Source organism: Saccharothrix ecbatanensis (assembly GCF_014205015.1).
Lineage (GTDB): Bacteria > Actinomycetota > Actinomycetes > Mycobacteriales > Pseudonocardiaceae > Actinosynnema > Actinosynnema ecbatanense.
Genome location: NZ_JACHMO010000001.1, coordinates 1546272 through 1602291 on the forward strand (window position 1 = coordinate 1546272; position 56020 = coordinate 1602291).

General features: G+C 70.8%; 57 protein-coding genes and 1 pseudogene (2 of these 58 only partly in view). 29 read left to right on the top strand and 29 right to left on the bottom strand.

The genetic code is table 11. The annotated features are described in order from the left end of the window. Positions 1-1185 carry the 5' portion of a sugar transferase gene (locus F4560_RS06825; RefSeq protein ID WP_312868666.1) on the bottom strand. It extends 222 nt beyond the left edge of the window, so the window shows 1185 of its 1407 coding nt (coding positions 1-1185); its start codon is at positions 1183-1185; its stop codon lies beyond the left edge, outside the window. A 344-nt stretch (positions 1186-1529) separates the two neighbouring features. Here F4560_RS06825 and F4560_RS06830 point away from each other — a divergent pair, with 344 nt between their 5' ends. After that, positions 1530-2357, top strand: a complete 828-nt coding sequence (locus F4560_RS06830) for a glycosyltransferase (RefSeq protein ID WP_184917690.1) — start codon at positions 1530-1532, stop codon at positions 2355-2357. Next, on the top strand, positions 2357-3679 hold the full coding sequence (locus tag F4560_RS06835; RefSeq protein ID WP_184917693.1) for an FAD-dependent oxidoreductase: 1323 nt from the start codon (positions 2357-2359) through the stop codon (positions 3677-3679). Before F4560_RS06830 ends, F4560_RS06835 begins: the two co-directional genes overlap by 1 nt. On the opposite strand, the gene wecB is transcribed toward F4560_RS06835, so the two are convergent. Beyond that, complete coding sequence (gene wecB, locus F4560_RS06840; RefSeq protein ID WP_312868670.1) at positions 3582-4805, bottom strand: non-hydrolyzing UDP-N-acetylglucosamine 2-epimerase; 1224 nt, start codon at positions 4803-4805, stop codon at positions 3582-3584. The two genes, F4560_RS06835 and wecB, sit on opposite strands and share 98 nt — an antisense overlap. A gap of 232 nt (positions 4806-5037) precedes the next feature. On the opposite strand from wecB, the gene F4560_RS06845 reads away from it, so the two are divergent. Both F4560_RS06845 and F4560_RS06850 read left to right on the top strand, forming a co-directional pair. Further along, the gene (locus F4560_RS06845) at positions 5038-5991 is read left to right on the top strand and encodes a lysyl oxidase family protein (protein ID WP_184917696.1); all 954 of its coding nucleotides are present in this window, start codon (positions 5038-5040) and stop codon (positions 5989-5991) included. A 111-nt stretch (positions 5992-6102) separates the two neighbouring features. Next, the gene (locus F4560_RS06850; RefSeq protein ID WP_184917699.1) at positions 6103-6972 is read left to right on the top strand and encodes a serine/threonine-protein kinase; all 870 of its coding nucleotides are present in this window, start codon (positions 6103-6105) and stop codon (positions 6970-6972) included. On the opposite strand, the gene F4560_RS06855 is transcribed toward F4560_RS06850, so the two are convergent. Together F4560_RS06855 and F4560_RS06860 are read right to left on the bottom strand one after the other, a co-directional pair. Then, the gene (locus F4560_RS06855; RefSeq protein ID WP_184917702.1) at positions 6935-7717 is read right to left on the bottom strand and encodes an alpha/beta fold hydrolase; all 783 of its coding nucleotides are present in this window, start codon (positions 7715-7717) and stop codon (positions 6935-6937) included. The genes F4560_RS06850 and F4560_RS06855 overlap by 38 nt on opposite strands. Positions 7718-7747: 30 nt before the next feature. Continuing rightward, positions 7748-8413 carry a winged helix-turn-helix transcriptional regulator gene (locus F4560_RS06860; protein ID WP_184917705.1) on the bottom strand — a complete coding sequence of 222 codons (666 nt, stop codon included), beginning with the start codon at positions 8411-8413 and terminating at the stop codon, positions 7748-7750. 135 nt (positions 8414-8548) lie between these two features. Between F4560_RS06860 and F4560_RS06865 the strand changes: the two genes are divergently transcribed. Next, complete coding sequence (locus F4560_RS06865; RefSeq protein WP_184917708.1) at positions 8549-9277, top strand: DUF8737 domain-containing protein; 729 nt, start codon at positions 8549-8551, stop codon at positions 9275-9277. Here F4560_RS06865 and F4560_RS06870 read toward each other — a convergent pair. Then, complete coding sequence (locus F4560_RS06870; protein ID WP_184917711.1) at positions 9180-9413, bottom strand: hypothetical protein; 234 nt, start codon at positions 9411-9413, stop codon at positions 9180-9182. The genes F4560_RS06865 and F4560_RS06870 overlap by 98 nt on opposite strands. Before the next feature lie 148 nt (positions 9414-9561). On the opposite strand from F4560_RS06870, the gene F4560_RS06875 reads away from it, so the two are divergent. Next, complete coding sequence (locus F4560_RS06875; RefSeq protein WP_184917713.1) at positions 9562-10191, top strand: dienelactone hydrolase family protein; 630 nt, start codon at positions 9562-9564, stop codon at positions 10189-10191. Between the two features lie 205 nt (positions 10192-10396). Further along, the gene (locus tag F4560_RS06880) at positions 10397-10945 is read left to right on the top strand and encodes a DUF1062 domain-containing protein (RefSeq protein WP_184917716.1); all 549 of its coding nucleotides are present in this window, start codon (positions 10397-10399) and stop codon (positions 10943-10945) included. A 67-nt stretch (positions 10946-11012) separates the two neighbouring features. On the opposite strand, the gene F4560_RS06885 is transcribed toward F4560_RS06880, so the two are convergent. The 4 genes from F4560_RS06885 to F4560_RS06900 form a co-directional block, all read right to left on the bottom strand. Beyond that, complete coding sequence (locus F4560_RS06885; RefSeq protein WP_184917719.1) at positions 11013-12602, bottom strand: glycoside hydrolase family 64 protein; 1590 nt, start codon at positions 12600-12602, stop codon at positions 11013-11015. A gap of 193 nt (positions 12603-12795) precedes the next feature. After that, complete coding sequence (locus tag F4560_RS06890; RefSeq protein WP_184917722.1) at positions 12796-13398, bottom strand: acetoacetate decarboxylase family protein; 603 nt, start codon at positions 13396-13398, stop codon at positions 12796-12798. Between the two features lie 54 nt (positions 13399-13452). Continuing rightward, entirely contained in the window at positions 13453-17106 is a 3654-nt protein-coding gene (locus F4560_RS06895; RefSeq protein WP_312868675.1) for a DEAD/DEAH box helicase, read from the bottom strand. Positions 17107-17185: 79 nt separating this feature from the next. Beyond that, a complete protein-coding gene (locus F4560_RS06900) occupies positions 17186-18313 on the bottom strand; it encodes an alkaline phosphatase family protein (RefSeq protein WP_184917725.1) in 1128 nt (375 codons plus the stop codon). A gap of 83 nt (positions 18314-18396) precedes the next feature. Between F4560_RS06900 and F4560_RS06905 the strand changes: the two genes are divergently transcribed. From F4560_RS06905 to F4560_RS06925, 5 genes are all read left to right on the top strand, one after another. After that, positions 18397-20724, top strand: a complete 2328-nt coding sequence (locus F4560_RS06905) for a phosphoketolase family protein (RefSeq protein WP_184917728.1) — start codon at positions 18397-18399, stop codon at positions 20722-20724. 1 nt (position 20725) lies between these two features. Further along, positions 20726-21799 (top strand): acetate/propionate family kinase, encoded by a 1074-nt coding sequence (locus tag F4560_RS06910; RefSeq protein ID WP_184917730.1) that lies wholly within the window; start codon positions 20726-20728, stop codon positions 21797-21799. Between the two features lie 111 nt (positions 21800-21910). Beyond that, positions 21911-23449 (top strand): extracellular solute-binding protein, encoded by a 1539-nt coding sequence (locus tag F4560_RS06915; RefSeq protein ID WP_184917732.1) that lies wholly within the window; start codon positions 21911-21913, stop codon positions 23447-23449. 82 nt (positions 23450-23531) lie between these two features. Then, entirely contained in the window at positions 23532-24299 is a 768-nt protein-coding gene (gene atpB, locus F4560_RS06920) for a F0F1 ATP synthase subunit A (protein ID WP_184917734.1), read from the top strand. Between the two features lie 40 nt (positions 24300-24339). Further along, complete coding sequence (locus F4560_RS06925) at positions 24340-24537, top strand: hypothetical protein (protein WP_184917736.1); 198 nt, start codon at positions 24340-24342, stop codon at positions 24535-24537. Here the strand turns inward: F4560_RS06925 and F4560_RS06930 are convergent. The 3 genes from F4560_RS06930 to F4560_RS06940 are packed head-to-tail and all read right to left on the bottom strand — an operon-like array spanning position 24455 to position 28225. Further along, positions 24455-26710: an ATP-binding protein gene (locus F4560_RS06930; RefSeq protein WP_184917738.1), complete on the bottom strand. Its 2256-nt coding sequence runs from the start codon at positions 26708-26710 to the stop codon at positions 24455-24457. The two genes, F4560_RS06925 and F4560_RS06930, sit on opposite strands and share 83 nt — an antisense overlap. 22 nt (positions 26711-26732) lie before the next feature. Next, on the bottom strand, positions 26733-27353 hold the full coding sequence (locus F4560_RS06935) for a TetR/AcrR family transcriptional regulator (RefSeq protein ID WP_184917740.1): 621 nt from the start codon (positions 27351-27353) through the stop codon (positions 26733-26735). Positions 27354-27403: 50 nt separating this feature from the next. Beyond that, the gene (locus F4560_RS06940; RefSeq protein WP_184917742.1) at positions 27404-28225 is read right to left on the bottom strand and encodes a class I SAM-dependent methyltransferase; all 822 of its coding nucleotides are present in this window, start codon (positions 28223-28225) and stop codon (positions 27404-27406) included. 95 nt (positions 28226-28320) lie between these two features. Between F4560_RS06940 and F4560_RS06945 the strand changes: the two genes are divergently transcribed. Beyond that, positions 28321-28650, top strand: a complete 330-nt coding sequence (locus F4560_RS06945) for a YnfA family protein (protein WP_184917744.1) — start codon at positions 28321-28323, stop codon at positions 28648-28650. Here the strand turns inward: F4560_RS06945 and F4560_RS06950 are convergent. The 3 genes from F4560_RS06950 to F4560_RS06960 all read right to left on the bottom strand — a co-directional run bounded on the left by F4560_RS06950 (position 28647) and on the right by F4560_RS06960 (position 30892). Continuing rightward, entirely contained in the window at positions 28647-29609 is a 963-nt protein-coding gene (locus F4560_RS06950) for a pirin family protein (RefSeq protein WP_184917748.1), read from the bottom strand. The genes F4560_RS06945 and F4560_RS06950 overlap by 4 nt on opposite strands. A gap of 58 nt (positions 29610-29667) precedes the next feature. Next, complete coding sequence (locus F4560_RS06955) at positions 29668-30519, bottom strand: peptidoglycan-binding domain-containing protein (RefSeq protein ID WP_312868680.1); 852 nt, start codon at positions 30517-30519, stop codon at positions 29668-29670. Between the two features lie 145 nt (positions 30520-30664). Next, on the bottom strand, positions 30665-30892 hold the full coding sequence (locus F4560_RS06960) for a hypothetical protein (RefSeq protein WP_184917752.1): 228 nt from the start codon (positions 30890-30892) through the stop codon (positions 30665-30667). Between the two features lie 316 nt (positions 30893-31208). Between F4560_RS06960 and F4560_RS06965 the strand changes: the two genes are divergently transcribed. After that, complete coding sequence (locus F4560_RS06965) at positions 31209-31475, top strand: hypothetical protein (RefSeq protein ID WP_184929743.1); 267 nt, start codon at positions 31209-31211, stop codon at positions 31473-31475. 176 nt (positions 31476-31651) lie between these two features. Beyond that, positions 31652-31921, top strand: a complete 270-nt coding sequence (locus F4560_RS06970) for an antitoxin (RefSeq protein WP_184917755.1) — start codon at positions 31652-31654, stop codon at positions 31919-31921. A 142-nt stretch (positions 31922-32063) separates the two neighbouring features. Here F4560_RS06970 and F4560_RS06975 read toward each other — a convergent pair whose 3' ends face one another. Both F4560_RS06975 and F4560_RS06980 read right to left on the bottom strand, forming a co-directional pair. Beyond that, positions 32064-32300, bottom strand: a complete 237-nt coding sequence (locus tag F4560_RS06975) for a hypothetical protein (protein WP_184917758.1) — start codon at positions 32298-32300, stop codon at positions 32064-32066. Positions 32301-32400: 100 nt separating this feature from the next. Then, positions 32401-32787, bottom strand: coding sequence for an ATP-binding protein (locus tag F4560_RS06980; RefSeq protein ID WP_184917761.1), 387 nt, complete (start codon positions 32785-32787; stop codon positions 32401-32403). Between the two features lie 234 nt (positions 32788-33021). On the opposite strand from F4560_RS06980, the gene F4560_RS06985 reads away from it, so the two are divergent. Continuing rightward, positions 33022-33354 (top strand): STAS domain-containing protein, encoded by a 333-nt coding sequence (locus tag F4560_RS06985; protein WP_184917764.1) that lies wholly within the window; start codon positions 33022-33024, stop codon positions 33352-33354. A gap of 211 nt (positions 33355-33565) precedes the next feature. On the opposite strand, the gene F4560_RS06990 is transcribed toward F4560_RS06985, so the two are convergent. Then, entirely contained in the window at positions 33566-38008 is a 4443-nt protein-coding gene (locus F4560_RS06990; protein WP_376775277.1) for a hybrid sensor histidine kinase/response regulator, read from the bottom strand. Positions 38009-38103: 95 nt separating this feature from the next. Here F4560_RS06990 and F4560_RS06995 point away from each other — a divergent pair, with 95 nt between their 5' ends. Next, positions 38104-39501, top strand: a complete 1398-nt coding sequence (locus F4560_RS06995) for a PP2C family protein-serine/threonine phosphatase (RefSeq protein WP_184917767.1) — start codon at positions 38104-38106, stop codon at positions 39499-39501. Positions 39502-39514: 13 nt separating this feature from the next. On the opposite strand, the gene F4560_RS07000 is transcribed toward F4560_RS06995, so the two are convergent. Further along, positions 39515-40390: a LysR family transcriptional regulator gene (locus tag F4560_RS07000; protein ID WP_184917770.1), complete on the bottom strand. Its 876-nt coding sequence runs from the start codon at positions 40388-40390 to the stop codon at positions 39515-39517. A gap of 70 nt (positions 40391-40460) precedes the next feature. Between F4560_RS07000 and F4560_RS07005 the strand changes: the two genes are divergently transcribed. Together F4560_RS07005 and F4560_RS07010 are read left to right on the top strand one after the other, a co-directional pair. After that, positions 40461-40841, top strand: coding sequence for a YybH family protein (locus F4560_RS07005; protein ID WP_184917773.1), 381 nt, complete (start codon positions 40461-40463; stop codon positions 40839-40841). A gap of 11 nt (positions 40842-40852) precedes the next feature. Then, entirely contained in the window at positions 40853-41542 is a 690-nt protein-coding gene (locus F4560_RS07010) for a maleylpyruvate isomerase family mycothiol-dependent enzyme (RefSeq protein WP_184917776.1), read from the top strand. Here the strand turns inward: F4560_RS07010 and F4560_RS07015 are convergent. The 5 genes and pseudogenes from F4560_RS07015 to F4560_RS07035 all read right to left on the bottom strand — a co-directional run bounded on the left by F4560_RS07015 (position 41531) and on the right by F4560_RS07035 (position 44053). Continuing rightward, positions 41531-41794: a sulfite exporter TauE/SafE family protein gene (locus F4560_RS07015; protein WP_184917779.1), complete on the bottom strand. Its 264-nt coding sequence runs from the start codon at positions 41792-41794 to the stop codon at positions 41531-41533. The two genes, F4560_RS07010 and F4560_RS07015, sit on opposite strands and share 12 nt — an antisense overlap. A 60-nt stretch (positions 41795-41854) precedes the next feature. Then, the gene (locus F4560_RS07020) at positions 41855-42613 is read right to left on the bottom strand and encodes an SAM-dependent methyltransferase (protein WP_184917782.1); all 759 of its coding nucleotides are present in this window, start codon (positions 42611-42613) and stop codon (positions 41855-41857) included. Between the two features lie 88 nt (positions 42614-42701). Beyond that, positions 42702-42995 (bottom strand): annotated as a pseudogene (locus F4560_RS07025) (IS256-like element IS6120 family transposase); the annotation flags it as partial. Positions 42996-43117: 122 nt separating this feature from the next. Beyond that, positions 43118-43384, bottom strand: a complete 267-nt coding sequence (locus F4560_RS07030; protein ID WP_184917786.1) for a hypothetical protein — start codon at positions 43382-43384, stop codon at positions 43118-43120. Between the two features lie 93 nt (positions 43385-43477). Next, positions 43478-44053, bottom strand: coding sequence for a DUF4331 family protein (locus F4560_RS07035; protein ID WP_184928950.1), 576 nt, complete (start codon positions 44051-44053; stop codon positions 43478-43480). Positions 44054-44130: 77 nt separating this feature from the next. Between F4560_RS07035 and F4560_RS43425 the strand changes: the two genes are divergently transcribed. The 8 genes from F4560_RS43425 (at position 44131) to pcaC (ending at position 49851) form a co-directional block, all read left to right on the top strand. Continuing rightward, positions 44131-44325, top strand: a complete 195-nt coding sequence (locus F4560_RS43425; RefSeq protein ID WP_221485435.1) for a hypothetical protein — start codon at positions 44131-44133, stop codon at positions 44323-44325. A gap of 165 nt (positions 44326-44490) precedes the next feature. Further along, positions 44491-45288, top strand: a complete 798-nt coding sequence (locus F4560_RS07045) for a CoA transferase subunit A (RefSeq protein WP_184917788.1) — start codon at positions 44491-44493, stop codon at positions 45286-45288. Between the two features lie 35 nt (positions 45289-45323). Continuing rightward, the gene (locus F4560_RS07050; protein WP_184928951.1) at positions 45324-46046 is read left to right on the top strand and encodes a CoA-transferase subunit beta; all 723 of its coding nucleotides are present in this window, start codon (positions 45324-45326) and stop codon (positions 46044-46046) included. 34 nt (positions 46047-46080) lie between these two features. After that, positions 46081-46788: a protocatechuate 3,4-dioxygenase subunit beta gene (gene pcaH, locus F4560_RS07055; RefSeq protein WP_184917791.1), complete on the top strand. Its 708-nt coding sequence runs from the start codon at positions 46081-46083 to the stop codon at positions 46786-46788. Continuing rightward, a complete protein-coding gene (gene pcaG / locus F4560_RS07060; protein WP_184917794.1) occupies positions 46781-47356 on the top strand; it encodes a protocatechuate 3,4-dioxygenase subunit alpha in 576 nt (191 codons plus the stop codon). The genes pcaH and pcaG overlap by 8 nt, the downstream gene beginning before the upstream one ends. Next, positions 47331-48710: a 3-carboxy-cis,cis-muconate cycloisomerase gene (pcaB, locus tag F4560_RS07065; RefSeq protein WP_184917797.1), complete on the top strand. Its 1380-nt coding sequence runs from the start codon at positions 47331-47333 to the stop codon at positions 48708-48710. The genes pcaG and pcaB overlap by 26 nt, the downstream gene beginning before the upstream one ends. Beyond that, positions 48707-49456: a 3-oxoadipate enol-lactonase gene (pcaD, locus tag F4560_RS07070; RefSeq protein WP_184917800.1), complete on the top strand. Its 750-nt coding sequence runs from the start codon at positions 48707-48709 to the stop codon at positions 49454-49456. Before pcaB ends, pcaD begins: the two co-directional genes overlap by 4 nt. 50 nt (positions 49457-49506) lie before the next feature. Next, positions 49507-49851, top strand: a complete 345-nt coding sequence (gene pcaC, locus F4560_RS07075; RefSeq protein WP_184928952.1) for a 4-carboxymuconolactone decarboxylase — start codon at positions 49507-49509, stop codon at positions 49849-49851. 88 nt (positions 49852-49939) lie between these two features. On the opposite strand, the gene F4560_RS07080 is transcribed toward pcaC, so the two are convergent. The 4 genes from F4560_RS07080 to F4560_RS07095 form a co-directional block, all read right to left on the bottom strand. After that, positions 49940-50707 (bottom strand): DUF3618 domain-containing protein, encoded by a 768-nt coding sequence (locus F4560_RS07080; protein ID WP_184917803.1) that lies wholly within the window; start codon positions 50705-50707, stop codon positions 49940-49942. After that, positions 50683-51135 carry a phage holin family protein gene (locus F4560_RS07085; RefSeq protein WP_246477749.1) on the bottom strand — a complete coding sequence of 151 codons (453 nt, stop codon included), beginning with the start codon at positions 51133-51135 and terminating at the stop codon, positions 50683-50685. The genes F4560_RS07080 and F4560_RS07085 overlap by 25 nt, the downstream gene beginning before the upstream one ends. After that, positions 51122-51802, bottom strand: coding sequence for a hypothetical protein (locus F4560_RS07090; RefSeq protein WP_184917806.1), 681 nt, complete (start codon positions 51800-51802; stop codon positions 51122-51124). Before F4560_RS07090 ends, F4560_RS07085 begins: the two co-directional genes overlap by 14 nt. Before the next feature lie 216 nt (positions 51803-52018). Beyond that, a complete protein-coding gene (locus F4560_RS07095; RefSeq protein ID WP_312868693.1) occupies positions 52019-52768 on the bottom strand; it encodes an SDR family NAD(P)-dependent oxidoreductase in 750 nt (249 codons plus the stop codon). 297 nt (positions 52769-53065) lie between these two features. On the opposite strand from F4560_RS07095, the gene F4560_RS07100 reads away from it, so the two are divergent. Together F4560_RS07100 and eno are read left to right on the top strand one after the other, a co-directional pair. Further along, the gene (locus tag F4560_RS07100; protein ID WP_184917812.1) at positions 53066-54022 is read left to right on the top strand and encodes a nucleoside-diphosphate kinase; all 957 of its coding nucleotides are present in this window, start codon (positions 53066-53068) and stop codon (positions 54020-54022) included. 207 nt (positions 54023-54229) lie between these two features. Then, positions 54230-55510: a phosphopyruvate hydratase gene (gene eno, locus F4560_RS07105; protein WP_184917815.1), complete on the top strand. Its 1281-nt coding sequence runs from the start codon at positions 54230-54232 to the stop codon at positions 55508-55510. Between the two features lie 130 nt (positions 55511-55640). On the opposite strand, the gene F4560_RS07110 is transcribed toward eno, so the two are convergent. Beyond that, on the bottom strand, positions 55641-56020 hold the 3' portion of the coding sequence (locus F4560_RS07110) for an ABC transporter permease (RefSeq protein WP_184917817.1). 418 nt of this gene lie beyond the right edge of the window; the window shows 380 of its 798 coding nt (coding positions 419-798); the start codon falls outside the window, past its right edge; its stop codon occupies positions 55641-55643.

Here is a 56020-nt window from a genome sequence, read left to right on the forward strand (position 1 = left end):
ACCCGGGCGTTCGGGACGCGGTCCGACGATGGACATGTCGCCTCGGAGGATGTTCCACAACTGGGGGAGTTCGTCCAACGAACTGCCACGAAGGAATCGTCCGACTGGTCCGACCCGGCGATCTCCTACCACCGACCAGGTGACTTGGGAATCGTCTTCGCCGTTCATTCTCACGCTGCGCAGTTTGTAGAGCACGAACGGCTGATCGTCCATCCCGACCCGGACCTGGCGGAAGATCACCGGCCGGCCGCTCTCCAGCAGCACGGCCAGCGCGCACAGCGCGATCACCGGCGCGAGCACGACCAGCGCCACGGCGGCCAGCAGCACGTCCATGCCGCGCTTGACCCACCAGCTCGGCCTGCTGGTCGGCGCGGTGCCGAGCCGCATCAGCGGGTAGCTGCGCAGCCGTTCGATGTCCGGCCCGTCCTGGTACAGCTCGAACATCCGGGGCACGACGAGCGTGGTGCAGCCCAGTCGGTGCGCCGTGATCGCGGAGTCGACCACGGAAGACTCGCGGGCGTGGGAGAACGCCAGCACCACCGTGCCGACACCCAATCGGGTGATCGCGTCGCCCAGGTCCTCGTCCAGCAGGTCCACCGGCAGGGCGGAGCGGTCGAGGGCGGGCTCCGGGTCGACGAACCCGACCGGGCGCAGGCCGAACTCCGGGTGCGCGATCATCGCGCCGACGAGGTCGACCCCGACCTTCCCGGCGCCGACCACGATCGTGCGGTCGCAGCGGTGGAACTTGCGGCGGCACCAGCGGCCGAAGGCGAACACGCCGAGCCGGGACGGTTCGCTCAGCGCGGCGAAGGCCAGCACCGACCACTGGGCTGTCGCGGTCGCCTCCGGTGGGGCTTGGCCGAGCAATCCGACCAGGGTGACCAGGGCGAACGCCACGGCCGTCGCGCCAACCGAGCGCGGCAGGTCGTGGAACCACGAGAGCCACAGACGCCGGCGGTAGAGGCGGCACGCGGCCCGCATGCCGAGCAGTGACGCCGCGACCACCGCCGTCCACCCCGCGTCCGGCGCGAACCGAGTGGCCACCGCGGCCACCGCCGTCACGTCGACCGCGACCAGTAGCACCGCCACCGCGTTCACCCGTCGGAGGAGGTCCGGCCGTGACACCGCCCGCGCCCTAGGGTGCCGCCACCGCGACTCCAGCGGCGAGGTCGTCGCCGATCCCACCCCGTTCACCTCGGACCGCCCTTGCCAGGGCCCGAGCTCGTCCCGTCCACGCCACACCACATTCGGACGACGTCCTTCCCAACCGCGAACTCGATTTTGGTCACCCGTTCGAGACCATTCGAACGGGAATCTCCGGGTACTTCGTGTGCACTTAGAGTGATTACTCGGCGTCCCTTCACTCTTTCGGTAAACGCTGTTCCTCTTTCCGGTGATCTTCAGGCCCGTTCTTCGTGTGAATTCATCCTGCCGTGCAACCAGATACCGTCGGGGGTGGTCGAATCTAGTCCCGGTGCGCAGGCGAATAATTCTGGCCCGCCATCCACCATCCAGTGAAATGGGGTCCATTGACCGTCGACGAAGGCGCACTGCGCACAGCTTCGGAACAGGGCGGACCGGCCCTTTCCGGCAGCAAGCGCACCCACGCCCGAGCCCACATCGTGCTGCCCGCCTACAACGAGGCCGCCTCCCTGCCGCCACTGCTGCGTCGGCTCGCGGAGGTCGCGCTCACCGAACAGCTCACCGCCTGGGTCGTGGACGACGGCTCGTCCGACGGCACCGCCGAGGTCGCCATCGCCGGGGTGCCGGGCCTCGACGTCCGGCTGGTCAGCCACGCGGTCAACCTCGGCCTCGGCCAGGCCGTCCAATCAGGGCTGCGCGCCGTGCTGGCCGAAGCGGGCGAGGAGGACGTGGTCGTCGTGATGGACGCCGACGACACCCACGACCCGAGCATGATCCGGCAGCTGGAGAGCGAGATCGCGGCGGGCGCGGACGTGGTGATCTGCTCCCGGTTCGTGGCCGGCGGGGACGACGCGACCGCTCCCGCGCTGCGCCGGCTGCTGTCGCGGGGCGCCGCGGTGCTGTTCCGCCGCGTGCTCCGGGTGGAGGGCGTCCGCGACTTCACCAGCGGCTTCCGCGCCTACCGCGTCAGCCTGCTGACCCGTGCCGCGGACCACTGGGGCGAGCGGCTGATCGAGGAACGCGGGTTCGCCTGCATGGTGGAGCTGCTGCTCAAGCTCCGGCACTGCCGGCCGGTGGTCACCGAGGTGCCGCTGACCCTGCGCTACGACCGCAAGCAGGGCCCGAGCAAGATCAGGATCGCGCGCACGGTCGGGCAGTACGTGAAGCTGCTGGTCCGCGACCGGCTCTCGCCCGCGCCGTACCGGGCGCTGTGATGGGGCCGGTGGGCCACGGGCACGTGGTGGTGGTCGGCGGTGGCATCTGCGGCCTGGCCACCGCCCACCGGCTGGTGCGCGAGGGCATCCCGGTGACGCTGCTGGAGGGCAGCGACCAGCTCGGCGGGCTCGGCACGTTCTTCCCGTGGCGCGACCGCTGGATCGAGCGGTTCTACCACTGCGTGATGCCGACCGACGACCACCTGCTCGGCCTCCTCGACGAACTCGGCCTGCGTGACTCGATCGGCTGGCGTCGCACCCGGATGGGCATGGTCGTGGACGGCCGGAGCTTCCCGTTCAACACGGCGCTGGACCTGCTCAGGTTCACCCCGCTGGGTGTGCTCGACCGGCTTCGGTTCGGCGTGGTCTCGTTGCTGCTGCGCCGGTTGGGGCGGGGCAAGGACCTGGACGGCACGCGCACCGAGGACTGGCTGCGCGGGCTCTACGGCGACCGGGTGTGGGAGCTGCTGCTGGCGCCGCTGTTCGGGGCGAAGTTCGGCGCGCGCTTCGGCGACGTGCCCGCGCTGTACCTGTGGCAGCGCCTGGGACGTGAAGGGGCCGTGTCGGTCCGCGGGTACCCGGAGGGCGGCTACCGGGCCGTCATCGACGCGTTGCGGGCGTCGATCGAGGACGGTGGCGGCGTGGTGCGGCTCGACGCGCCGGTGCGGCGGATCGGGGTGGACGGCGGCGTGCGGATCGAGCTGGACGGCGGCGAGGTCGTGTCAGCGGAACGGGCGGTGTCGACGTTGCCGCTGCCGTTGTTGCGGCAGCTCGCGGACGACGACCTGGCCGCGCGGCTGCCCGAGGTGCGGCTGCCGTACCAGGGCGTGGTGAACGCGCTGTTCTTCCTGCGCCGACCGCTGTCCGGGCACTACTGGACGCCCGTGGTGCGGTCCGGCGCCGAGTTCGACGGGCTGATCCAGATGACCCCGCTGGTGGGCGTGCGGCCCTACAGCGGGTGGCACCTGGTCTACGCGATGCGGTACACCGACCGGGAGTCCCCGCTGTTCCGCGAGGACGACGCGGCGATCGCGGCGCGGTGGACGGCGCAGCTGCTGGAGCTGCACCCGTCGTTGCGCGCCGAGGACGTGGACGACGTGCGGGTGTTCAAGGCGCCGTTCGTGGAGCCGGTGTACCCGCTCGGGTACCTGGCCCGACGCCCGCCCGTGGTGGTCGACGGCACGCCGTTGCTGCTGGCGACCACCGCGCACGTCTACCCGGAGGTCACGAGCTGGAATTCGAGTGTGGGACTCGCGCGGCGGGTCGTCGGGATGCTGGCGGAGGCACCACAGCGGGTTCCCGGCCAGGGGATTCCAAGCTGAGGGCGCCGTGGACCGGCTCGCCGCCGACGAGGTGCCGCAGCGCGGCGGCGATCCGGACCGACGGCGAGCCGGTGCCGTAAGGGGACGGGATCTGCTCCAGGCGTTCCCGGTGGCCGGGCACGTCTTCCAGCCACCGCAACACCTCCGTGCCCATCCTCGGGCCGGGTGGCACGAGGGTGCCGAACGTGCCCTCGATCTCCGGCCGCTCGGTGCTGCGGCGCACCACGACCACCGGCCGCTTGAGCACGCTCACCTCTTCCTGGATGCCGCCGGAGTCGGACACGACCACGGCGGCGCACCGGGCCAGCGCCAGGAACGCCGGGTACGCCTGCGGTTCCACCACCCTGAGCCGGATCAGCAGCGACGTCAGCCCGAAGCCCGACACCCGCTTGGCCGTGCGCGGGTGCAGCGGGAGCACCACCGGCAGCGGCAGCCGGTTCAGCTCGCGCAGGATCGTCTCCAGGGTGACCGGGTCGTCCACGTTCTCCGGCCGGTGGATCGTGGCGAGCACGTAGCCGTCGCGTTCGAGCCGGTGCGAGGCCAGGACCCCGGCCTCGGCGTCACGCCCCGGCAGCGCGGCGACGAGGGCTTCGACCACCGTGTTGCCGGTGATCGCGATCCGCTCCTCGGGGACGCTCTCGGCGAGCAGGTTGGTGCGGTTGAGCGGGGTCGGCGCGCAGCACAGGTCGGCGAGGTGGTCGATGGCCACCCGGTTGTGCTCCTCGGGCATCGCCCGGTCGAAGCTGCGCAGGCCCGCTTCGACGTGCACCAGCGGGACGTCGTTAGCGTTGGCCGCCAACGCCCCCGCGAGCGCGGACGTCGTGTCGCCCTGCACGATCACCGCCCGCGTCGGGTGCTGCGCCAGCACCTCGTCCACCGCCGCCACGGCCGCTCCCAGCTGCGCGCCACGGCGTCCGCCGCCCACGTTCAGCTCGTGGAACCGGCCCGGACGGCCGATGTCCTGCCGGATCCGGTGGTACATCGCGGTGTCGTAGTGCTGTCCGGTGTAGACGACCGTCGCGTTCGTCCCGATCAGCCGGATCAGCGGAGCCAGCTTGATCAGCTCCGGCCTGGTGCCGCACACCATCGTCACGGCGCCGAGAACTCCCTGGTCGATCGGACCCACCTCCAGTAGCGGATGACGCGCGCCCGGGCGCGATCGCGGTGAAGGCTAGGGCCAGCCCGCCCGATTTCCCTTGTACCTCAGTCGATCGAGTGAACTTGGCGCGTGATGTCCCGGTGGTGCCGGGGTACTTGAGTAGGTTCTTCCGTGGATCTCTCCGGCATTCGCCGACGTCGCCCGACGACCGCACGCGAACTGCGCGGACGCGCACGACAAATCAGACGGAAAGAGGACAATGGTGCGGAGATACGTGGCCCTGGTCGGCACGGCGGTGCTCGTGGCCGTGTCGGTGGGGCCGTCGCACGCGGCCGCGGGGGACATGGCTCTGCTGCCCGATCTCCGGCAGGCGCCGGTGGGGTGCGCGGGCGGCCACACGGTCAGCCCGTCGCGGTGCGTCGACTGGGACGTGTGCCTGGTCGCCGACCCGTCCGCGCCGAGCGGGCCCTGCGTGACGGGCGTTCCGGCCGGCGCGGTCCGGTTACGCTTCACCTCGGCGGTGGAGAACATCGGCGACGGCCCGCTGCTGGTCTACGGCACGCGCAGCGACACCGGTCAGCCGCGGATGACGTCGAGGCAGGCCTTCCAGTCCGCTGTGGACGGTTCGATCCCGGCGTCGTACGAGCAGGCGCAGCACGCGTTGCCGGCGGCGATGTACTACGAGCACGCCCAGGCGCACCAGCACTGGCACATGCTCGACTTCGAGCACTTCCAGCTCCGCACCCCGTCGGGGACCACGGTGGTCACCGACCGCAAGAACGGCTTCTGCCTGGGCGATCGCTACCGGACGGTAGGCCGGCTGCCGAACCGGCCGGCCGACGACGGCAGCCCGGCCGCGGAGTTGGCGAAGGTGCTCTGGGCGAACCGGTGCGGCCACCACGCGCCGGAGGCGTTGAGCACGGTGCAGGGCATCTCGGTCGGCTACGGGGACGACTACGTGTACGCGGTCGACTTCCAGTGGCTCGACATCACGGCCGTGCCGTCCGGCACCTACGACGTGGTGAACGTCGTCAACGGCGACCGGTCGCTGGTGGAGAAGTCCTACGCGAACAACGCGTCCTCGATCGCGATCTCCGTGCGGTGGCCGGGTGGCGCCCACAACCCCCCGGCGCAGATCACCGAACCACCGCAGGTCCGGCTGCTGCGGAGCTGCCCGGGTCAGGAGCGCTGCGCCGGTCGGATCCTCTACTGACCGCCGTTCCCTCCCACTCCACGCCGCCGGGTCGTTTCGGTCGGCGGGTTTGTCGACGCGCAACCGGGGGAACTCGGTGGCGTCCCGACCGGTGACACGAAGGGCGTGGCCATGTCGTTGACCACTGAGAACCGGGTGCTCGCCGGCCGCTACCGGTTGGACGGCAAGCTCGGCGCGGGCGGAACGTCCGAGGTCCACCGGGGCTGGGACGTGCTGCTCCGGCGGTTCGTCGCGGTCAAGCTGTTCGACTTCCGGGGTGACCCGGTGGGCGGCCGGCGGTTCGACAACGAGATCCGCACGCTGGCCGCCTTGTCGCACCCGGGGTTGCTGTCGGTCTACGACGCGGGCACGTGCGGCGGCCAGTCGTTCGTGGTGTTGCAGCTGGTCGAAGGGGTCACGCTCCGGGATCGGCTGACGCAGGGGACGCTGTCGGCGACGCACGTCCGCGCCCTCGGCCACCGGATCGCCGACACCCTCGCCCACGTGCACGAACAGGGTGTCGTGCACCGCGACGTGAAGCCGTCGAACATCCTCCTCGACCGGACCGGCGCCCCGTACCTGGCCGATTTCGGGCTGGCCCGCTCCCTCGGCTCGACCAGGATCACCAACGCCAAGCAGGTCGTCGGCACCGCCGCCTACCTGGCCCCGGAGCAGGTGCGGGGTGAGGACGTCGGACCGGCCGCGGACGTCTACGCGCTGGGGCTGGTCCTGCTGGAATGCCTGACCGGCTACCGCGAGTACCAGGGCAAGCGGATCGACGCCGCGGTCGCCCGGCTGCACCGCCCGCCCGAGATCCCCCGGACCCTCCCCGCCGACCTGATCCGGCTCCTGTCGCTGATGACGTCACTGCCCGCCCGTCGTCGTCCCACGGCCGCGCGGTGCGCCGAGCTGCTGCGCGCGGCGGGCAGGCCGGCGCCCGTGCGACCGGAGAGCCGGGGCCACCTCAGAGAGCGTCCAGGAACCGTTCCACCACGTCGGTGAACTCGTCCGGCCGTTCGAGGTTCGGCATGTGGGCCGCGCCGGGGATCACCGCGAGCGTCGACCCCGGGATGGTCCGGTGCATCCGCTCGGCCACCGCGACCGGGGTGAACTCGTCCTCCTCGCCGACCACGACGAGCGCGGGCACGGTGGCGCGGGACAGGGAATCGAGGTAGTCGGGCCGTTCCGCGCGCCCGCGCACCGCCGCGGCGGCGCCTTCCGGTGACGTGCCGCGCATCATCCGCAGCACGTGGGCGGCGACGTCGGGCAGGGCTTGGACGTTGTGCGGAGAGATCATCTTGTCCAGCACGTCGTCGGAGTAGGGCCCCATGCCGTCACGGAGGAAGCTGTCCGCCACCGCGTACCGGACTTGACGCCCTTCCGGCGTCTCGGCGTCGGGAGACGTGTCCACGAGGATCAGGGCGCGGACGCGCTCCGGGCGGGCGCGGTGCGCCTCCATGACGATCTGGCCGCCCATGGACAGCCCGCACAGCACCACCCGGTCCACGTCGAGGCGGTCGAGGAGACCGAACAGGTCGTCGGCGAACACGCTCAGCGGCGTCTTGCCGGGCACCACCGTCGTCTCGCCGTATCCACGCAGGTCGGGCGCGATGACCCGGTAGCGGGAGCTGAGGCGTTCGAGCTGTGGCTGCCACATCGAGCGGTTGAACGGGTGGCCGTGCACGAACACGACGGGCACGCCGCTGCCCTTGTCCTCGTAGGCGATGTCGATCTCGTTCACGCGCATGTGTCCCCCGGTTCGCTCGACATTTGAAGCCTAGGTCTCCGGAACGGGGGCCGGCTCAGGGGTGGTGATCGAGTCGAGCAGGCGTTCCACCGCGTCGGCGTCGCCGGTGACGGTCAGGGTTCCGGCGGCGATCGCGTCACCCGGGCGTTGCCGGTGCACCATCAGACCCGCGAACGTCCGCGGATCGGTGTCGATCACCGCGTCGGGCGCGGCGGCCTCACCTCGGACGATGGTGAGGTGGCCGGCGGCGACGCGGATCGAGAACGCGTCCTCGCCGAGGCGCAGCGTGTAGGACGCGTCCAGGCCGGAGTCCGGGTCGTGGCCGCTGCGCAACGCGAGCATGAGCGCGTCGACGCCGACAGCCGCGGTGAGGTCGCGCAGGGGGGAGCGGGAGCCCCACTGGGTGAGCTGGATGAGGACCTGCTCGAGTTCCCGGCCCCAGTCGGTCAGCTCGTAGACCTGGGAGGCGGCGGGCGGCGGCAGCTTGCGGCGGCGCACGACACCGGTCCGCTCGAGTTCGCGCAGGCGTTGCGACAGCACGTTGGGGCCGGCTTGGGGCAGGCCCACCCGCAGGTCGGTGAACCGCTTGGGGCCGAGCAGCAGCTCGCGGACGACGAGCAGGGCCCAGCGTTCACCGACGAGGTCGAGCGCGTGCGCGGCCGAGCACGCCTGGTCGTAGCTGCGAGCGGTCGCCATGACCCCACTCTACCAGCGGTAGTCCTAAAGTCGTACTACTAGTAATTAAGCTAGGACTAGTTGATACTCCTCGGCAACCGCATGCGTTCCGGGGGTGTCCCGTTCGCGTCAGGTCGTGCCGATTGGGGTTGCGTCATGGTTTTCGTGACTGTGCTGGTGGTCGTCACTTCGGTCGTGTTGGCCGTGGCCGTGGCGGGTGTGTTGTCCCGGCGGGCAGGGTTGGTGCTGGCCGGGTGGCTCGTCGTCACCACCGCCGTGGCCGCTTCCGGGCTGTACGCGGACGACCCGTGGTTGGGCGTCGGCGTGGCGGTGCCGTTGGTGGCGGGGTTGTTCGCGTTGCGCCTGCCGTGGGCCACGACCGGTCTCACGCGCGACCGTGCCGTGGCGCTGCTCGCGGCCGTGCAGACGACGCGGCTCGTGGGCGCGGCATTCCTGGTGCTGCTCGCGGCGGACCGGCTGCCGCCGGGGTTCGCGCTGCCGGCCGGGCTCGGTGACGTGCTGGTCGGGCTGCTCGCGCCCTTCGTCGCCTACGCGCTGTGGCGACGGCCGAGTCGGCGGGCGCTCGGTGTCGCGTTCAACGCCTTGGGGTTGCTCGACCTTGTCGTGGCCATCCCGCTCGGGCTCCTGCACGCGCCGGGACGGCTTCAGCTGATCTTCACCGAGCCTTCCGCCGAGCTCATGGCGTTGCTGCCGATGGCGCTCGTGCCGACGTTCATCGTGCCGGTGGCCATCGTGCTGCACGTCGCGTCGTTCCGGCTCCTGGCGGTCAGCGCTCCTCCTCCACGTGCATCGCGTCCTGTTCCGGCCCCCTCGGGTAGCTGGAGCCGGCCTCGTCGGCGATGGCCGTCGGCTCGTCGTCCGTGAGGTCTCCGCCGCCGTCGTGCGCGGTGTACTGGGGGCCGGCGGCGTCGGTGGCGCGTTGCCGGCGGTGGTCCTGGCCGGTGTCCCGCCGCAGGTCCAGCTCTTCCTGCTGTTCGGACACCGATCGTTCGTCAGCCATGGGTGGCTCCTTCCGCTGGGACCCGCTGGGACCTTCCGATGAGACACGGACGGGTTACCCACCGGGCGGCCGGTTTCCGCGTTCGAGCCGCAGTCGTTTGCCACGCGGTGTGGTGGTGAACCCGGAAGGCATGACGAGGAGCGGCACGATGGCGGTGTCGGTGGACGCGTGGGGCGTCGACCTGGCCGCCGACCTCGGTGTCCCGGACGAAGCCGCGGGCGTGGTGGTGTTCGCGCACGGTTCGGGCAGTTCACGGCACAGCAGCCGGAACCGGGCCGTGGCGGAGTCGCTGCGGCGGGACGGGTTCGCGACCCTGCTGTTGGACCTGCTGAACGAGCGTGAGGAGCAGGAGGACCGCGTCACGGGCCGGCTGCGGTTCGACATCGGGCTGTTGGCCGAGCGGGTGGCGGGCGCGGTCGAGTGGACGTCGCGGCGAGAGGTGACGCGAGGGCTGCCGATCGGGCTGTTCGGCGCGAGCACCGGCGCGGCGGCGGCCCTGGTGGCGGCGGCGGGGACGTACCTGGTCAAAGCGGTGGTGTCGCGTGGTGGGCGGCCGGATCTGGCCGGCCCCGCGCTGAGCCGGGTGCGTGCGCCGACGTTGTTGGTGGTGGGCGGTCAGGACGAGCAGGTGCTGGACCTTAACCTGGCGGCGGCGGAGCAGTTGGCGGTCACCCACCGGATCGAGGTGGTCGAGGGCGCCACGCACCTGTTCGAGGAGCCGGGCGCGCTGGAGGAAGTCGCACGCCTCGCCGGCTCGTGGTTCCGCGAACACCTCTGACGCCTCTAACACCTCTGACGCCTCGAAAAACCAGTGGAGCGGCGCCGTTGTGCGCCATTACCGTCCTGCCTGACCAAGTCGGCTAGGCGAAGGCGGGCCGTTGTACATCAAGTGAGACATCCCAAGCGCTGATCTGTAGCGCGTCGCGCATCTGCGCCGCGCTTCCTTTTGCTGCGGACTTTCTCACTGGGATCGGTGTGCTTCTGTGCTCAAAAACTGGATGGTCGTGCCCACCAGCCTGCCCCTCGTCCGCCGCCGTTGCCACGCGTGCGGGTCCGAGCGCTTCCGGGCAAGCGGCAAATTCCGCGTCAACGCGAACCACAAGCTCCTCGACGCCTGGCTCCTCGTGCTCTGCAACGCTTGCGAGGACACCGTGAAGCTCACGCTCCTGGAACGGGTGAACGTGCGTTCCGTACGGCCCGAGCTGCTGGACCGGTTGCACGCCAACGATCCTGGCCTGACAGCGGAACTGCTCCAGGACCCGGTCGTGCTGCACCGCAACCGCATCGCCCTCGACTGGGACCACGCGTGGCGCCTCGACACCGGCGGATCGGATCACCTGGACCGAGAGGTGATCGACGTTTCGGTCCGCTTCGCCGCGCGGATCCCGGTCCGGCCGGTGCGACTGATCGCTGAAGGTTGCGACCTCTCGCGGGCCGAGGTCGAAAGGCTGATCGTGGAGGGCAAAGTCGTTTCGGCGTTCCGGCTGACCGGCAAGCTCTCCGGCGACTTCACCTTCAGGCTCAAGCGCTGAGCCCTTTCGGGGCACGGGCCTGTCCGGCGAGATCCGCCGGACAGGCCCGTTGTGTTCGATTTGGAGGCTAGCCGCGACGCCACTTCTGGTTCGCGGTGCCGGCGCAGTCCCACAGTTGCAGCACCGCGTCGTTGTTCGGGTTCCAGTCCGCGATGTCCACGCACTTGTTGGCCTGCGGGTTGACGAGGTCGCCCGCCGCGGTCAGAACGAACTGCTGTGCCGGGTTGCCGCTACAGCGCGCGACCTGGATCGCCGCGCCGTTGGCGGTCGAGCCCCACGCGACGTCCATGCACATGTTGTTCTGCGTGCGGAACGTCCCGCCGGTCGACTCCCACTTCTGGTTCGTGCCGCCCGTGCAGTTCCACACGATCAGCCGCTGGCCGTCGACGAAGTTCCAGTTCGGCACGTCGACGCACTTGCCGTGCCACGCGCTCACGATGCTGCCCCCGGGCGGGGGAGGGGGAGGGCCGCCGGCGCCGAACGGGGTCAGGATGATGCCCGCCGCACGCGGGTCGCCGTCGTGCACCAACGACTCCTGCGCCTGCACGTCGTCGAACGCGAAGCCGTAAGCCTTGCCGTCCACCATGTTCTGGTGGACCAACCGCGAGTAGTGGTTGGTGATCGCGCCCTTGTAGAAGTCTGCGGGACCACCGCCCGGCTGGGTGTCGATCGTGCCGAGCGTGGAGCGGTGCAGCGCGGCGCACAGGGTGCGGGCGATCGGGCCGACCACCTGGTCGTTGGGCGCGTGCAGCGCGCCGTCGCAGCCCCACACGTTCGGTGTGGACGGCTTGGCGAACGACGCCACGTGCTGACCGGCGGAGTTGGTGAAATTCATGGTGGTGCCCGAGGTGCGGCCGAAGTAGCGCACGTCCGGGCGGTCGGTGAACGGGACCACGGTCAACGTCTTGGTGGTGTACGCGTTCCACGCCTGCGTGATGTACGGGTCCAGGTAGGCCCGGTCGAACAGGCCCGCGTCGGCCGCCTTGCCCGGTGCGAGCACGCGCAGCACCGTGCCGTCGGACCGCGTGCGGACCGTGTTCGCCCAACCGGCCTGGTTGCGCACACCGCTGATCACGTTCTCACGGCCGTTGTTGACCAGCTCGCCGGTCTTCTTCGTCACGCCGCTCGCACCCGTCACGGTGACGGCGTGCGGCACGGCGAACATGTCCACCTGGGAGCTGTTCAGCCACAGGCCCGAGTCGTTGTAGGTGAACTCGCTCCAGTCGAACAGGATGTTGTGGTTCGGGTCGCCCGAGGCCCACGGCGCGGGCTGCACCAGGCCGTCCGGCGTCAGGAAGAACTTCAGCTTCTCGCCGAACGACATGTAGACGCGGCCGGAGATGAACCGGGGGACGCGCAGGGTGACGTTGCCGCCGTTGGCCGGGCCGGCGATCGACACGTCCGGTGCGGGCACGGGCGGGTTGGCGCCGGGCGACCACGGGGTGAAGGCGCCCGCCTGGTTGACGTACCCGAGCCGGCCGTTGCGGATGTCGGTGCCCAGGACGTAGAGGTGGACGGCCTCCGAACGCCCGCTGTTGTTCGTGATGGTCATCGGCAGCAGGTCGGGGCCGATGGCCGCGGCCGGTGTGACCGCGGTTAGTGACACTGACGTGGCCAGCGCGACGAAGGCGCTCAGCCACTTCATTCGGGTGCGCATGGGTGCGACTCCTCGGTGCAGGGCAGGCTGATCCGACCTCCCGGCCGGGTTCAGGGCGGCCGTGAGGTGAGCGCGACGGACGGGCCGGTGCCGCGGACCGTCCGTGAGAGCGCTTCCACATAGGGTTGTGCTGTGGTCCAACCAATGTCAAGAGGTGAACGTGGTTTGGACCACTCCGGTCAAGCGGTGTCGATCAACGCCGACGCGGCCCGAACTTCATCCGCAGCCCGCGAATGCCGACGCTGACCAGCGGCCGGTGCGGGCGCAACCACGACAGCCGGCCGCCGGGGCTGACGCTCCAGGTCGCCCGGAGTGGTGCGACGGAACCGGTGGCACGCAACGGTGTCCGCGCCAGACCACGGCCGAACGCCTGCCACGTCGACGTCATCAGCGGCAGCCACAGCCCGAACCGCGGCGGCTCCGCGCGCACCGAGGCGATCGTGCCGTCGACATCCCGGGCGGACGCGGTGAGCCCTCGTTCCCACTCGAACTCCGCCAACTCCTTGGGAATGCCCCACAGCTCACGTCCACCGGCGCGCGAGGCCGCGCTGTCCACCCAGATCCGCGTGATCGACACCCCGAGGCGCAACCCGTGCCGCACCAGCACCGCCGCCACCAACTCCCGGTACACCATGCCGGGCGGCTGGTAGTCGACGAACGCCGTGCCCACCACGGCCCGCCCGGACAACGTCACCGGACGCACCGGCAACGGTGGCAGCGCCGTGACCGGAACCGACCACACGGACAGGCACGCGCGGCCGTGGAGCACCCACGGTTCGGGCGGATAGCTCACCATGGTCACCCATTGTCGGCCGGTGAACCGCATCCGGCCGGGTGGGTCAGCGGTGGGTCAGCGCCTTGCGCCCAACCCCCGGCGTGGACGTGCGGGCGGTGGGGTCGGGGTCTCGGTGGCGGTGTTCAGGTTCGTGTAGGCGTCGAGCCAGCCCGAGGCACGGTAGTCGCCGCGGCGGGTGAACACGGCGACGCCCGTCTCGGTCGGGTCGTCGTCCTCCGTCACCGGGTACGCGATGGTCGCGGACGTCGCGGGCGCCGTCCAGGTCCGGCCGCGCCAGGCGATCGCGGTGGCGCCGGTGCCTCCGGTGACGGTGGCCTTGTCGTCGTGCGCGGTCAGGGTGTAGTTGGTGGTTCGCTCGCGCAGCAGTGCGGTGTAGCCGGCGTGGTCGAGGACGCAGCCCGCCGGTGAGCGGCCCGGTTGCCAGTCCGGCGCGCGGACGCCGCGTGCCACGGCCGAGCGCCACAGGGCCGGGACCACGTCCTTCAGGTGAGCGCGGGTGGCCATCTCCTCGCACATCCACAGCAGCCTGCCCGCGCCACGGGTCGGCGCCAGGGCCCGCCAGCGGACGCGGTGGTCCAGGTCGGCGGCGACCACGGCGATCCACGGATGAACCGTGCCCAGCACACCCTGCGCGGCCAGCCACGCGAGGAACCTGGGCGCCTGCTCGTATACCGGGTGCAGGGTGGCCATCGGGATGCCGCCCGCCACGCGTCGACCTCTGCCCGGTTTGCCCGTTTCGAACAGGTGCGGCGAGCGTGCCGCCAGCAGCAGTGCCGCCCAGGCCAGGTCACCGGGCGCGGTGGTCGTCTGCGAGCCCAGGCCCTTGACCGACGTCGTGTTGGTGATCTGCGACGTCTTGCCGCCCGCCTTGATCACCGTGGCCACCGCCGGCCGCACCGGTTCCGGCACCGGGATGCCCGCCAGATCACGCACCGCCACCGACAGCACGAGGCTCAGCGCGTTCTCCGCCTCGTCCGGGTCGTGCGGCACGGGCAGCAGGCCGAGCGTGCGGCGCAACCGGTGCCCGGTATGGGTGGACACCATCATCCGCGCGGTCAGCCGACCCAGTTCGGTGATCGCCAACCGGCCGTCCGCCAGGGTCAGGTGCCCCTCGTCCACCAGGAACTCCGCGGCCTCCTGCACCGGTTCCAGGTCGTCGTCGCCCTGCGCGTGTGCCAGCGTCTCGACCCACCACGCCTGCGCGTCGTCCATCGTCCCGATCCGGCCTTGCAGCACCTCGGCCAGCACGTGGTCGGGCAGCGAGTCGCGGATCCGCGAGTACACCGAGTACCCGGCCACCAGCCGGGTCTGCCAGTCGGCGCGCTGCGTCTCGTCCACGATCAGGTAGGACCAGCCCTCGGTCTCACCGGCCCCGATGCGTCCCGCGCGGCCGAACATCTGGAGGACGGTGGACGTGTCGATCGGATCGCCGCCGATCGAGGCGTCCCTGATGATCACCGCGCGGGCGGGCAGGTTCACGCCGGCCGCGACGGTGGACGTGGCCACCAGCACGTCCGCCTCACGTGCTCGGAACGCCCGTTCGGCGGCGTGTTTGTGCTCGTAGTCGGCGTAGTGGAGGCGGACGCCGACGTCCGCGCACACCTTGGTCAGGCCGTCGATGTCGTCGGCGGCGACGGTGTGCACGGGCGCGCCCCGGTCGGCCGCGATCGCCATCGCGGTGGAGCGGACGTTGCGCTTGGAACCGCAGAACACGAGCACGCTGCCGCCCTCGGCGGTGTGCCGCTGGGTCAGGTCGAGCACGACCTGTTCCCGCCGGCGGTTGTTCGCGGCGAACCCGGAGGCCGCCGGGATCGTCGGCAGCTGCCACGTGACGCGGGACGGCCGCCAGGTCGTGGCCACCAGGTCCGCTTCCAGCCACTCCGCCACCTCGGCCGCGTTCGACACGGTCGCCGAGAGCCCGACGATCCGGACCGGCGAGTCGGTGCCCCGGACCCTGGCCAGCAACGCTTCCAGCAGCGCGCCGCGACCGGGGCTGCCGAGCAGGTGGATCTCGTCCACGACCAGGCAGCCGACCTCGCCGAGCGCGGCCTGGAGGGAGCCGGCGCGGCAGATCGCCTCGAACTTCTCCGTGGTGGCGACCCACAGGTCCGCCGCTTTGACCGCTTCGACGTCCACGGTGTACTCGCCGGACAGCCGTTCGACCCGGAGGCCTTGGGTGCGCCAGGTTTCCAGTTCGCGGTCGAGTTCGTCGGTGAGGGAGCGTTGCGGGACGAGCCAGGCGGCCTTGCGACCCTCGTCCAGGATGGATTTCAGCACCGCGAGCATCCCCATCGCCGTCTTGCCCGCGCCGGTCGGTGCGGTGATCAGCAGGTGGGAGTCGCCGTCCACCAGGTGGGGTGCGGCCTGCGCCTGCGCGGGGTTGAGCACGGGGAACGGCAGGAACCTGGCCCAGTCGGCCGGGACGAAGCGGGTGACCGGCACCGGATCGGGGACGTCGGCGGGGTCGACCGGTTCGTGCAGGTCCCACAGCATCTCGAAGGCCAGTCGAGCGGCCCGCGCACCGTCCCCGACCACCTCCTCGCACCGCTCCGGCACCACCCCGCCGACGTCGGACAGCCAGGCCGACGCGGCGCTGGTGGTCACTTCTTCCTGCTCAAGCCAGTGCCGAACCGTCCGGAACGGCACCCCGGCCTGATCAAGGCGTGCGCGCAGCCTGTCGAACCCGGCGCGATCAGGCATCACCACCCGCGCGTCCACGCCGGGCGGCAGGTCGGGCACGTCCAACGCCGGGTCCACGGTCTTGCACCACCACACGGGCCGCGACTCCAGCGCCGCCAACGCCGGTGGCAACACAGGAGCGCCCGCCGTACGAGTGGACGGCGCGACCTCCGAACCGCTGAGGATCGACCTGATCCGTGCCGCCATCGCCACGGTCGACACCCGCCGCACCGCGCGCGCCGGCACCACCCCAGCCGCAGCCGCCCCGGGCACGACTTCAGTGTCCGCCGTACCGGCTGCCGACATCGACTCGCGCTCCGGCACAGGCACCGCCGGCGTCGGATCCGACGCCGGCGACAAGTCCCGCTCAGCTTCGGGGGTGACTGCCTCGGTGCCGGTGCCGGTGCCGGTGCCGGTGTCGGCGGTGCCGGGTGCGGTGCCGGTGCTGGGTGCGGTGCCGGTTGTGCCGGCGGTGGTGCCGGTGGCGGTGGCGGTGGTGGCGGTGGCGGTGCCGGGTGCGGGGCGGGAGCGAGGCTTGTTGCGGGTCGGCGGATCTTGGCGCGGCTCCTGGGCGGGGCTCTGGGGCGGGCGCTCGGGCTGGTCTGGTCGCTGGAGCTGGCTTTGCGGCCGGCTCTGGGCCGGTTTCGCGGCCGGCGGGCGGACTGGGCGGGAGTTGCGGGCCAGGGCTTCCAGCTGGGCGTCCTCGGCCAGCCGACGGCTCACCGCGTCGGGCCGCAGCTCACCCAGCACCGACCGCTGCGAGAGCTTCAACTCCCGCAGCGTGAACGACGCCGGGCACGTGGGACACACGACGGCGGCTTGCAACTGCTGCCGACCACGGTCCGGATGAGCCCGGTACAGCCCGTGCAGCTCACCCTCGCAGGTCGGGCACCGCCGGTCGACGGGCACAGGCGACAGCTGCCAGCCCGGCTCCGCGTACCGCGCGATCGCGGGCTCCGGGCGGACGCCCCACCGGGCTTCCGCGACCCCGGCGACCGACGTGTCCACGACGGGCGCGCCGTGCTCCACTCATCGCCTCCGTCCCGGTCGCCGGCCGTCGACCCCACTCGGCGGGGCCGACACGTGATGCTATGCGGAAGACGGCAGATCAGGTGGCCACCAGCACCGGGATGTGCTGCTCCTCCTCCGTCAACGACCCGTGGTGGCCCACGAACGTGGTGGCGTTCGGCTCGACCGTCGAACGCACCAACGCCAGCGAACCCTTCGCCGCCACCACCAGGTCACCGATCCGCGGCAGCACGTAGTCCGCCACGCGAGGCCCGAACCAGCCGGCCGCCACCGCCTCCGCACGCGACGCCACCCACGCCCGGTCACCCAGGCGCTCGGTCCACCTGCCCCGCACGCCATCCGCGTCCGACGTGTAGACGTGCCGGATCCGCGGCTCACCACCGAGCACCCGCACCCCGTCCTGCAACCCGGCGTCCGTGTCGAAATCCACCCGGTCGTCCGCCGGCACCATCCCGTGATCGGCCGTCACCACCAACGCACCCCCGTGCGGCAACCCGTCCGCCAACGCCGCCGCCAACCGGTCGACGAACCGCAGCTGCCACCGCCACGGATCACTCCCGGTCCCGTACACGTGCCCGAGCGCGTCGAGATCACCGTGGTACGCGTAGCAGAGCACCCGATCTTCCGACCGCATCGCCTCCGCCACCCGCGCCACCAGGTCACCGAACCCCAGCACCGCCTGGAACCGCCCACCCCGCAACGCCGCCCGCGACAGCCCGCTGTCCTTCTGCTCCCGAGGCAGCACGAGCCGCACCGCCACCCCCGCGTCCGACGCCGCCTCGAACGCCGTCCGCCGGGGCTGCACCTCCTCCGGCACCAGCACCGACCGCAGGTCGACGTGCTCCGGCACCCCGTACCGCGTCCACCGCAAGGCGTTCAACACCTCGGCGCCGTCCTCGAACGAGTACCCGACCAACCCGTGCTCGCCGGTCGGCAAGCCGGTGCCCAACGCCGCCAGGCTGCTCGCCGTGGTCGACGGGAACCCGGCCGTGATCGGCGAACCGACCAACGACGCCAGGAACGGCGCGTCCGAGGAGTACTCCCGCAGCAACCGCCACCCGAGACCGTCCACGAGCAGCACGCACACCCGCGACGAACCGGAGATGCCCAGCACGTCCACCATCCCCGGCACCCCCAGCCCGGCGAGCAACGACGGCACGACGTCAGCGAGCGAACCGCCCCCGTACCGGGGGACCAGCGGATCCATGGAACCCGACCCTAGTCCGCACGATGGGGACACCTGAACGGTTCGAGTTTCGGGTCGCGGTGATCAGAGCTAGCGTCGGGTGCATGGCGTCGACCGCGACGGACGATCTCGACCTGCTGGACGCCTACTGGCGTGCGGCGAACTACCTGTCCGTCGGGCAGATCTACCTGCTCGACAACCCGCTGCTGCGCGAACCGCTGCGTCCCGAGCACGTCAAGCCACGCCTGCTCGGCCACTGGGGCACCACCCCCGGCCTCAACCTGGTCTACGCGCACATGAACCGCGTGATCCGGCAACGCGACCTGAACGCCCTGTACGTCACCGGCCCTGGTCACGGCGGTCCCGGCCTGGTCGCGAACGCCTACCTGGAGGGCACCTACAGCGAGGTGTACTCCGGCATCGGCGAAGACGTCGACGGCCTGCGCGCGCTGTTCCGCCAGTTCTCGTTCCCCGGCGGCATCCCCAGCCACGTCGCACCCGAGACACCCGGCTCGATCCACGAGGGCGGCGAACTCGGCTACGCCCTCCTGCACGCCTACGGCGCGGTGTTCGACAACCCGGACCTGCTGGCGGTGTGCGTGGTCGGGGACGGTGAGGCGGAGACCGGGCCGCTGGCCGCGAGCTGGCACTCGAACAAGTTCCTCGACCCGGTCCGTGACGGCGTGGTGCTGCCCGTGCTGCACCTGAACGGCTACAAGATCGCCAACCCGACGGTGCTGGCGCGCATCCCGGACGACGAGCTGGCGTCGTTGCTGCGCGGCTACGGCCACACGCCGCACTTCGTCGTCGGTGACGAGCCGAAGGCCGTGCACGACCAGCTGGCGTCCACTTTGGACCGGGTGCTGGACGACATCGCCGAGATGCAGTCGGCGAAGCGACGCCCGCCGTGGCCGATGATCGTGCTGCGCACCCCGAAAGGCTGGACCGGTCCCAAAGAGGTGGACGGCCGACCGGTCGAGGGCACGTTCCACTCGCACCAGGTGCCGCTCGCCGGCACCCGCACCGACGCCGGGCACCGCGCCCGGCTGGAGGAGTGGATGCGAAGCTACCGCCCCGAGGAGCTGTTCGACGACAACGGCCGGCTGATGCCCGAACTGCGTGCCCTCGCGCCCACCGGCGACCGGCGGATGAGCGCCAACCCGCACACCAACGGCGGCCGGCTGCTGCGCGACCTGCGGATGCCCGACTTCCGCGACCACGCCGTGACCGTCGACCGGCCCGCCGCCGGGAGCAGTGAGGCCACGAAGGTGCTCGGCGCGTTCCTGCGGGACGTGGTGCGCCTCAACCCGGACAACTTCCTGATCATGGGCCCGGACGAGGTGGCGTCCAACCGGCTGTCCGAGGTGTTCGACGTGACCGGCCGCAAGTGGCAGGCGGCGACCGTCCCCGGTGACGACCACCTCGCGCCGCAAGGCCGGGTGCTCGAAGTGCTGTCCGAGCACCTGTGCCAGGGCTGGTTGGAGGGCTACCTGCTGACCGGCAGGCACGGCCTGTTCACCAGCTACGAGGCGTTCATCCACATCGTCGACTCGATGCTCAACCAGCACGCGAAGTGGCTCAAGACGACCCGGGTGATCCCGTGGCGCGCGCCGCTCGCGTCGCTGAACTACCTGCTGTCGTCGCACGTGTGGCGGCAGGACCACAACGGGTTCAGCCACCAGGACCCGGGCTTCCTCGACCACGTGGTCAACAAGAAGGCCGAGATCGTCCGCGTGTACCTGCCGCCGGACACCAACACACTGCTGTCGGTCGCCGACCACTGCCTCCGCAGCCGGCACTACGTCAACGTGATCGTGGCGGGCAAGCAACCCGCGCTCACCTACCTGGACATGCCCGACGCGATCGCGCACTGCACCCGCGGCCTGGGCATCTGGGACTGGGCGGGCACCACGGAGGGCGAGCCGGACGTGGTGCTGGCGTGCGCGGGCGACATCCCGACGCTGGAGACCCTGGCCGCCGCCAAGCTGCTGCGCGAACACCTGCCGGAGCTGAAGGTGCGCGTCGTCAACGTCGTGGACCTGATGCGCCTGCAGCCGGACACCGAGCACCCGCACGGCCTGTCCGACCGTGATTTCGACGCCCTGTTCACCACCGACAAGCCGGTGATCTTCGCCTTCCACGGCTACCCGTGGCTCATCCACCGCCTCACGTACCGCCGCACGAACCACGCCAACCTGCACGTGCGCGGCTACAAGGAGGAAGGCACCACGACCACCCCTTTCGACATGGTGATGCTCAACGACCTGGACCGGTTCCACCTGGTCATGGACGTGATCGACCGGGTGCCGTCGCTGGGCGGCGCGGCGGCGTCCCTGCGGCAGCGCATGTCGGACGCCCGGCTGTCCGCACGCCAGCACACCCGCGAGCACGGCGAGGACGATCCGGCGATCGCCGACTGGACGTGGCGCTGAGGTGCGGGTCCTGGTGGTCAACGCGGGCTCGTCCAGCCTGAAGCTGCGGCTGCTGGCGGCCGACGACGAAGTGGAGCGCACCGCCGACGTCGAACCCGACCCCGCACGGCTCGGTGACGTCCTGGAGGACTGGCCCGCGCCGGACGCCATCGGCCACCGAGTGGTGCACGGCGGCACCCGGTTCACCGACCCGGTCGTGATCGACGACCTCGTCCGCCGGGCGCTGGTGGACCTGACGTCGCTCGCGCCGCTGCACCAGCCGAAGTCGTTGGCCGGCCTGGACGCGGTGCACAAGCTGCTGCCGGACGTCCCGGCGGTCGCGTGCTTCGACACCGCGTTCCACACCACCATCCCGGCCGCGGCTGCGACGTACGCGGTGCCCAAGGAGTGGCGGGAGCGTTACGCCATCCGCCGGTACGGGTTCCACGGTCTCTCCCACGCCTACTGCGCACGTCGAGTGGCCGAGCTGTGCGCGCCGAAGCGGCTCGTCACCTGCCACTTGGGCGCGGGCGCGTCCCTGGCCGCGATCGCCGACGGCCGGAGCGTCGACACCACCATGGGTTTCACGCCGCTGGAGGGCCTGGTCATGGCGACCAGGTCGGGCACGGTCGACCCTGGTCTGGTGCTCTGGCTGGAGGAGCACGAGAACCTGTCGCCGCACGAGGTCGCGACCGCGTTGGAGGAACGGTCGGGCCTCACCGCGTTGGCCGGCACCGCTGACATGCGCGAGATCGACGCCCGTGCGGCGGAAGGCGACCGCGATGCCGTGCTGGCGCTGGACGTCTACACGCATCGGCTGGTCGCGGGCGTCGCCGCGATGGCTGCCGCGTTGGGCGGTCTGGACGTGCTCGCGTTCACCGGCGGCGTCGGCGAGAAGTCGGTCACGGTGCGCCGCCGTGCCGCCGAACGCCTGGGCTTCCTCGGAGTCGCCGTCGACAACGACCGCAACGAGCAGGTCGACGGCGACACCGACATCAGCGGCCCGCACGCCACCACCCGGACCCTCGTCGTCACCGCCCGGGAAGACCTGGAGATCGCGCACGGCACGCGCGCCGCGTTGCGCGACGGCGACTGATCTTCCGCAACAGTGCGGCTTCCGTGCGCCGCATGTGGCCGTTGGGCGGATTGACACACCCGGTGAAACCGGCGTTACTTGGCTCGTCGCGTAATGCGAAGGGGTGGGGGAATGTCGGAGCCCGGGGGACACTGGAGTCCCCGTTTTCGTGTTGTCCTGATCGGGGTAATCCTGCTGGTCGGCATCGCCGTGACCATGGTGTCCACCCTCTTGTTCACGGAGTTGGAGAAGTCGTGGACGCCCGGCTCCGTGGCGCGGGCCGTGCTCGGTGCGATGTTGGCGCTGTTCTCCGGCGTCTACGTGAACCTCATGCTGGCGGTGATCGTCAGGGTGTGGCGCCGGCCCGAGCCGACGGAACTCCGGCTGGGTGACGCGGTCAGCAATCTCGGGACAGCGCTGCGGCAACCGCTGAGGCGGGTCGGGATCGTGCTGACCGTCGTCGCCATCGTCGTGGTGGGCCTGGTCCTGCGCCCGCCGGACGCCGGCCCGGAGCCGGGCGGACTGGTCATCATGACGGCGTTCAACGAGAGCGCCAACGACCCGCGGACGATCCTCTTCGAGCAGTGGAACCAGGCGAACCCGGACAACCAGCTCGAAGTCGTCCCCGTGTCCGGCGAGCCGGACCAGCAGAACGAGCGGATGGTCAACGACGCGAAGCCGGGTGGCGCCAACCGCGCCGACGTCTACCTGCTGGACGTCGTGTGGACGGCGCAATTCGCGGAACTCGAGTACATCCGGGAACTCGACCGGTCGGCCGTGGCGGGTGATTTCGTGCCCCGGATCCTCGACACCTGCACCTATGAAGAGAAGTTGTGGGCCGTGCCGTTCAACACCGACGTCGGAATGCTGTTCTACCGCGACGACTTGACCGCCGCGCCGAAGAACTGGGACGACTACTTCGGCCGTGCCGCGGCGGACGCGGCCAGGGCAGCCGGTGTGGAGGCGGCGAACGCGGCGTCGCTGGACGATGAGGAGATCCTCACCGTCGTCGCGTTGGAGGCCATGTGGGCGGCCGGCGGCGAGGCGTTCGGCCGTGACGGCGAAGTCGCGCGGAACGCGGACGAGAGCGCCGTCGAACTCGGGCCGGCCGACCTGACCGGCATCGAGCGCCTGGTCGCGGCGTCCCGCGACCCCGACATCGTGCTGGACGAGGCTCGGACGACCACGGACAACGCGGCGGTCGGCGCGTTCGCCGACGGGCGGTCGTTGTACATGCGCAACTGGCCGGTCGCGTACGACAAACTGCTCGACCGCGTCGAGTTCGGGGTCGTCGCACCGCCCACGGCGAGCGTCCTCGGCGGGCAGAACCTGGCCATCAGCGCGTCCACGGACAAACCGCGCGCCGCGCGGGCGTTGATCGAGTTCCTGACCAGCGCGTCCAGCCAGCTGATCCTGTCCGAGCTGGGCGGGTTCGCGCCGACCAGGCAGTCCGCGTACGACAACAGCAAGCGTGCCGACATCCAGCAGATCCGCACCGCTCTGAACGACGCTCGCCTTCGCCCGCGCACGCCGAACTACGTGGAGTTCAGCCGGGTGTTCCGCGAGGGCATCGCATACGCGCTCACCGACCCGAAGGGTCAGTTGCCGCCGGACCTCTTGGAGCGGCTGGCGGAGATCCTGGACAAGCCGGTCACGCAACCCACCCGCTGATCGGCTTTCCGGGTTCATCCCGGTGTTCACGATCACCGTCGTCAGATAGGGTCGACCTCAAGACCTTGGACGGGGGGCGCCCATGGCCGACAACACTTTCACGCCGCCGGGTCCGGCGGAGTTCTTCCCGCCGGCGATCTTCGGCGGAGTGACCAAACCGATGATCCTCGTGGTGCTGTCGGTGGTGATCATCGCGGCGTTCTTCCTGATCACGAGCCGGAAACTCAAGCTGGTGCCGGGCAAGTGGCAGTTCGCCGCCGAGTCGGTCTACGACTTCGGCCGCAACTCGATCGCCCGCGAGCAGATCGGCGCGAAGGACTTCCAGCCGTACGTGCCGCTTGTGCTGTCCCTGTTCACCTTCGTCCTGGTGAACAACCTCTTCGGCATCGTGCCGCTGGTGCAGTTCCCGACCATGGCGCACATCGGCTTCCCCGCGGCGGTCGCGCTGCTGGTCGTGTTCCCGGTGTACCACTTCGTCGGGATCAGGCGGCACGGCCTCGTCGGCTACCTGCGCAACCAGTTCATCATCCCGGACGTGCCGAAACCGGTGCTGTGGCTGCTGCTCATCCCCACCGAGGTCATCCTCAAGTTCTTCTTCGACCCGGTGAACCTGGCGATCCGGGTGTTCGCGGCGATGTTCGCGGGGCACCTGCTGGTGTTGGTGTTCGTACTCGGCGGCGAGTTCCTGCTCCTGGAAGGCGCCCCGCTGCTGAAACCGCTGGCCGCGGTCAGCTTCGCGCTGGCGATCGGCATCACCGCGCTGGAAGCGCTGATCCAGGTGCTCCAGGCGTACATCTTCGCCACCCTGAGCGCCCACTTCATCGGCCGCGCCCTGGCCGCCCACCACTGAACCGGTGCCATGATGGTGGCCCGGAGCAGGGGAGGCCGCCATGCCACACCGTCACGACGACATTGAAGCGAAGCTCCCGGACGTGACCACCATCCCGCTGGACGCCCTGGCCGCGCTCTCGACGGAGCAGCTGTCCGAGGCTTTGCGGCTGGTGGTCAGCCGGGCGCTGTCGGATGCGGAGATCCAGGTGCAGGTCCAGGACGACTGGCCGCCGGAGGAGTCCGAACCTCGGCGGTGAGGGCGGCGAGGTCCCGCCTCGTGCGGTCGGCAACGGCACCCGCGCTGACCGCCGGCAGCGCTTCGAAGACCCGCAGCGCCTCCGCCCAGCACACGACGGCGTCGTCGTCCCGTCCCATCTCCCGGTAGGTCGCGCCGAGTTCCTTCAGCACCTGGCCGACGCTGGGCAGCGAGCCGAACGCCCGGAACGTCCGCAGCGCCTCCAGGTGGCAGCTCACCGCCTCGGTCAGCCGGTCGGCGACCCGGTAGGTCACCGCCAGCGTCGCCATCGTCAGGGCATTGCCGTGAGGATCTGCCACCGCCTCGGTGATGCGCAGGTTGCGCCGGTGGCACTCGATCGCCTCGCTCACCCTGCCCATCTCCCGGTAGGTGACGCCGAGTTGGTCGAGCACGCGCCCTTCGAGCAGTGGACCGAGTTCCCGGCACAGCACCAGGCACTCCAGGTGCAGCGCCGCCGCCTGGTCGAGGTCGCGCAGCCGCCGGTGCAGCACCGCCATGTTGTGCAACGCGCCGAGTTGCCCCTTCGGGTCGCCGGCTTCCCGGAACAGGTCACGCGCCCACGTGTGGCAGGCCATCGCCCACCGCGACCTTCCCGTGTGCCGGAACATCACGCCGAGCCGGTTGAGCGCCTCGGCGAACCCGACCCGGTCGCCCAACCGCCGGAAGAGCGGCAGGGCCGCGCGGAAACAGGCCATCGCGACCTCGGTGCGCAGTAGCTGGCCGTGTGCCAGGCCGAGCTTGACCAGCAGCGTCGCCTCGGCCTCCCGGTCGCCGGCTCCACGGGCGGCCGACAGGGCCAGCTCGTGGGTGGAGATCCACTCGGTCCACAGCTTGCGCAGGTCGAAGTACATGGTGAGGGCTCTGGTGAGGGCGACCACGTGCCCCGGGTGCCCTGCGGTGTGGGCGAGGTCGATCACGGGAACCAGGTTGGCGCGTTCGGCGTCGACCGCGCGCACCGCCTCGGTGCCCACCCTCACCTCGCCGTGGCTGTCGCCGGCTGCCGTCACCGTGGCGAGGTAGTGGTCGAGCATCCGGACGATCGTCCGGTCGTGATCGGGATCCTCGGCCGCCTTCTCCGCCGCGTACAGCTTGACCAGGTCGTGCATCCGCCAGCGATCCGCTGACTGGCCGGGTTGCACCAGGTGGGCGGCACGCAGGCGGCGGATGAGCCGCAACGCGGTCGTGCGGTCGGTGTCGGCGATCGCGGCGATGGTGTCGAGGCCGACGTCCGGTCCCGGGTCGAGCGCGGTCAGGCGCAGCAGTCTTGCCTGGTCCGGGTCGAGGTGGGCGTAGGACAGGTCGAACGCGGCGCGCACGGCGAGGCTCCCGTCGAAGTTCAACTCCCGCAGGCGATGCCGGCCATCGGCCAACGCCTCGGCGAGGTCGGCGACCGACCGCTCCGGGTCTGCCACCAGCAGCGCTGCGGCCACTCTGACCGCCAACGGCAACCCGCCGCACAGCTGCGCGACCCGCTCGCACTCCACAGGATTATCCGCCGCGCGGGTGTCATCGGGGTTGCTGATGTCCAGCACGGCGGCGAGCATCCGCACCGCGTCCGGCACGTCCAACACGTCGAGGTCCAGCAGGCGGGTGTGGTCGAGGCCGGCCATCCGATGTCGGCTCGTGATCAGCACCTGGTGCCGGGAGTCGCCGGGCAGCAGCGGGACGACCTGGTCGGGGTCGGACACGTTGTCCGCCACCACCAGCATCCGCTCACGGTCGGCGAGCAGCGATCGCCACAGCCGCGCCCGGTCCTCCACCTCCGGCGGGATGTGCTCGTCGGCCACACCCAGCGCGCCGAGCAGCCCGGCCAACGCGGTAGACGCGGTGAGCCGCTGGTTGGCCTGGTCATAGCCGCGCAGGTTGGTCATCACCACCCCGCCGGGGAACCACCCGGCGGCGACCGCCTGACGGGCCGCGCACACCGCGAGCGCGGTCTTGCCGACCCCGGGCAGCCCGCCGACGGACCACACCAGCACGGCCTCCGACCCGCCCGGCTCCAGTGCGGCGGTCAGTCGGGCCAGCTCATTCTCACGTCCCACGAACACGGCCGGTGGTGGCAGGCCGGCGACCGCGGTCGGCCGGGCCTCCGGCGGGATCACGGTCGCGCTGCCGGCCTGCACCACGTTCCCGACGACCCGCCCGACCACGACGTTGCGCACCGAGTCGGTCACAGCACCAGGTTTACCAGCACCCCTACCGCGGCGTGATGCCGTTCAACACGGTCGCCACCAACTTCTCCACGTAACCCGGCGGCACCTCGGCGGGCGTCGTCGTGCCGCGGTAGAGGCGGGGGAGGAGGAGTTCGTGGCAGGCGCCGATGACCAGCGTGGCCACCGCGTCGGGATCGGTGTCCGCGCCGACCCGCCCCTGCTCCTGCTCGACGCGCAGGTAGTCGGCGAGTGCCGCGTGCAGCCCGCGTCCGTCGGCCGTCGGGTTCGGCAGCGCTTCGAACCGGGCGAACACCTCCGGCTGACCCACCAGACCGGCGAACGCGGGCAGGAACGCGGCGTGCACGGCCAACGCGTGCGTGACGAACGCTTGCAGGTTCTCCGCGAGCGTGCCGTCCGCCGCCGGCCGTCCGACCCGCTGCTCCACCGCGCGGACGTGTGCGTGCAGGGCGAGCGCGAGCAGCTCTTCCTTGTCCGCGAAGTGGTTGTAGAGCACGCCGACCGCCACGTCCGCCGCACGGGCGATGTCGCGGACGGTGAGCCCGGCCGTGCCGCGGTCGGCGATGAGGCGCGTGGCCGCGGCGATCAGGTGGTCGCGCAGGCTCACGTCGCCGTCACGCAGTGCTGCTGCTCGTCGCGGTGCCATCGCGTCGCATCGTAGGCGGTGCGCCGCGCCGGCGACCGTCCGCGGTTACGTCAGGCCGTCGCTGTGACGAGTCGGGCGGTGCCGCGCAGCCGCACCGCGTCCGCGTCGGCGTACGGGGTCAGGGCGTGCGCGACGGACTCCCGGATCTGGTCCTCAGTGGACAGTGAGGCGTCGCGCAGCGCGAACCGGACCGGCCCCCAGCCCATGATGAACTCCGTGGCGTCGGCGACGTCCCGGCCCCACACCCCTTCCGTCTCCACCGCCTCGGCCTTGACGTCGGTGAACCCGGCGGCGGTGAGCACGCGGTCGATCACGTCCGGGTCGGACAGCGACAACGGCCCCGAGCCGGTGGGCGGCCGCCCTGCGCCCGAGGTGGCGAACACCGGGGCGAACACGTGGGCCAGTTGGCCAAGGTCGCGCATCGACAGGAACGCCAGCCTCCCGCCGGGCCGGAGCGCGCTCCGGATGTTGCCGAACGCCGCGACCGGGTCGGCGAAGAACATGATCCCGAACCTGCTCAGCGCGACGTCGAACGTGTGCGGCGGCAACGGGAAGACCTGAGCGTCACCCTGCTCGAACGCGACGTTGTCGACGTCTTCCGCCACGGCGGACGCCCGTGCGCGGGCCAGCATCGGGCCGGACAGGTCGAGGCCGGTCGCGTGCGCGGCACGCCGGGCCGCCAGCCGGGTCACCTGCCCGTTGCCGCAGCCGACGTCGAGCACCCGGTCCTGCGGCCCGATACCGGCGGCGGTCAGCAGCATGTCGTTGAAACCGCTGTTCACGGCGTCGTAGCGGGTCTGGTTGTCGGCCCAGTGGCCGCCTTCGTACCCGTTCCAAGCCTCGGCCTGATGGGTGTTGACGATGTCCGGCACGGCTCGCCCCTCTCGTTGTGAACGTGTGTTCATGAACGACTGTTCACGGCAACGCCGGGTCTTGTCAAGTGGCCCGAGGGTTTATCGTCGCGATCATGACCGTGGTCCGCTCGCTGTTGTTGTTCGCGCTGGCCGCGCTCGCCGAGATCGGTGGCGCCTGGCTCGTCTGGCAGGGCGTGCGCGAGCACCGCGGCCTGCTGTGGATCGGCGCGGGCGTGGTGTCGCTCGGCCTGTACGGGTTCGTGGCCACGCTGCAGCCCGACGCGCACTTCGGCCGGATCCTGGCCGCGTACGGCGGGATCTTCGTGGCCGGATCGCTCGCCTGGGGCGTGGTCGTGGACAAGTTCCAGCCCGACCGGTGGGACTACGTCGGCGCGGCGATCTGCCTGGTCGGCGTGGCTGTGATCATGTACGCGCCCCGTTAGGGCCTGGTGCGCGGCCGGAGGCGGGCGGTCGGCATGGGTGGTGCGGGCAGGCGGTCACCGGCGTAGCCCCCGACCCGGCCGAACCGCTCCGACTCCTGCTGCCACTGCTCGCGGTACCGGACGATCTCGTCGTGGCTTCGGCCGACGAAGTTCCACCACATCACCAGGTCCTCGCCGAGCGGCTCACCGCCCAAAAGGATCACCCGTGCGGGTGTGTCGGCGACGTTGACCAGGCGCAACCCGGCCGTGCCGACACCGACGTGACCGAGCGTGCCGCGGGCCAGCGGCGTGCCCGCCAGCTCCACCGCGCCGACGTCGACCAGCACACCGTGCTCGAACGCGGTGTCCACGTCGAGCGTCAGCCGTGCGCCGGGTTCGAGCAGGATTTCGGCGCCCAGCAACGGCGTGAAGGTGCGCACCGGTGACGTCTCGCCCGCGACCGTGCCGAGGAACACCCGCGCCGTCGCGCCGTCCAACGTCACCACGCCGGGCACGTAGTGCTCGAACGCGGGCGGCGTGTCGCGGTGGGCGTCGGGCAGCGCGATCCACAACTGCACGCCGTGCAACACGGTCGTGGTCGCGGTCGACACCTCCGAGTGGCAGATGCCGTGACCGGCGGTCATCAGGTTCAGCTCGCCCGGCCGCACCATCGCGTGCGTGCCCAGGCTGTCGCGGTGCTCGATCTCGCCGCTGAACAGCCAGCTCGCGGTCTGGAGACCGGTGTGCGGGTGCGGCGCGACGTCCATGCCGCCGCTGACCGAGACGTCGTCGGGCCCGTAGTGGTCGGCGAAGCACCACGCGCCGATCATGGAGCGCTGACGCCTCGGCAGCGTGCGCCGCACGGTCATCGCCCGCGGCCCGCCCAGCGGGACGTCCCGCGGTTCCAGCACCTCGACCGCCGCGACGCCGGACGTGTTCTCGCAGATCAGCTCGGACGGGTCCGTTTCCACGTTGCTCATCGCGACCCCGATCGAACGGCCATCGGGCCATCGTAGGGCCCGGTGGCGGTGATCCGCGCTAGCGGAAACGGAGGTATTCCTCCCACGTCCGCTTCGGCGTGACCACCGGCCCGTCGTCGGGCGCGCGGTTGGCCAGGCCGTTGAAGCCGAGGTAGTAGTCGCCCGACTGGTGCTGGGCGCCGGACGACTGGTCCGGGTCGCCGAGCGCGATGGCGTGGATGTGGTAGCCCCAGTCGCCCTGCGCCGGCGTGCGGACCCAGGCCGCGAAACCGACCTGCCGCAGCGCCCTCGCCACCGCGGTCCGGGTGGTCGCCGTCATGCCCGACACGGAGATGTCCAGCGCGCCGCCGCCGTCGTGCGTGCCGGCCGAACCGGGCACGCCGCCGGGGTTGTAGGAGCCCTGGGTGACGCCCAGAGACCGGCCGAGCAGGCGTTCCGCTTCGACCAGCATCGCCTTGGTCCGGGTGTTCATCAGCGCGTTGTGGTAGGTGACCCGGCTGCCCGCCGACACCGGCCGGACGACGCTGTACCTCGTCTCGCCGAGCAGGCGCAACGAGGTGGGTCCGGGCAGGCCGGAGGCGTCGATCCCGGTGTAGCCGAGGGACCGCTGGTACGCCGCGTAGGCGTCGATGGTCCTGGTGCCGAAGTGCCCGTCCACGTACGTGGACGCCAGGAAGTTCTTCGCGTCCAGGGCCTGCTCGACCCGCAGCACGCTGTCCCCGCTGCCCGGCGTGATGGCCGAGTCGGCGCGGCGCGGGTCGATCTGCGCGGCCTTGAGCACGGCCTCCATGTCGACCGTGGGCAGTGCGACGGCCTGCGGTGGAGCCTGTGGCGCGGCGGTCGCGGGGGCGGCGAGGCCGACCGACCCGATCAGCACCAAGGCCAGTGCGGCGATCCTGACGTTGACCACGTCCACCTCCGGTCGACACCCGACGAACCGAGGTCAGTCAAGCGCGAACCGGCCGTTTCTGGCAATGGTTTACTGCGGATGCTCGTAGTTGGTTAGAGATTGACGCGCACTCGGCGGGCTCGGGTCGGCGGTTCGGGTCAGCGGGTCAGCGGTTCGACGACGGGAACCGGTTGCCGGCGCTGCCGAGGGCGACCAGGTCGGTGTACTGGTCCTGCCACGACCGCTCGGTGGCCAGCAGGTCGGCCAGCCGCTGCACCCAGGTCGCGTCGAGCGGCGGCGTCGCCCCGGCCAGGTGGCGGGCGGTCTCGTCACGCGCTTTGAGCCAGCCGGCCAGCGTGGGCGCGAGCGCCGGTCCACCCTCTTGTTCCGCCATACCGGAACCGTACTTCGTGTGCGGGGGGACCGGGGAGTAGAGTCTCCCTGGTTGGGGCACGAGCTGTCGGCATTCGGTCGGCGCGGTCCCCGGCACAGTCCGGCCCGCGGTTCGCGGCCGGGGACGGGAGCACCGGCTTGTCGCCGGACCATCCGTTCACATCAGCTACCCCCACAGCCCGCGGGCACGCCGGACCGAACGATCACGCTTCCGACGCGCGGGACGATGTCCGCCGTCAGCGTGGTACGGCCCTGCCGGCTGGGGAGACGGGGTCGTCATGACGCAGACCAGACCTGGCCGATCACAGGGTGCCGCAGTGGGCTTCGCCGACGCGCGTGCCGCGGCCGACAGGGCCGAGACCGTCCAGCGCAGCCAGGCCGCCCGCACCGTCGCGGACAACTCGGTCGACGCGAACGACTGCCGAGAGCTGCTGCTCATGCTCGGCCTGCCGGACCCGCCCGCCGATGGCGCACCCGTGCGCACGCAGAACGAGCGGGCGCAGGACCAGCGCGCGGCCGAGCAGCGCGTGCCGGACTACGCGTACCCGGATCCGTCGGACTCGCCCCGCCAGCCGGGAACCTGATCCGCCGCCGATTTGGTGCGAATGTCGTGTTCGGACGGACGTACTGCGTTGTCCCTGCTCCTGGGGCTAACTCAACCGGGTGAGTTGTGGGTTCCACGTGCTTGGGACGCACCGGCCTCCGGGTAGTCCTCGCACAGAGTGTCCACGAGGGACACCCTTGGAGGAGGTCGAGCGCAGTGGGTATCGGCGACAAGTTCGACGACATGAAGAGCAAGGCCAAGGACGCCCTCGGGCAGCACGGCGACAAGGTCGACGAAGGCGTCGACCGCGCCGGGCAGTTCGCCGACGAGCGGACCGGTGGCCAGCACTCCGACCGCATCCAGCAGGGCACGGACAAGGCGAAGGAGGGCCTGGGCCGGTTCCGCGAACAGGACCAGGACCAGTCTCTCGGTCAGGACGAGCCCCTCGGTGGGGGTCAGTACGTCGACCCCGACCAGCAGCGGTAACGCCTCGGCACGACACGTACGAAACGCAGCACGACAAGTACGAAACGCACGGCACGACGGCACGACGGCACGATCAAGGGCCGCCCTCGGCTGAGGGCGGCCCTTCCCGTGTCGCGGGCACTCCCGTGCAGTGGGCGGCGACCTACGACGTCCCGGTGATGCGCGACGCGAGCAGCTGCTTGCCCTGCTCGGCGCCCTTGCGGCTCTCACCCTGGGCGCGGCGGAAGAACTCGGCCAGCTCGCGGTCGCCCGCGCGCTCGGCGTCGCCGATGTAGGTCTCCAGGCGTAGTGCGTTGCTCAAGCACGCTTCTACGAACCAGATGATGTTGTAGTCCTTGTCCTGGGTGCCGGTCACCTGACCGGTTTCGGTCGTGGACACGTGACCTCCTCACTAGTCGGTGACCAGGGGATACCACGTTTTCCGGGCCCTGAACGCCGCGTGCGAGTGAAGGTGGGTCAGCCGGTCGGGTCCGGTCGGCTCAGGCGGCGAGCTCGGCCCAGACGACCTTGCCGTCGGACGTCGGCTCGGAGCCCCACGAGCGGCTCAACGCGGCCACGATGATCAGCCCTCGGCCACGGGCGGAGTCGACCCGCACGGGTCTCGGCTCGGGCAGCGCGGACGAGCGGTCGGCCACCTCGATCCGCACGCCGGACTCGGTCCGGGTCACGGTCAGCCCCACCGGACCCGCCGCGTGGTCCACCGCGTTGGACACGAGTTCGGTCACCACCAGGGCGGCGTCGTCCGCGACGTCCGCCGACAAACCCCAGGCTGACGCCGCTTCGCCAACCACCCGCCTGGCACGCGCCGATGAGCCCGCCGAGGCGGGCAGCGTCACGGCCACCGGCGCTGCTGGCTCGTTGCGCACATCCGCTCCCCGTTGATCGGCCGTTACCGCATCGTCGCACATCCTCCGTTCGCGGTACCGAGTGGTCGCGCTCACCGGCGGTGTGGCGGCGACGGGCGGCGACGGGCGGCGACGCGGTGACCGGCGCGACTGCGGGTCGGATGTGCGGTTGTGGCGGGTTGTGGCGCGTCCGGTGGCGGCGTGGCGGTGAGGGGTGGCGGCATGAGACGCATCGGGTAGCTAGGCTCGGGCACCATGGAGTTGCAGGTGCGCAGTGAGGTGCGGGGCGACTGGACGGTCGTCGCGGTGTCGGGAGAACTCGACGCGGACACCGTCCCCGTGCTGTCCGACCGCCTCGAAGAGAGCGTGGGCGCCCGGCTGGTGGTGGATCTGAGCGGCGTGCCGTTCATGGACACCACCGGTCTGTCCCTGATGCTCGACTGGCACCGGCGTCTGGACGGCGCGGGCGGCGAGTTCAGAATGGCGTCCATGCAACCGGCGGTGCACAAGCTGTTCCGGCTGACCGAGTTGACCGAGGTCATGCACATCCACGAAACCGTCGAGTCGGCCACGACACCCACGTCGTGACCCACCGTCGTGACCCCGTCACGCCAGCCCGCCCCACCAACCCCGCGTGAGTCCTACGTTCACGACCCGTGAGTCCTACGTTCAGGACCCCCGAGTTCAACGCTCAGAACACCCGAGTTGAACGCTCGCGCCCGCGCCGGGGCTCCTGAGCGTTGAATTCAGGCGTTCTGAACGTAGGACTCACGCGTTCTGAACGTAGGACTCACGCGGGTTAGTCTTGTTCTACGCCCAGGTAGAAGGCGATCAGGCGGAGCAGGTGTTCGGTGTCGACCGGCTTGGTGACGTAGTCCGTGGCGCCGGAGGCGAGGGACTTCTCGCGGTCGCCCTTCATCGCCTTCGCGGTCACCGCGATCACGGGCAGGTCGGCGTAACGGGACATGGCGCGGATCGCCGCCATCGTGGCGTTGCCGTCCAGCTCCGGCATCATGATGTCCATCAGCACCAGCGTCACGTCGTCGTACTGCTCCAACGCCCGCACGCCGGTGATCCCGTTGTCCGCGTAGATCACCTGCAACCCGTGCAGCTCCAGCACGCTCGTCAACGCGAACACGTTCCGCAGGTCGTCGTCGACGATCAGCACCTTCTCGCCGTGGAACCGCATGGGCGCGGGCGGCAGCTCGGACGGCGCCACCAGCGACTGCGGCGCGGAGTCGGCGGGCGTCAGCAGCTCCGGCAACGCCTCCTGCTCCACCGGCGCCGGCGGCACGAGGCCCTGGTCGCCCAACGGCAGGTACAGCGTGAACGTCGACCCGACGCCCGGCTCCGACCGCACGTCCAGCCGCCCGTCCAGCAACGCCGCCAGCTCCCGGCTGATCGACAGCCCCAGCCCCGTCCCGCCGTACTTGCGCGACGTGGTGCCGTCCGCCTGCTGGAACGCCTCGAAGATCACCGACAGCTTGTCCGACGGGATGCCGATACCGGTGTCCTGCACGTCGAACGCCACCGAGCCCTCGACCAGCCGCATCCGCAGCTTGATCTCCCCGTCGTGGGTGAACTTCACCGCGTTGGACAGCAGGTTCCGCAGGATCTGCTGCAACCGGTGCTCGTCGGTGTGCAGGGTCGACGGCACGTCCGGCTCCACCACGACCTCGAACGCCAGCCCCTTCTCCGCCGCCAACGGCGACGTCATCGCCTCGACGTACCCGACCACGTCCGACACCCGCACCGGGTCCGTCTGCACCTGCATGTGCCCGGCCTCGACCTTGGTCAGGTCGAGGATGTCGTCGATCAGCTGCAACAGGTCCGTGCCGGACGAGTGGATGGTCCGGGCGAACTCCACCTGCTTCGGGTTCAGGTTGCCGTCCAGGTTGTCCGCCAACAGCTTCGCCAGGATCAGCAGGCTGTTCAACGGCGTCCGCAGCTCGTGCGACATGTTCGCCATGAACTCCGACTTGTACTTCGACGCCGACGACAGCTGCCGCGCCCGCGCCTCCAGCTCCACCGAACCGGCCCGCAGCTCCTCGGTCAGCCGCTGCGACTCCACCAGCAGCGTGTCCGTCCGGGCGTTGGCCAGCATGGTGTTCAGGTTGACGCCGATGTTCTCCTTCAGCTGGTCCAACAGGTCCAGGTGCACCTCGGTGAACTCGCCGAACGACCCCAGCTCGATCACGCCCAGCGTCTCGCCCTGGAACACGATCGGCAGGATCACCAGGTTGGCGGGCGGCGCGGAACCGAGCCCGGAGCCGATCTCCAGGTACCCCGGCGGCACGTCGGTCACCAGCACGGTCTTCTTCTCCACCGCGACCTGCCCGATCAACGACTCGCCGCGCATGAACCGCTTGGGCCGCTTCCCTCGCGGCGTGTAGCCGTAGGCCGCGGTGAGGTCCAGGGCGTGCGACTCCGGGTCAACCAGGAAGAACGCGCCGTGCTGCGCCGACACCAGCGGCGTCAGCTCGCTGATCACCAGTGACGCCATGGCGTTGAGATCCCGGTGGCCCTGCATCTGGCCGGACAGCCGGGCCAGGTTCGTCTTCAGCCAGTCCTGTTCCTGGTTGGCCCGGGTGGACGCGCGCAGGTTGCCGATCATCCGGTTGATGTTGTCCTTGAGGTCCGCGACCTCGCCGGACGCGTCCACGGTGATCTGCCGGGTCAGGTCGCCCGCCGTCACGGCGGTGGCCACCACGGCGATCGCGCGCACCTGCCGGGTCAGGTTCCCGGCCAGCTCGTTCACGTTCTCGGTCAGCCGCTTCCAGGTGCCGGAGACGCCCTCCACCTCGGCCTGGCCGCCCAGCTTGCCCTCGGTGCCGACCTCGCGGGCGACGCGCGTGACCTCCTGGGCGAACGACGACAGCTGGTCGACCATCGTGTTGATGGTGGTCTTCAGCTCCAGGATCTCGCCGCGCGCGTCCACGTCGATCTTCTTGGACAGGTCGCCGAGCGCGACGGCCGTGGTGACCTGGGCGATGTTGCGGACCTGGGAGGTCAGGTTGTTCGCCATGAAGTTGACGTTCTCGGTGAGGTCCTTCCAGGTGCCGGCCACGTTCGGCACCCGCGCCTGACCACCGAGGATGCCTTCGGTGCCGACCTCGCGGGACACCCGGGTGACCTCGTCGGCGAACGCGCGCAGCGTGTCCACCATGCCGTTGATGGTGTCCGCCAGCGCGGCCACCTCGCCCTTGGCCTCGACCGCGATCTTCTTGGACAGGTCGCCGCCCGCCACCGCCGTTGCCACCGCCGCGATCGACCGGACCTGGGTGGACAGGTTGTCGGCCATGACGTTGACGTTGTCGGTCAGGTCCTTCCAGGTGCCCGCGACCCCCGGCACCCGCGCTTGGCCGCCGAGTCGTCCGTCGGTGCCGACTTCTCGGGCGACCCGTGTGACTTCGTCGGCGAAGGAGGAGAGCTGGTCGACCATGGTGTTGATGGTCGACTTGAGTTCGAGGATCTCGCCGCGCGCGTCCACGGTGATCTTCTGGGACAGGTCGCCGCCCGCGACGGCCGTGGTGACCTGGGCGATCGACCGGACCTGCGCGGTGAGGTTGTTCGCCATGAAGTTGACGGAGTCGGTGAGGTCGCGCCAGGTTCCGGCGACGCCGGGCACTTGTGCTTGGCCGCCGAGGCGTCCGTCGGTGCCGACTTCTCGGGCGACCCGTGTGACTTCGTCGGCGAACGAGGAGAGCTGGTCGACCATCGTGTTGATGGTGTCCTTCAACTCCTGGATCTCGCCGCGCGCGTTGACCGTGATCTTCTGCGACAGGTCGCCCCGCGCCACCGCCGTCGCGACCTGCGCGATGTTGCGGACCTGGGAGGTGAGGTTGCCGGCCATGAAGTTGACGGAGTCGGTGAGGTCGCGCCAGGTTCCGGCGACTCCGGGCACCTGGGCTTGGCCTCCCAGCCGTCCATCGCTGCCGACTTCCCGGGCGACGCGCGTGACCTCGGCCGCGAACGACGACAACTGGTCGACCATCGTGTTGATCGTGGTCTTGAGCTGGAGGATCTCGCCCCGCGCGTCCACGTCGATCTTCTGCGATAGGTCGCCCTGCGCGACCGCCGTGGTGACCTGGGCGATGTTGCGGACCTGGGAGGTGAGGTTTCCGGCCATGAAGTTGACGGAGTCGGTGAGGTCGCGCCAGGTTCCGGCGACGCCGGGCACTTGGGCTTGGCCTCCCAGCCGTCCATCGGTGCCGACCTCGCGCGCGACTCGTGTGACTTCGTCGGCGAAGGACGACAGCTGGTCGACCATCGTGTTGATGGTCGACTTGAGTTCGAGGATCTCGCCGCGCGCGTCCACGGTGATCTTCTGCGACAGGTCGCCCTGCGCCACGGCGGTCGCGACCTGCGCGATGTTGCGGACCTGCGACGTCAGGTTGTTCGCCATGAAGTTGACGTTGTCGGTGAGGTCGCGCCAGGTTCCGGCGACGCCGGGCACTTGGGCCTGACCGCCCAGCCGTCCATCCGTGCCGACCTCACGCGCGACACGGGTGACCTCGTCGGCGAACGAGGAGAGCTGGTCGACCATCGTGTTGACGGTGTCCTTCAGCTCCAGCATCTCGCCCGCCACCGTGACGGTGATCTGCTGGGACAGGTCGCCCTGCGCCACGGCGGTCGCCACCTGCGCGATGTCACGGACCTGCTTGGTCAGGTTGTCGGACATGAAGTTGACCGAGTCGGTCAGGTCCTTCCAGGTGCCCGCCACCCCCGGCACGACCGCCACCCCGCCCAGCCGGCCGTCCGTGCCGATCTCCCGCGCCACCCGGGTGACCTCGCCCGCGAACGTCCGCAGCGTCGCCGTCATCGAGTTGAAGCTCTCGACCAACGCGGCCACGTCACCGCGCGCGTCGACCACCATCTCCTGCGACAGGTCGCCCTCGGCGACCGCGGCGAGCACGCGGCTCAGCTCGGCGGTCGGCCGGGTCAGGTCGTCGATCAGGCCGTTCACCGAGTCCGCGGCGGTCGCCCAGCCACCGGTGGCGGGGCTCGGGGTCAGCCGCTCGCCGAGCCTGCCCTCCTGGCCGACCGACTGGCGCACCCGCACCAACTCGCCGACCAGCCACTGGTTGCGCTCCGCGATCTCGTTGAAGACCTCGGCGATCTCGGCTGTCACCCCGTCCTTGGGCACGACGAGACGCCGGCGGAAGTTGCCGTCCTTCATCTCGCGCATGGCGGTCAGAAGTCGGGCCAGGGTCACGTCCGTGTCGTCCTGGGCGGTCGTCACACGAGCCTCCGATGTCAGCGGAACTGGGCCAAGCCTGCCACTGTTGGAGTCAACTTGTCCGATAGGTTGGGTCGACCCGACACACAGGAGCCGTGATGGCCCAGGGCTACCGGCAAGGCGCCGACACGGGCCTCGACCTCGACGCGTGGCGTCGTGTGGTCGACGGCTTCCACGAGGCCGTCGTCGTGCTGGACCCTGAGGGCGTCGTCCGGCTGGTCAACCCGCTCGCGGCCGTGCTGATCCCGGAGGCACGGCCGGGCTCGACGCTGCCGGAGGCCGTCGACCACGGCCGTCACCAGGACCTGGGCGGCGGGTGGAGCGCCTGGTACCGGGGTGTGGACCACTACCTGGACGAGGCCGCGCGGCGGTTGTCGGCGCTCACGGAACGTGCCGACACGTTGCGCGCGGTGGTCGAGTTGGCCCCCGCGAAGCACAGCGTCGTGGTGCTGCCGGGGGTGCGTGGACGCCTGGAGTGGTGGCGCCGCACGCCGGCCGGTGACGTGGCCGTCGCCCGCACCACCCGGCAGGTCGCCGGCACCGTGGCCGGTTTCACCGACGTGCTGGACCGGCTGGTCGAGCACGCGGAGCTCACCGACCTGGGTGAGGGCCCGTGGGGCACGTCCGGGACCGGCCTGGCCGTGCCGCTGACCGAGGGCGGCGCCCTGGTGTGCTTCGACGGGACCTGGAACGTCGACCTGCTGAAACGTTTCGCCGCACGGGCCGCGGCGGCGATGGAGGCGAGCGACCGGTTCGTCCAGCAGGAGCGGACCGTGGACGCGCTGAGGACGAACCTGCTGCCCGCGACGCTGCCGGACGTGCCGGGTGTCCGCCTGGCCAGGGTGTACGAGCCCGCGCACCGGCGGGTGCTGATCGGCGGCGACTTCTACGACGTCCACCCGCGTGAGGACGGCAGCGCGGCGTTCGTGCTCGGTGACGTGGCGGGCAACGGGCTGGAGGCGGCCGTGCACAGCGGTCGGGTGCGGCAGAGCCTGCACACCCTGCTCGTGGTCGAGCAGCGGCCCGCGCACCTGTTGCACCTGCTCAACTCCGCTCTGCGGGCGGCCGGCAGCCGCCTGTTCACCACCCTGGTCGTCGGCACGATGATGCCCGTGCAGGCCGGCGGGCTGCGCTTGACCCTCGCCGCCGGCGGTCACCCCGCGCCGCTCGTGCTGCGCTCCGACGGGCGGGTGGACGAGGTGGCGGTGCACGGCGGGATCGTCGGCGTGCTGGCGGAGGTGCGGTTCCACCAGACGACGGTGACGCTCGCGCCGGGGGAGACGTTGCTGCTGTACAGCGACGGGTTGACCGAGGCGCGCAAGCACGGTGACCGCGAGCAGCTGTTCGGGGATGTGCGGCTGAAGGCGGCGCTGGCCCAGTGCGTCGGGCTGCCCGCCGAGGCGGTGGCCCAACACGTCCGGCAAGTGGCGTTCGAGTGGCTCGGCGAGACCGAGCACGACGACCTGACCCTGCTGGTGTTGCAGGCCGAGTCCTGACGCCGGAGATCGTCTACGCGAAGGCCCGTCGGCAGTGGGCCACCAGCTCACGGGTCGCGGGGCCGCGGGGGTTCCGCCAGATCAGGGCGAGCAACGCGGGCGTCGTGACGTCGGTGATGGTCAGGGCGACGAGCCGGTCGCGGTAGTGCGCGGCCATCGAGTCGCTGAGGATGGCGATGCCCAGGCCGCGGGCGGCGAGGTCGGCGATGGCGTCCGCGGCGCCGGCTTGGAGCGCGATCGACGGGTGCAGGCCTTGGGTCGCGCACGCCTGGTCGAACACCGTGCGCAGGCCGGTGCCGACCGGCATGCACACGATCGGGTGGGGAACCAGGTCCCGCAACGTGATCCGCCGTGATCTCGCCAACGGGTGGCCGTTCGGGACCGCCGCGACCAGCCGTTCGTCGATGATCGTCAACGCGTCCAGTCCTTCCGGGATGGCGCCCGCGGCCCCGATGAGGGCCAGGTCGACGGTTCCACCGCGCACCGCGTGGACGAGTTGGGCGGAGTTGTCCTCCAGCAGGGAGATCTCCACGCCTGGGTGTGCCCGGTGGAACGTGGCGAGGGCGTCGAACAGCGGTGTGACGGTGCAGCCGACGACCATGCCCACGGTGAGCGTGCCGCGGATCAGGTCGGCCACCTCGCCGACCGCCTGGCTGACCGCGTCGGCGGCGGCCAGTGCGGCGCGGGCGTGTTCGAGGGCCGCCTTGCCCGCGACGGTGAGGGTGACGACGCGGGCCGACCGGTCGAACAGGTCGGCGCCCAGTTCACGCTCCAGCTGACGGATCTGGGCGCTGACACCGGATTGGCTGATGTGCACGCGCTCGGCGGCGCGGGTGAAGTTCCGCTCCTCGGCGACCGCGACGAAGTACTCCAGCTGCCTCAGTTCCATGACTGGCAATTCTAGTTTGTATGAGATCCATCTGTTGGACTTCTGGTCGGTCCGCCACCAGGCTGGACCCATGTCGGAATACGAGAAGGCCATGCGGCCGGAAGACCTGACCCGCCTGTTCGTCGAACGATCCAACGCCGGTGACGCGGCCGGAGTGGCGGCGCTGTACGAGGAGGACGCGGTGCTCGCCTACCCGCCGGGCAGCCGGACCGAAGGGCGGGAGGCGATCCGTGCGCTGTGGGAGAAGGTGCTGGCCAACCGCCCGCACTTCGAGCCGGAACCACCACTGCCGACGTTGATCAGCGGTGACATCGCACTGACCGCGACGCCGCCGAAGGACGGGAGCGGCGCACGCGCGCAGGTCGTCCGGCGTCAGCCCGACGGGAGTTGGCTGCGGCTCCTCGACCAGCCCGAGTTCACGCCCCCGGACCGCGCCGGTGAGCGTGGCTAGGATCGGGTGGCGTGAAGCCACCCACCGACGCCGTAGCGCAGGCCCATCGGCGTCTGCTCCAGGTGATCGCCCACCTCACCGACGCCCAGGTCGCGGAACCGTCGTTGCTGCCGGGGTGGACGCGTGGTCACGTGCTGGCCCACCTCGCGGACGCCGCTCGGGCTCGCAGTCGCGTTGTGGAACACGCGTCGCGCGGCGAGCTGGTCGACATGTGGGCGCCGGGCGAACGGGACGCGATCATCGAGGCCACGGCGTGCCGGCGCGCAGCTGAGCACCGTGCCGCCACGGCCGAGCACTCGGACCGGCTGGAGCGGGCGTGGGCGGGTGTCGAGGACTGGTCGCCGCCGACCGATCCCGCTGTCGTCGACCCGGTACCGGCCGTGTTCACGCGCTGGCGCGAGTTGTGGATCCACATGATCGACCTCGACCTGGGCGTCCGCCCCACCGAGTGGAGCGTCGAGTTCTCCTGCCACACCATCGACATCCTGCAACCGCGTCTGCCCGACGACGTTTCGGTGCGCGCGACCGATGTTCAGCGGACGTGGGGGAGCGGTACGGAGGTGACCGGCGGTGTCCGTGACCTCGCCGCCTGGCTCGCCGGACGCGTTCCCGATGAGCTGCCCGTGTCCGCCGCGCCGCTGCCGGTGCTCGGCCCGTGGCCCGCGTACCCAGCCCGTCGTGCGGCTCCTTCACAGTCCTGACCCCGCTCGCACGGCCAGGTCGACGCCGACCACCAGGACGAAGGCTGCGGTGATGGTGGGTAGGGCGGTGAAGCGGTCTCGGAAGCGTTCTACGGCGGTCAGGCGGTCTCGTAGGCGGACCAGCAGGAGGCCTACGGCGGTGAGGGTGGCGGCCATGCCCAGGCCGTAGCCGACGACGAGTAGCACGCCGAACCACGTCCGGCCCAGGGCTACCGCGCCCAGCAGGACGACCAGTGCGGAGGGGCTGGGCACCAGGCCACACCCGTGCCGATCAGGGAGGAATAGTCAACTTGGCAGCAACGTGAACGCCGATCAGTCGCGCGCGCCGGCGGCGGCGACGTCGTGCAGGACGAAGGTGGCGAACCCAAGCTCGCGTCGCGCGCCGCTCAGCCAGGCCTCGCGATGCTCACGGGCAACGGCAAGCGCCTGGTCGCGATCCTCCGGCGTCGAGGCCTCCCGTACGGCCCAGTCGACGAGCGACCCGGTCCAACTGAACTGGTAGTCGTCCCACTCGGCCAACGTGCTTACGTGCCCGTACGACGGCTCGAACCCGTGCTCACGGATGGCTCGCACGAAGCCGGCGAGGTCGGGATAAGCGTCGGCAGAAACCTCGAGCGCCGCCAGCGCAGAGGCCGATGGGGAGCTTTCCCAGATGCTGTCGCCGATCAGCGCTTGGCCGCCGGGGCGCAGATGCCGCCGGACAGCGACCAGCATGTCCTCCAGCCGGCCGAAGGCGTGGCTCGCACCGACGCACAGCACCACGTCGAAGACCCCGTCGGCCCAGGTGGCGGCATCCGTTTCGATCCAGCGCACACGGTCGCTCAGCCCCCGCTCGCCGGCACGCCCGGCGGCAGAGGCCGGGAGCATGTGGTCTATCCCTACGCCCGTGATCCCGGGGTGGGCAAGCAGCAACGCCTGCAGCCACTCGCCCTCTCCGCACCCGAGGTCGACGGCGCGGGCGCCGTCGCTTGGGCGCAGCCAGCCGACCAGTTCGCGTAGCTGCTGGGGCGCCACTGGCGCCGCGATCGGATGGCGCAGGTGGGCAATGTCGAAGATCTCGGAGCGCTCCACTGCGGCAACCCTACAAGCCGACTCAACCGAGGCTGAGGCATGCCGGAGTGAGGCACATGATCCGCCGCACTTGTGTGGATCGGCGTGGTCATGCGACGTGCTGATCGCCTCCTGACTTCTCATCGGGTCGCTCGACCAGGACGCCGCGTTCGAAGGTCGCGCCGGCGCGGACGAGGGCGACCAGGTGGGGTGCGTTGGCCGCTCGCCACCGGTGCTGGGCGGACTCGATCAGCTTGAACGCCATAGCCAGGCCTGCCGCGCGGGATCCGGGGCCCTTGGTGACCTTCCGCCGCAACCGCACGGTCGCGACGGTCGACTCGATCGGGTTCGTGGTCCGCAGGTGCACCCAGTGCTCGGCCGGGTAGTTGTAGAACTCCGCCGCCGTGTCAGGCAGCAACGCCTGGGCTTGGGATGCATGATCACGCGCCGCGCCGAAGTCATGACGAGCATTCGCCAACGCCCCCAACCCGACCAAAGCGAACCCGTTCCCGGAAGGCTGGTGCTTCAACGACGAGTCCAGCGCACCCCGTGCCTTCTCGTAGTACGACGCATCACCGGTGATCCGCGTCTGCTCGACGTAAGCCGAACCCAGCGCGGCCCACGCCCCGGCGTCCGGCGCAGCTTGTCCTGCAACGCGGACACGGTCCGGTGCGACGCGACCTCCACCACCGGGCCGACCGGTTGATCCTCCGAAGTGGACAGTGAGGACACCGCCGTGACGAGCAGGGCGACACCGCCCACGACGGAGGTGACGGCGATGAGACGGAGCATGGCGACCTCCAAGGCTCCAAGGCTCCAGAGCTCCATGGCTCCAGGGAGAAACCCCCGTTCGGAGGGAGGGGTGCCCTCCGAACGGGGGGCGGACTACTCGGTCGGGGAGTCCTGCTGGGCGCGGTGGCGCAACACCCACGCACCGGCGCCGATCAGCAGGATGGCGAGTAGTCCGCTCAACAGGGGCGCGGTCGGAATCCCGCCGCCGCCCGCTGTCGGCTTGATCGCGACCTCCGCCCCACCGGCGTTGACCGCGGTGTTGTTGGGCAGCGCCACGTACGGGAACTTCTTCTCGAACGCGTTCTCGTTCGCGTCGACCTTGTCACCGGCGGCCGGCGCCTCGACCACGCCGTTCACCGCCGCGCCCTCCAGCGCCTGCAACCCGATGTCCAGCACGTCGTCCGACAGCCTGCGGCCGTTCGGGAAGCCCAGGTTGTCCTGGGCCAGCACGCCGAGCCGGTTCGGGTCGGCGGCCGGCGCCACGGATATGTTCAGCCGCAACTGCTCGGAGGGCACGAACTTCCGCACGTCCACTTCCGCGTTGTCGACCTGCGAGTTCAGGTCGGCCTTGATCGGTCCGCCGAGCTTCGTGGTGATGCCGGTCAGGAAGATCTCCACCAGGTCGTCCCGCCGTCCCTTGGGTTCCCCAGCCGGGAGACCTGCACCCAGTCGCCGTGCGCGGCGAGAAGGTCGCGATCAGCGTCACGGTGTCCGGGTGGTCGGGGCTCACGAACGCGTAGACGTCGGTGTTGTCGACCGCCGCGTCGCCCGCGATCAGCGGCGCCTCGCGGTGGCTCGACGCGCCCGCACCGGACACGCCGAACAGGCCGGTGGCCAGGGCCGTGGCGCCGACCGCGGCCAACGCGCCGGCCACCCGGGTGGCGCGGCGGCTGGTGAGCGGTGTGGACATGCTCGATCCCTTCATGGGGTGCGCGGGCTGACATGAGGCAATTCGTCCCGCGGGCACGTCCGGTTCAGAAGGTAGGGGTTCCAGGGCTTCCGGTGAGTGGAAGTTCCCGTTGACCCGTGTCGAGCGCGCTCAATAGCGTTCGCCGTCGTTCGCCGCACTGGATCGGCGGTTCGGACCGCGCACAACGGGAGGTCGGATGGCCGCCATCGCACCCCTCGCGGACGCCGTGGCACACGTCGTGCGTGACGGCGACACCGTGGCTTTCGAGGGGTTCACGCACCTGATCCCGTTCGCGGCGGGGCACGAGGTGATCCGGCAGGGCAGGCGCGACCTGACCCTGGTCCGGATGACCCCGGACGTGCTGTACGACCAGCTCATCGGGGCCGGCTGCGCACGGAAGCTGGTGTTCTCCTGGGGCGGCAACCCGGGCGTCGGCTCGCTGCACCGGTTCCGTGACGCGGTCCAGCACGGTTGGCCAAGGCCGCTGGAACTGGAGGAGCACAGCCACGCGGGCATGGCGAACCGGTACGTGGCGGCGGCGTCCGGGCTGCCGTTCGCGGTGCTGCGCGGCTACACCGGCACCGACCTGCCCGCCCAGACGGCCAACATCTCGTCGGTGACGTGCCCGTTCACGGGTGAGGTGCTGACCGCCGTCGCCGCGTTGCGCCTGGACGCCGCGGTGGTGCACGCGCAGCGGGCCGACCGGCACGGCAACGTGCAGCTGTGGGGGATCACCGGCGTGCAGAAGGAGGCCGTGCTGGCGGCTTCGCGTTCGCTGGTCACGGTCGAGGAGATCGTGGACGAGCTGGAGCCGCGGCCGGGCGCGGTGGTGCTGCCGTCGTGGGTGGTGGACTACGTGTCCGTGGCGCCGGGCGGGGCGCACCCGTCCTACGCGCACGACTACTCCGTGCGGGACAACGACTTCTACCAGGCGTGGGACGAGATCAGCCGCGATCGGGACCGGTTCGCGCAGTGGTTGGAGGGTGTCGCGTGAGCGGTTACACGGCTGGCGGTTACACGTCCGACGAGATGATGACCGTCGCGGCGGCGCGGGCGTTGCGTGACGGCGCGGTGTGCTTCGTCGGCATCGGCCTGCCCAGCACCGCGGCCAACCTGGCCCGCCGCACGCACGCGGAGAACCTGGTGCTGGTGTACGAATCCGGCACGATCGGCGCGAAACCGGACCGGTTGCCGCTGTCCATCGGCGACGGCGTGCTGGCCGACACGGCGGTCAGCGTGGTGGGCGTGCCGGAGATCTTCAACTACTGGTTGCAGCCCGGCCGGATCGACGTCGGCTTCCTCGGCGCGGCCCAGCTCGACCGGTTCGGCAACATCAACACCACGGTCATCGGCGGCGACTACCGCAACCCCGGCGTCCGGCTGCCGGGAGCGGGTGGCGCGCCGGAGATCGCCGCGTCCTGCCGCGAGGTCGTCGTGGTGGTGCGGCAGACCAAGCGGGCGTTCGTCGAACGGGTCGACTTCGTGACGTCGTTCGGCTTCGGGTCCGGGCCGGGGGAGCGGGAGGAGCTGGGCCTGACCGGTGCGGGTCCTCAGCTCGTGATCACCGACCTGGGCGTGCTGCGGCCCGACCCCCGGACCTGCGAGCTGGTGCTCACGCGGCTGCACCCCGGTGTCGACCCGGCGACCGTGCGTGAGCGGACCGGGTGGGACCTGAAGTTCGCCGACGACCTGGGCCGCACCGAGCCGCCGACCGAGCGTGAACTCGCCGTGCTGCGCGAGCTGACCCGCTAGACAATCCCTTCGGCACGACGAACAGGAGACCCCGGTGCCGACCTATCGGCAAGACACCGCGTCGCACCCACCGGTGCGGTTCCCCGAATACCGGTCCAACGTGCCCCGCGCGCCGCACCGGCCGTTCGTGCTGCTGCCGCAGCGGCTGGGCGAGATCACCGGCCCGCTGCTCGGCGAGGGACGCGTCGGCCCGAACGACAACGACCTGACCCTCGGCCACGACGGCGAGCCGCAGGGCCAGCGGATCATCGTGTCCGGCCGGGTGCTGGACGGTGACGGGCGGCCGGTCGCGGGCACGTTGGTAGAGGCGTGGCAGGCCAACGCGGCCGGCCGGTACCGGCACGACGCCGACCGCCACCCCGCGCCGCTCGACCCGAACTTCACCGGCGTCGGCCGCACGATCACCGACGCGGACGGCCGCTACTCGTTCACCACCATCCACCCCGGCGCGTACCCGTGGCGCAACCACGACAACGCCTGGCGGCCCGCGCACATCCACTTCTCGCTGTTCGGGACCGCGTTCACCCAGCGGTTGATCACCCAGATGTACTTCCCCGGCGACCCGCTGTTCGCCCAGGACCCGATCTTCAACTCGGTCCGCGACCCCAAGGCCCGGGAAGCGATGGTGGCCCGGTTCGACCTGGACACCACCGTGTCCGAGTGGGCGCTCGGCTACCAGTGGGACATCGTGCTGCGGGGCAAGAACCCCACGCCGCTTGAAGAGGAGGACGACGATGAGTGAACTTCAGGTGAAGCCTCTTCAGACGACGCCGTCGCAGACCGTCGGCCCGTTCTTCTCGTTCGGCCTGGTGTGGGAGGACGGACCGTACGTCGTTCCCGAAGGCACGCCCGGCGCGTTCCGCATCGAAGGCACGGTGTTCGACGGCGCGGGCGTGCCGGTGCCGGACGCGGTGATCGAGACCTGGCAGGCCGACCAGGACGGCCGGTTCGACCACCCCGACGACCCGCGCGGACCGGTGCGCTGGAAGGATTTCCGCGGCTTCGGGCGCAGTGCCACCGACCCCGTGGGCGGGTATTCGCTGCTGACCGTCAAGCCCGGTCCACTGCCGGTGATCGGCGGCGGACTGGAGGCACCCCACCTCAACGTGTCCGTGTTCAGCCGGGGCATGCTGGTGCGACTGGTCACCCGCATCTACTTCCCCGACGAGGAGGCCAACACCGCGGACCCGGTCCTGACCTCGATCGACCCCGCCAGGCGGGCCACGCTCGTCGCCGAGAGCGCTCCGCACGGCTACCGCTTCGACATCCACCTGCAAGGGGAGCATGAAACCGTCTTCTTCGACCTCTGAGCACGGCGGCCGGTCGCCCGGCGGCGCCGCCCGCTCGCTCTGGGGCACGCTGTTCACCGATCCGGACGTCGAGGCCGAGACCTCCGACCGGGCGTGGCTGCGCGCCATGCTGGACTTCGAGCGCGCCCTGGCCATCGTGCAGGCCAGGGCGGGCATCGTGACCGAGGAGGCCGCCCGGATGGTGGTCACGGCCATCGACGTCGGGCACTACGACCCGGTGGCCCTCGGCGAGGGCGCGCTCACGTCCGGCACGCCCGTGGTGCCGCTGGTCCGGGCGATCGGCGCGCACGTCACCGCCGAGGGGCGTGCGGCCGTGCACAACGGCGCGACCAGCCAGGACGTGCTGGACACGGCGTTGTCGCTGGTCGCCTACCGGGCGCTCGGGCCGGTCCTGGACGGGCTGCGCGGCGTCGCGGCCGAGTGCGAACGGCTCGCCCGGCGGCACCGGGACACGTTGATCGCCGGCCGCACGTTGGCGCAGCACGCGCTGCCGACCACGTTCGGGCTGAAGTGCGCCGGGTGGCTGGTCGCGGTGGACGAGGCCGAAGCCGTGCTGGCGCGGGTGCGCACGCACCGGTTGGCGGTGCAGTTCGGTGGCGCTGCCGGGACGTTGGCCGCGGTGCCCTCGGGTGGCGACCTGACCGGTCAGTTGGCCGCCGAACTGGGACTGGCCGCGCCGTTGATCCCGTGGCACACCAACCGGACGAGGGTCGCGGAGCTGGCGTGCGCGCTGGGTGAGGCGTCCGGCGTGCTGGCCAAGATCGCGCAGGACGTGGTGCTGCTGGCGCAGACCGAGGTCGCGGAGGTGGCGGAGGCGGACGGTGGCACGTCGTCCGCCATGCCGCACAAACACAATCCGGTGCGTGCGGTGCTGGTGACGGCGTGCACGCGCCGGGTGCCGGGGCTGGTGTCCACGGTGCTGTCGGCGATGGCTCAGGAGCACGAGCGCGCGGCGGGGGCGTGGCACAGCGAGTGGCAGACCGTGACCGAGTTGCTGCGGCTGGTCGGCGGGGCGGTGCGCGGGACGCGTGAGCTGTTGTCCCGGCTCGTGGTCGATGCCGGGCGGATGCGCCGCAACCTGGACCTGACCGGTGGGCTGCTGATGGCCGAGAACGTGGCCGTGCGGCTGACCGGGCGTATCGGGCGGTCCGAGGCGCAGGACCTGGTGGCGGAGGTGTGCCGGACGGCGGTGGCGTCCGGTCAGCCGTTGCGCGCCGCGTTGCTGGCGGACCTGCGGATCGGGTTGTCGGAGCAGGAGATCGACGACGCGCTGGACCCGGCCGGGTACGTCGGCAGCGCGGGGGAGTTCGTGGACCGCGCCCTCGCGGCGCATCGGGGAAGGGGGCGGCCGTGAAGCCGTACTACGAGTTGAGCGGGCCTTCGGACGCGCCGGTGGTCGTCCTGGGGAACTCGCTCGGCACCACGACGGCGTTGTGGGAGCGCCAGTTGCCGGTGCTGCACCAGCGTTTCCGGGTGTTGCGCTACGACCACCGCGGTCACGGGGGCAGTCCGGCCCCGGCGGGTCCGTACCGGATCGACGACCTCGCCGACGACGTGCTGGAGCTGTTGGACGCGCTGGGGTTGGCGAGGGTGTCGTACTGCGGGGTGTCGATGGGCGGGATGGTCGGCATGTGGCTGGCCGGGCACGCGCCGGAGCGCATCGAGCGGTTGGTGTTGTGCTGCACGGCGGCTACGTTCGACAGTTTTCAGCCGTGGGTGGACCGGGCTGCGGCCGTGCGTTCTTCCGGGACCGGGTCGATCGCACCTGCCGCCGTCGGCCGGTGGTTCACTCCGGAGTTCCGTGAGCGGTCGCCCGAGGTGGTGGCCTCCTTCGAGGCCGGTCTGTCCGAAGTGGATGACGAAGGGTACGCGGCTTGCTGTGACGCGTTGGCGGCACTGGACTTGAGGTCGGTGCTGCCCGCGATCGAAGCGCCGACCGTGGTGATTTCGGGGGAGGACGACCAGGCCACGCCGATGGAGTGCGGGCGCCTCATCGCCGAGGCGATACCGGGTGCTGCTTATCGGGTGGTTCCGGGGGCGCACTTGGCGAACGTCGAGTCGCACGAAGAGGTCTCGGCGATCCTGGAGGCGCACCTGTGAGCTCCGACTGCGACTGCGACTGCGACTCCGACTCCGACTCCGACGAGGGTATGCGGGTGCGGCGGGAAGTGCTCGGTGATGAGCACGTGGACCGGGCGGTGGCGGGGACCGACGCGTTCACGGCGGATTTCCAGGACTTCATCACCCGGTACGCGTGGGGTGAGGTGTGGGCGCGTCCGGGTTTGGACCGACGGGTGCGGTCGTGCATCACGTTGGCCATGCTGGCGGCGCTCGGGCATGAGCAGGAGTTGGCGATGCACGTGCGCGCGGCGTTGCGGAACGGGCTGACGGCGGACGAGATCAAGGAAGTGCTGTTGCAGGTGGGGGTCTACGCGGGAGTGCCGGCGGCGAACCGGGCTTTCGCCGTGGCCCAACCGATCCTGAACAGCGCTTAGCGCGACACGTGCTCTGGGTAGCGCTCAGCGCCGGTCTCCGTCTGGAGATCGGCGCTGGTTGCCGGGACGTGTCACCCGGCGGGTCGCGCTAGTACTGGTTCCTTGCTTCGTGCTTGACCTGCTGACCAGACTCACGGGCGTGGTCGGTCACCTCGTGGGCCGAACCCTTCGCCTGGTCCACGGTGGTCTGCTTGGCGTCCTGGGCCACCTGCTTCACCTGGCCCGTCGCCTCGCCGACCATGGTGCCCGCCTCGTCCTTCAGCTTCTGCGCGGACTCGGTGACGGCTTCCTTCACCGGCTCGATGGCGCCGCTCGCACGGTCGCCGAGCTCCCGGACGGCGTCCTGCTCGGCTCGGGTCGCCGGGATCAGGGTCGCCACCAACGCACCTGCGCCGAACGCGATCAAACCCGCCGCCAGCGGGTTGCCGCGGGCCTGTTGGCGTGCCTGCTCGGGCGCCGTCTGGACGGCTTGGGCGGCGTGCTGTGCCTTGTCGCTCATCGTGGACGCAGCGTGCTGCGCCTTGTCACCGACGGTCGAGGCGGCGTCGTGCGCACGCCCTCCGACCGTGGACGCGGCGTCGTGGGCGCGGTCGCCCATGGTGGACGCGACGTCCCTCGTGCGCTCACCGGCGGTGGACGCCATGCCCGCCGCACGGTGCTGCATCGTGGAGGCGCTCTCCGGAACCGTGCCCATGACTCGCTCCTTCAAACTGCTCATGCCGTGCCGCACCCGGTCCACCCGGCGCTGGGCGATGTTGCGCGGCCTGGTGTGGTCGACGATCCGGTTGGCGTCGGCGACCAGCTCGGCACGGGTCCGGTCGATGTCGTGCCTTATTTCGTCGGGTGACGTGCCCATTCCGCGTCCTCCTTCAACGTTTCGACGGTGCGTTCCGGCTTGGGCGACACCTTGCGCAGCCGCGACCGACCGGCGGAGAACAAGATGGCCCCGGCGACGGCCCACAGGACCGCCACCACCAGCGTGGCCCAGCCCAAGCCTATGAACGACGCCAAAGCGAACACGAGCGCCAGGCTGAGCAGGACCGCGGTCATGTAGCCCGCGAACCCGGCCGCGCCCAGCATCCCCGCCGCCTTGCCCGCCTTGCCGGCCTCCTGCCGGATCTCGGCCTTGGCGAGTTCGAGTTCCTGGCGCATCAACCGCGACAGGTCCTCGGTCAGCTCACCGACGAGTTCCCCGAGCGACGGCTCCTCGCCGGTCGGTGGCACCGCGGTCGCGCCCGCCTCGGGCATGCGCGTGTGCGGCACACGGGTCTCAGCGCTGGACATACGGCGCTCCCTCCGGCTGGTACGGCGTGCGCGGCGACGGCGTCGGGTTCGACGGGAACTGCGGCGCCAACGTGCCGTATTCAGGCGCAGGCGCAGGCGTTGGAGTCGCTGTCGTCGGCGGCACCGCGGTCGGCGTGGTGACCGGAGTCGTCGGCGTCTGGTCGGTGTACCCGCTCTGCGTTCGCGGCTCGTTCGCGGCGCCCATGCTCTTGGCGGCACGGGCGACCATGAAACCGGCCACGGCAGCGCCGATCAGGAACGTCCCCGGCTTGCGGCGGGCGAAGTCCTGCGCCGAGTCCAGCAGCCCGCGCGCGCCCCGCTCGTCCAGGTACCGCGCCGCCTGCCGGCTGGTGTCCGCGACCTGGCGCAACGCGCCCGCGGTCAGCGAGTCCGGACCCGAGTCGTCGGCCATCGTGCCCAACTCGTCGGCGATCCGGTTGATCTGCCGCGACACCCGCCGCGCCTGCTCCTCGGCCTCACTGGCCACCCGTTCCCGCATGTCCCGCGCGACGTGCTTGGCCTGGCCCGCCGCCTCGTGGGCCACCTGCCCGGCCTGCGCACGCGCGGTCGCGCCCACGTCTCCTGCGGCCTGCCTGGCGTGCTGCGCCATGGCGGTGCCCTCCTGCTGGGCGGTCTCCCGGACCGCACCCACTTGGTTCTCGTCCACGGCTGACTCCTCATGTCGGCGTGTTCTCGCCTACCGACCTACCCACCTGACAGCCGGCTAACCTCCTTCGCAACGGCAACTATCCGGGCGCGAGCGTGTCCTCCGCACGTGGCGGCGGAATAGCCCACAAAGTCGGCCCTTCACCTGTACGAGAACGTAATCGGCCGGATTGGCGGGTCACCGTGAGGTCGTAATACGCGAATCGCGAGGAATCGGTCACCAGGTCGGTCGGGCGGTGATCCCACCGTCCACGACCAGGTTGTTCCCGGTGATCCACGACGCCATCGGCGAGGCCAGGAAAACGCAGGCGTCACCGACGTCCTCGGGTCGACCGAGGCGACCCATCGGCACGGCCCTGGTCCACCGCTCGACCCCGTCCGGCCAGTCTTCGGCCAATCCCGGTCGCTCGATCAAACCGGGCGACACGGTGTTGACGCGGATGCCCCGCGGCCCGTACTCCAGGGCGGCCGACCGGGCGTACATGATGAGAGCAGCCTTCGACGCGCTGTAGTGCGCGTGCCCGGCGGCGGGCTGGAGGCCTTCGATGGAGGCGATGTGGGTGACCGACCCACCTTCCGGCAGCACCTCGACGGCGGCCTGGGTGCAGGAGAACGCGCTGGTCAGATTCACGTCCACCACCGCACGCCACTGCGCGTCCGTCATGTCCGACAGCTCCTGCACCGGCTGCACGCCCACGCAGTTGACCACCGCGTCCAACCGCCCACGCCAAGACGCCGCCTCGCGCACCAGCCGACGGCACTCGTCCACGGACGAGAGGTCGGCCCGCAAGCCGGTCGCCCGACCACCCGCCGTAGTGATCTCCGCGACGAGCGCCCGCACGTCACCCCGATGCCCGTGCACGACCACCGCCGCCCCGGCCTGCGCGAACCGCACCGCGATGCCGTGCCCGATGCCCCCACTGGCCCCGGTGACGAGCGCGACCTTGTCCGTGAGAAGTCCTGTCACGGGCACGGAGAGTAGCGCCAAGCCCCGGCAAGCGCCGCCTGTCACCGAAAGGTCCCGGCGTGGAATGTCGGTGTGGCGTTCAAGGCCCTCGCGCAGCTCGCTGACCAGCACGAATGCGCGTTCGCCGAGGACGTGTTTCGATCAACGGCATGGCGCTTGACCTCGTCCATCCTCCGAAGGCCCGACCGGGAGACCGGATCGCGGTCCTCTCGCCGTCGTCGGCGGCGAGGACCAGATCACGGTGATCCCGCACCTCGACGCCGACCTCGTCCAGTCGGACCGGACGGAAACAGGCCGATGACCCCCGGCCCGGTGATCGACCTGGACCCCGGTGACCAGGAGTGGGTCGGGCTCACCCGGTCGGCCCGCAAGCGCGAGCTCTTCACCGAGGACCTGTACTTCAGGGAGGCCTGGGCGGACGCCGTGAGCGTCTTCGGGGACCGCACCACCGCCGTCATGGGCGAGGTGGCGCTGTTGAACTTCAAGTGCGACGGGCTGATCGGCCGCCGGATAGGCGCCACGCTGGATTTCCTGTCCACCAACGGCTTCCAGGTCGTCGGCGTCTCACCCATGCGGCACAACCGGCACTCCATGCGGGAGCTGTGGCGCTACAACTGGCACGTCTACACGGTCGACCGGCTGGCGCTGACGACCGTGATGCACGCCGCCACCGACACCATGCTGCTGATCCTGCGCGACACCCGCTACGACGGCGTGGTGCCCGGATCGGTGCGGCTGGCGGACATGAAGGGCTCGGCGAACCCGGCCGGCCGTGACCCGGACAGCCTGCGTTCGGTGTTGCGGCCACCCAACCAGGTGATCAACTTCGTGCACGTCGCCGACGAGCCCGCCGACATCGTCCGCGAGGTCGGCATCTTCCTCGACCGGGCGCAACGGCGTGAGCTGTTCGCCCTGGTGCGCGACCGGTTCACCACGGGCGCGGACGAGGAGGCCGCGGCGCTGCGCGTGAAGCTGGAAGCCGAGTACCCCGAGAACGACTTCGACATCGCCAAGGCGCTGCTGCGCGTCGAACGGACCGGCTCGGTGAGCGCCGCGGACATGGCCGAGCTCCGTGCCGCGGTCGACGGGGGAGAGCCGCTGGGCTGGGACCGGCTGCGGGCGATCTTCCCGCCGGACTCGCCGGTGGACCGGTGGGACTTCGTGATGATCGCGACCGACACGATGGTCCCCGAGCGCACGGGCGTGGTCGACCTGCTCCCGGCCGGCAGCCGCGCGGAGTGGGCCGGACCGTGAGCGCCGCCCGTTAACAGCACGTTAACGGCGTCCACGGGCCACCGGTCGCCATCCGCGCACCCCTTGGTCACCGAGGGCCGAAACCGCCGCTGTGACATGATTCAGCCGGGCGGGAAACATGTTGATGACAATCGAACCGCGCTCGGCGGGGAAGCCACAACGGCGTGGTCCTCAGCCGCCTGTGGTTATCCAGAGCCGAGGAGTGAGATGACTGCCATTGTCCGAGTGGTCGGCAGGGAGATCGTCGACAGCCGGGGCAACCCCACTGTCGAGGTCGACGTGCTGCTGGAGGGCGGTGCGCGAGGTCGGGCGGCGGTTCCCTCGGGGGCGTCTACCGGGACCAACGAGGCGGTCGAGCTGCGGGACGGCGACAAGAGCCGGTACCACGGCAAGGGTGTGCGTGCGGCGGTCGACGCGGTCAACGGCGAGATCTCCAAGACCATCCTGGGGATGAGCGCCGAGGCCCAGACGGACCTGGACCGCACGCTGATCGACCTTGACGGCACCCCGAACAAGGCTCGTCTCGGCGCGAACGCGACGCTGGGCGTGTCGCTCGCGGTGGCCAAGGCCGCCGCCGCGCACCACGACGTGCCGCTGTACCGCTACGTGGGTGGCGTGTACGCGCACCTGCTGCCGATGCCGATGATGAACATCATCAACGGTGGCGCGCACGCGGACAACGCGATCGACTTCCAGGAGTTCATGATCGCGCCGGTCGGCGCCAAGACCTTCGCAGAGGCCGTGCGGGTCGGTTCCGAGGTGTTCCACACGCTCCGCAAGGAGCTGCACGCCGCCGGGCACAACACGAACGTCGGCGACGAGGGCGGCTTCGCGCCGAACCTGAACTCCGCCGACGAGGCGCTCCAGTTCGTCGTGGACGCGATCGAGAAGACGGGCTACACCCCCGGTGACGACATCGCGATCCTGCTGGACCCGGCCGCGTCCGAGTTCTACGCCGACGGTGTCTACGACTACGCCGGCGAGGGCCGCAAGCGCACCGTCGAGGAGCACGTCGAGTACCTGGCCCAGCTCGTGGCCAAGTTCCCGATCGTGTCGATCGAGGACGGCATGGCGCAGGACGACATGAAGGGCTGGAAGCTCGTCACCGACACCATCGGCGACCGCTGCCAGCTCGTCGGCGACGACGTGTTCTGCACCAACGTGAAGTTGCTGACCGAGGGCATCGAGGCGGGCATCGCCAACTCGATCCTGGTCAAGGTCAACCAGATCGGCACGCTCAGCGAGACGCTGGCGACGACGCAGACCGCGCACCGGGCGGGCTACTCCGTGGTCATGTCCCACCGGTCCGGCGAGACCGAGGACACCACGATCGCCGACCTCGCGGTGGCGATCAACTGCGGTCAGATCAAGACGGGTTCGCTGTCCCGTTCCGACCGCACGGCCAAGTACAACCAGCTCATCCGCATCGAGGAGGAGCTGGGCTCGGAGGCCCGCTACGCGGGTCGTTCGGCGCTCAGCCGGGGCTGACGCACGACAGAACGACCGGTGCCCGCTCGTCCCACTTCGGGGCCGGCGGGCACCGCGCTGTCCAGGGGCCGGTGGGTGTCCCGGGCCGGTGCTGTCCGGGACTGGTGCTGTGCGGGGCCGGGTGTTCGGGTCAGTCGCCGAACTCGATCGAGCCGTCCCGCCGCCCGCTCTCCGCGAGGTGCCGGAAGGCGAAGCCCGCGACCACCAGCCAACCGGTCGCCACGCACAGCTCCAGCGCCGCACCGCCCGCCACCACGCCCGCCGGCGCCCCTGCCAGCAGGTCGCGCACCGCACCCAACCCGTGGGTCAGCGGCAGCACCTCGGCCACCTGCGGGAACGGCGCCGGCCAGAACGTCGTCGGCACCTGGACCCCGCACACGAGCATCAGCGTCAGCGAGCCGATCCCGCTCACCAGGTTGCGCACCTCCACCTTGCGCAGCACGAACGCCGCCAGCACCAGCCCGAAGCAGTACGTCGACCACGACACCAACGCGATCAGCGGCAACGCGA

What these genes read in the sequence shown, in the direction of transcription:
- F4560_RS06835 (WP_184917693.1), top strand. Translation starts at nt 2,357, where the DNA reads ATGGGGCCGGTGGGCCACGGGCACGTGGTGGTGGTCGGCGGTGGCATC.
- F4560_RS06845 (WP_184917696.1), top strand. Translation starts at nt 5,038, where the DNA reads ATGGTGCGGAGATACGTGGCCCTGGTCGGCACGGCGGTGCTCGTGGCC.
- F4560_RS06850 (WP_184917699.1), top strand. Translation starts at nt 6,103, where the DNA reads ATGTCGTTGACCACTGAGAACCGGGTGCTCGCCGGCCGCTACCGGTTG.
- F4560_RS06855 (WP_184917702.1), bottom strand. Translation starts at nt 7,717, where the DNA reads ATGCGCGTGAACGAGATCGACATCGCCTACGAGGACAAGGGCAGCGGC.
- F4560_RS06860 (WP_184917705.1), bottom strand. Translation starts at nt 8,413, where the DNA reads ATGGCGACCGCTCGCAGCTACGACCAGGCGTGCTCGGCCGCGCACGCG.
- F4560_RS06865 (WP_184917708.1), top strand. Translation starts at nt 8,549, where the DNA reads ATGGTTTTCGTGACTGTGCTGGTGGTCGTCACTTCGGTCGTGTTGGCC.
- F4560_RS06870 (WP_184917711.1), bottom strand. Translation starts at nt 9,413, where the DNA reads ATGGCTGACGAACGATCGGTGTCCGAACAGCAGGAAGAGCTGGACCTG.
- F4560_RS06875 (WP_184917713.1), top strand. Translation starts at nt 9,562, where the DNA reads ATGGCGGTGTCGGTGGACGCGTGGGGCGTCGACCTGGCCGCCGACCTC.
- F4560_RS06885 (WP_184917719.1), bottom strand. Translation starts at nt 12,602, where the DNA reads ATGCGCACCCGAATGAAGTGGCTGAGCGCCTTCGTCGCGCTGGCCACG.
- F4560_RS06890 (WP_184917722.1), bottom strand. Translation starts at nt 13,398, where the DNA reads ATGGTGAGCTATCCGCCCGAACCGTGGGTGCTCCACGGCCGCGCGTGC.
- F4560_RS06900 (WP_184917725.1), bottom strand. Translation starts at nt 18,313, where the DNA reads ATGGATCCGCTGGTCCCCCGGTACGGGGGCGGTTCGCTCGCTGACGTC.
- F4560_RS06905 (WP_184917728.1), top strand. Translation starts at nt 18,397, where the DNA reads ATGGCGTCGACCGCGACGGACGATCTCGACCTGCTGGACGCCTACTGG.
- F4560_RS06915 (WP_184917732.1), top strand. Translation starts at nt 21,911, where the DNA reads ATGTCGGAGCCCGGGGGACACTGGAGTCCCCGTTTTCGTGTTGTCCTG.
- atpB (WP_184917734.1), top strand. Translation starts at nt 23,532, where the DNA reads ATGGCCGACAACACTTTCACGCCGCCGGGTCCGGCGGAGTTCTTCCCG.
- F4560_RS06925 (WP_184917736.1), top strand. Translation starts at nt 24,340, where the DNA reads ATGCCACACCGTCACGACGACATTGAAGCGAAGCTCCCGGACGTGACC.
- F4560_RS06935 (WP_184917740.1), bottom strand. Translation starts at nt 27,353, where the DNA reads ATGGCACCGCGACGAGCAGCAGCACTGCGTGACGGCGACGTGAGCCTG.
- F4560_RS06945 (WP_184917744.1), top strand. Translation starts at nt 28,321, where the DNA reads ATGACCGTGGTCCGCTCGCTGTTGTTGTTCGCGCTGGCCGCGCTCGCC.
- F4560_RS06950 (WP_184917748.1), bottom strand. Translation starts at nt 29,609, where the DNA reads ATGAGCAACGTGGAAACGGACCCGTCCGAGCTGATCTGCGAGAACACG.
- F4560_RS06960 (WP_184917752.1), bottom strand. Translation starts at nt 30,892, where the DNA reads ATGGCGGAACAAGAGGGTGGACCGGCGCTCGCGCCCACGCTGGCCGGC.
- F4560_RS06985 (WP_184917764.1), top strand. Translation starts at nt 33,022, where the DNA reads ATGGAGTTGCAGGTGCGCAGTGAGGTGCGGGGCGACTGGACGGTCGTC.
- F4560_RS06995 (WP_184917767.1), top strand. Translation starts at nt 38,104, where the DNA reads ATGGCCCAGGGCTACCGGCAAGGCGCCGACACGGGCCTCGACCTCGAC.
- F4560_RS07000 (WP_184917770.1), bottom strand. Translation starts at nt 40,390, where the DNA reads ATGGAACTGAGGCAGCTGGAGTACTTCGTCGCGGTCGCCGAGGAGCGG.
- F4560_RS07005 (WP_184917773.1), top strand. Translation starts at nt 40,461, where the DNA reads ATGTCGGAATACGAGAAGGCCATGCGGCCGGAAGACCTGACCCGCCTG.
- F4560_RS07030 (WP_184917786.1), bottom strand. Translation starts at nt 43,384, where the DNA reads ATGCTCCGTCTCATCGCCGTCACCTCCGTCGTGGGCGGTGTCGCCCTG.
- F4560_RS07045 (WP_184917788.1), top strand. Translation starts at nt 44,491, where the DNA reads ATGGCCGCCATCGCACCCCTCGCGGACGCCGTGGCACACGTCGTGCGT.
- F4560_RS07050 (WP_184928951.1), top strand. Translation starts at nt 45,324, where the DNA reads ATGATGACCGTCGCGGCGGCGCGGGCGTTGCGTGACGGCGCGGTGTGC.
- pcaG (WP_184917794.1), top strand. Translation starts at nt 46,781, where the DNA reads ATGAGTGAACTTCAGGTGAAGCCTCTTCAGACGACGCCGTCGCAGACC.
- pcaB (WP_184917797.1), top strand. Translation starts at nt 47,331, where the DNA reads ATGAAACCGTCTTCTTCGACCTCTGAGCACGGCGGCCGGTCGCCCGGC.
- pcaC (WP_184928952.1), top strand. Translation starts at nt 49,507, where the DNA reads ATGCGGGTGCGGCGGGAAGTGCTCGGTGATGAGCACGTGGACCGGGCG.
- F4560_RS07080 (WP_184917803.1), bottom strand. Translation starts at nt 50,707, where the DNA reads ATGGGCACGTCACCCGACGAAATAAGGCACGACATCGACCGGACCCGT.
- F4560_RS07085 (WP_246477749.1), bottom strand. Translation starts at nt 51,135, where the DNA reads ATGTCCAGCGCTGAGACCCGTGTGCCGCACACGCGCATGCCCGAGGCG.
- F4560_RS07100 (WP_184917812.1), top strand. Translation starts at nt 53,066, where the DNA reads ATGACCCCCGGCCCGGTGATCGACCTGGACCCCGGTGACCAGGAGTGG.
- eno (WP_184917815.1), top strand. Translation starts at nt 54,230, where the DNA reads ATGACTGCCATTGTCCGAGTGGTCGGCAGGGAGATCGTCGACAGCCGG.